This window comes from Aneurinibacillus terranovensis DSM 18919, from assembly GCF_000430625.1.
In the GTDB taxonomy this organism is placed as follows: domain Bacteria; phylum Bacillota; class Bacilli; order Aneurinibacillales; family Aneurinibacillaceae; genus Aneurinibacillus_B; species Aneurinibacillus_B terranovensis.
Genome location: NZ_KE387171.1, coordinates 157,911 through 215,581 on the forward strand (window position 1 = coordinate 157,911; position 57,671 = coordinate 215,581).

General features: G+C 42.3%; 52 protein-coding genes, 1 other RNA gene and 2 pseudogenes (2 of these 55 cut by a window edge). 7 read left to right on the top strand and 48 right to left on the bottom strand.

The features are described 5' to 3' along the window. The 5 genes from H525_RS24465 to lepB all read right to left on the bottom strand — a co-directional run. Positions 1-12: the beginning of a carbon-nitrogen hydrolase family protein gene (locus tag H525_RS24465; RefSeq protein WP_051331105.1), read on the bottom strand. It extends 813 nt beyond the left edge of the window; only the first 12 of its 825 coding nucleotides appear in the window; the start codon lies at positions 10-12; the stop codon falls past the left edge of the window. Between the two features lie 8 nt (positions 13-20). After that, positions 21-1,382, bottom strand: a complete 1,362-nt coding sequence (locus H525_RS0116345) for a purine-cytosine permease family protein (RefSeq protein ID WP_027417059.1) — start codon at positions 1,380-1,382, stop codon at positions 21-23. Between the two features lie 165 nt (positions 1,383-1,547). Further along, entirely contained in the window at positions 1,548-2,561 is a 1,014-nt protein-coding gene (locus H525_RS0116350; protein WP_027417060.1) for a hypothetical protein, read from the bottom strand. 12 nt (positions 2,562-2,573) lie between these two features. Further along, positions 2,574-3,608, bottom strand: coding sequence for a phosphodiester glycosidase family protein (locus H525_RS0116355; RefSeq protein WP_051331106.1), 1,035 nt, complete (start codon positions 3,606-3,608; stop codon positions 2,574-2,576). A 142-nt stretch (positions 3,609-3,750) separates the two neighbouring features. Continuing rightward, the gene (gene lepB, locus H525_RS0116360) at positions 3,751-4,263 is read right to left on the bottom strand and encodes a signal peptidase I (protein ID WP_027417062.1); all 513 of its coding nucleotides are present in this window, start codon (positions 4,261-4,263) and stop codon (positions 3,751-3,753) included. A gap of 235 nt (positions 4,264-4,498) precedes the next feature. Here lepB and H525_RS27510 point away from each other — a divergent pair, with 235 nt between their 5' ends. From H525_RS27510 to H525_RS0116380, 4 genes are all read left to right on the top strand, one after another. Then, the gene (locus H525_RS27510) at positions 4,499-4,660 is read left to right on the top strand and encodes a hypothetical protein (protein ID WP_155837370.1); all 162 of its coding nucleotides are present in this window, start codon (positions 4,499-4,501) and stop codon (positions 4,658-4,660) included. 166 nt (positions 4,661-4,826) lie between these two features. Next, positions 4,827-5,510, top strand: a complete 684-nt coding sequence (locus H525_RS0116370; RefSeq protein WP_027417063.1) for a response regulator transcription factor — start codon at positions 4,827-4,829, stop codon at positions 5,508-5,510. Beyond that, complete coding sequence (locus tag H525_RS24470; protein ID WP_035101617.1) at positions 5,507-7,006, top strand: sensor histidine kinase; 1,500 nt, start codon at positions 5,507-5,509, stop codon at positions 7,004-7,006. The genes H525_RS0116370 and H525_RS24470 overlap by 4 nt, the downstream gene beginning before the upstream one ends. Positions 7,007-7,267: 261 nt before the next feature. Beyond that, positions 7,268-7,879, top strand: a complete 612-nt coding sequence (locus tag H525_RS0116380; RefSeq protein ID WP_027417064.1) for a hypothetical protein — start codon at positions 7,268-7,270, stop codon at positions 7,877-7,879. A 62-nt stretch (positions 7,880-7,941) separates the two neighbouring features. On the opposite strand, the gene ftsW is transcribed toward H525_RS0116380, so the two are convergent. From ftsW to H525_RS0116400, 4 genes are all read right to left on the bottom strand, one after another. Beyond that, on the bottom strand, positions 7,942-9,090 hold the full coding sequence (ftsW, locus tag H525_RS0116385; RefSeq protein WP_027417065.1) for a putative lipid II flippase FtsW: 1,149 nt from the start codon (positions 9,088-9,090) through the stop codon (positions 7,942-7,944). Positions 9,091-9,167: 77 nt separating this feature from the next. Further along, positions 9,168-11,678, bottom strand: coding sequence for an EAL domain-containing protein (locus H525_RS0116390; RefSeq protein ID WP_027417066.1), 2,511 nt, complete (start codon positions 11,676-11,678; stop codon positions 9,168-9,170). Beyond that, positions 11,675-13,090 carry an extracellular solute-binding protein gene (locus H525_RS0116395; protein ID WP_027417067.1) on the bottom strand — a complete coding sequence of 472 codons (1,416 nt, stop codon included), beginning with the start codon at positions 13,088-13,090 and terminating at the stop codon, positions 11,675-11,677. The genes H525_RS0116390 and H525_RS0116395 overlap by 4 nt, the downstream gene beginning before the upstream one ends. A 75-nt stretch (positions 13,091-13,165) precedes the next feature. After that, positions 13,166-13,405, bottom strand: a complete 240-nt coding sequence (locus H525_RS0116400; protein WP_027417068.1) for a hypothetical protein — start codon at positions 13,403-13,405, stop codon at positions 13,166-13,168. A gap of 309 nt (positions 13,406-13,714) precedes the next feature. Between H525_RS0116400 and H525_RS0116405 the strand changes: the two genes are divergently transcribed. Both H525_RS0116405 and H525_RS0116410 read left to right on the top strand, forming a co-directional pair. Beyond that, complete coding sequence (locus H525_RS0116405; RefSeq protein ID WP_027417069.1) at positions 13,715-14,515, top strand: DeoR/GlpR family DNA-binding transcription regulator; 801 nt, start codon at positions 13,715-13,717, stop codon at positions 14,513-14,515. Continuing rightward, positions 14,506-15,366: a Cof-type HAD-IIB family hydrolase gene (locus tag H525_RS0116410; protein ID WP_027417070.1), complete on the top strand. Its 861-nt coding sequence runs from the start codon at positions 14,506-14,508 to the stop codon at positions 15,364-15,366. The genes H525_RS0116405 and H525_RS0116410 overlap by 10 nt, the downstream gene beginning before the upstream one ends. A gap of 114 nt (positions 15,367-15,480) precedes the next feature. Here the strand turns inward: H525_RS0116410 and H525_RS0116415 are convergent, their stop codons facing one another. The 33 genes and pseudogenes from H525_RS0116415 to H525_RS0116580 form a co-directional block, all read right to left on the bottom strand. After that, positions 15,481-15,963 carry a spore coat protein gene (locus tag H525_RS0116415; RefSeq protein ID WP_027417071.1) on the bottom strand — a complete coding sequence of 161 codons (483 nt, stop codon included), beginning with the start codon at positions 15,961-15,963 and terminating at the stop codon, positions 15,481-15,483. Between the two features lie 286 nt (positions 15,964-16,249). Beyond that, positions 16,250-16,489: a hypothetical protein gene (locus H525_RS24475; RefSeq protein ID WP_035101619.1), complete on the bottom strand. Its 240-nt coding sequence runs from the start codon at positions 16,487-16,489 to the stop codon at positions 16,250-16,252. Between the two features lie 49 nt (positions 16,490-16,538). Next, positions 16,539-16,667: a hypothetical protein gene (locus H525_RS29065; RefSeq protein ID WP_281172633.1), complete on the bottom strand. Its 129-nt coding sequence runs from the start codon at positions 16,665-16,667 to the stop codon at positions 16,539-16,541. A 90-nt stretch (positions 16,668-16,757) separates the two neighbouring features. Next, positions 16,758-18,443, bottom strand: coding sequence for a glycoside hydrolase family 13 protein (locus H525_RS0116430; RefSeq protein ID WP_027417072.1), 1,686 nt, complete (start codon positions 18,441-18,443; stop codon positions 16,758-16,760). 93 nt (positions 18,444-18,536) lie between these two features. Then, the gene (locus tag H525_RS0116435) at positions 18,537-19,589 is read right to left on the bottom strand and encodes a LacI family DNA-binding transcriptional regulator (RefSeq protein ID WP_027417073.1); all 1,053 of its coding nucleotides are present in this window, start codon (positions 19,587-19,589) and stop codon (positions 18,537-18,539) included. Between the two features lie 67 nt (positions 19,590-19,656). Continuing rightward, positions 19,657-21,126 (bottom strand): glycoside hydrolase family 32 protein, encoded by a 1,470-nt coding sequence (locus H525_RS0116440; RefSeq protein ID WP_027417074.1) that lies wholly within the window; start codon positions 21,124-21,126, stop codon positions 19,657-19,659. Positions 21,127-21,234: 108 nt separating this feature from the next. Next, positions 21,235-22,689 carry a sucrose-specific PTS transporter subunit IIBC gene (locus H525_RS0116445; RefSeq protein ID WP_027417075.1) on the bottom strand — a complete coding sequence of 485 codons (1,455 nt, stop codon included), beginning with the start codon at positions 22,687-22,689 and terminating at the stop codon, positions 21,235-21,237. 279 nt (positions 22,690-22,968) lie between these two features. Beyond that, the gene (locus tag H525_RS24480) at positions 22,969-23,388 is read right to left on the bottom strand and encodes a hypothetical protein (RefSeq protein WP_051331107.1); all 420 of its coding nucleotides are present in this window, start codon (positions 23,386-23,388) and stop codon (positions 22,969-22,971) included. Between the two features lie 151 nt (positions 23,389-23,539). Beyond that, entirely contained in the window at positions 23,540-24,982 is a 1,443-nt protein-coding gene (locus tag H525_RS24485; protein WP_051331108.1) for a purine-cytosine permease family protein, read from the bottom strand. Between the two features lie 83 nt (positions 24,983-25,065). Then, positions 25,066-26,124: a 2,5-dihydroxypyridine 5,6-dioxygenase NicX family protein gene (locus H525_RS0116460; protein WP_027417076.1), complete on the bottom strand. Its 1,059-nt coding sequence runs from the start codon at positions 26,122-26,124 to the stop codon at positions 25,066-25,068. Positions 26,125-26,152: 28 nt separating this feature from the next. Beyond that, entirely contained in the window at positions 26,153-26,974 is an 822-nt protein-coding gene (locus tag H525_RS0116465) for an alpha/beta fold hydrolase (RefSeq protein WP_027417077.1), read from the bottom strand. 96 nt (positions 26,975-27,070) lie between these two features. After that, a complete protein-coding gene (locus tag H525_RS0116470; protein ID WP_027417078.1) occupies positions 27,071-28,579 on the bottom strand; it encodes a 4-hydroxyphenylacetate 3-hydroxylase N-terminal domain-containing protein in 1,509 nt (502 codons plus the stop codon). A 226-nt stretch (positions 28,580-28,805) separates the two neighbouring features. Continuing rightward, positions 28,806-29,591, bottom strand: a complete 786-nt coding sequence (locus H525_RS0116475) for an isochorismatase family protein (protein WP_027417079.1) — start codon at positions 29,589-29,591, stop codon at positions 28,806-28,808. Positions 29,592-29,902: 311 nt separating this feature from the next. Further along, complete coding sequence (locus H525_RS0116480) at positions 29,903-30,631, bottom strand: glycerophosphodiester phosphodiesterase (protein ID WP_027417080.1); 729 nt, start codon at positions 30,629-30,631, stop codon at positions 29,903-29,905. A gap of 91 nt (positions 30,632-30,722) precedes the next feature. Continuing rightward, positions 30,723-32,018, bottom strand: a complete 1,296-nt coding sequence (locus H525_RS0116485) for an ABC transporter substrate-binding protein (RefSeq protein WP_027417081.1) — start codon at positions 32,016-32,018, stop codon at positions 30,723-30,725. Positions 32,019-32,040: 22 nt separating this feature from the next. Continuing rightward, on the bottom strand, positions 32,041-32,868 hold the full coding sequence (locus tag H525_RS0116490) for a carbohydrate ABC transporter permease (protein ID WP_027417082.1): 828 nt from the start codon (positions 32,866-32,868) through the stop codon (positions 32,041-32,043). Positions 32,869-32,886: 18 nt separating this feature from the next. Further along, on the bottom strand, positions 32,887-33,753 hold the full coding sequence (locus tag H525_RS0116495; protein WP_027417083.1) for a carbohydrate ABC transporter permease: 867 nt from the start codon (positions 33,751-33,753) through the stop codon (positions 32,887-32,889). Beyond that, on the bottom strand, positions 33,750-34,790 hold the full coding sequence (locus H525_RS24490) for an ABC transporter ATP-binding protein (protein WP_035101622.1): 1,041 nt from the start codon (positions 34,788-34,790) through the stop codon (positions 33,750-33,752). Before H525_RS24490 ends, H525_RS0116495 begins: the two co-directional genes overlap by 4 nt. Before the next feature lie 11 nt (positions 34,791-34,801). Then, positions 34,802-35,101: an HAD hydrolase-like protein gene (locus H525_RS0116505; protein ID WP_027417084.1), complete on the bottom strand. Its 300-nt coding sequence runs from the start codon at positions 35,099-35,101 to the stop codon at positions 34,802-34,804. A gap of 2 nt (positions 35,102-35,103) precedes the next feature. After that, a complete protein-coding gene (locus tag H525_RS0116510; RefSeq protein ID WP_027417085.1) occupies positions 35,104-35,694 on the bottom strand; it encodes a glycerol-3-phosphate responsive antiterminator in 591 nt (196 codons plus the stop codon). 464 nt (positions 35,695-36,158) lie between these two features. Further along, positions 36,159-36,677, bottom strand: a pseudogene (locus H525_RS24495) (carbohydrate ABC transporter permease); the annotation flags it as partial. Further along, on the bottom strand, positions 36,580-37,272 hold the full coding sequence (locus H525_RS0116525; protein WP_027417086.1) for a hypothetical protein: 693 nt from the start codon (positions 37,270-37,272) through the stop codon (positions 36,580-36,582). The pseudogene H525_RS24495 and the gene H525_RS0116525, both read right to left, overlap by 98 nt. 16 nt (positions 37,273-37,288) lie before the next feature. Continuing rightward, on the bottom strand, positions 37,289-38,578 hold the full coding sequence (locus tag H525_RS0116530; RefSeq protein ID WP_027417087.1) for an ABC transporter substrate-binding protein: 1,290 nt from the start codon (positions 38,576-38,578) through the stop codon (positions 37,289-37,291). Positions 38,579-38,610: 32 nt separating this feature from the next. Continuing rightward, the gene (locus H525_RS0116535) at positions 38,611-40,296 is read right to left on the bottom strand and encodes a glycoside hydrolase family 13 protein (RefSeq protein ID WP_035101624.1); all 1,686 of its coding nucleotides are present in this window, start codon (positions 40,294-40,296) and stop codon (positions 38,611-38,613) included. A 94-nt stretch (positions 40,297-40,390) separates the two neighbouring features. Next, positions 40,391-40,954, bottom strand: a pseudogene (locus tag H525_RS26570) (alpha-amylase family glycosyl hydrolase); the annotation flags it as partial. Between the two features lie 56 nt (positions 40,955-41,010). Then, entirely contained in the window at positions 41,011-42,015 is a 1,005-nt protein-coding gene (locus tag H525_RS0116545) for a LacI family DNA-binding transcriptional regulator (RefSeq protein WP_027417090.1), read from the bottom strand. A 162-nt stretch (positions 42,016-42,177) separates the two neighbouring features. Next, positions 42,178-44,832 (bottom strand): ABC transporter permease, encoded by a 2,655-nt coding sequence (locus tag H525_RS0116550; RefSeq protein WP_027417091.1) that lies wholly within the window; start codon positions 44,830-44,832, stop codon positions 42,178-42,180. Further along, positions 44,829-45,503: an ABC transporter ATP-binding protein gene (locus tag H525_RS0116555; RefSeq protein ID WP_027417092.1), complete on the bottom strand. Its 675-nt coding sequence runs from the start codon at positions 45,501-45,503 to the stop codon at positions 44,829-44,831. Before H525_RS0116555 ends, H525_RS0116550 begins: the two co-directional genes overlap by 4 nt. After that, positions 45,503-46,162, bottom strand: a complete 660-nt coding sequence (locus H525_RS0116560; RefSeq protein WP_027417093.1) for an ABC transporter ATP-binding protein — start codon at positions 46,160-46,162, stop codon at positions 45,503-45,505. The genes H525_RS0116555 and H525_RS0116560 overlap by 1 nt, the downstream gene beginning before the upstream one ends. Position 46,163: 1 nt before the next feature. After that, entirely contained in the window at positions 46,164-46,883 is a 720-nt protein-coding gene (locus H525_RS24500; RefSeq protein ID WP_051331110.1) for a PsbP-related protein, read from the bottom strand. Between the two features lie 229 nt (positions 46,884-47,112). Beyond that, a complete protein-coding gene (locus H525_RS0116570) occupies positions 47,113-48,462 on the bottom strand; it encodes a HAMP domain-containing sensor histidine kinase (RefSeq protein WP_027417094.1) in 1,350 nt (449 codons plus the stop codon). Continuing rightward, on the bottom strand, positions 48,459-49,163 hold the full coding sequence (locus tag H525_RS0116575) for a response regulator transcription factor (protein WP_027417095.1): 705 nt from the start codon (positions 49,161-49,163) through the stop codon (positions 48,459-48,461). The genes H525_RS0116570 and H525_RS0116575 overlap by 4 nt, the downstream gene beginning before the upstream one ends. A gap of 182 nt (positions 49,164-49,345) precedes the next feature. Beyond that, a complete protein-coding gene (locus tag H525_RS0116580) occupies positions 49,346-49,975 on the bottom strand; it encodes a polysaccharide deacetylase family protein (protein ID WP_245590502.1) in 630 nt (209 codons plus the stop codon). Between the two features lie 191 nt (positions 49,976-50,166). Between H525_RS0116580 and H525_RS0116585 the strand changes: the two genes are divergently transcribed. Further along, the gene (locus tag H525_RS0116585) at positions 50,167-51,144 is read left to right on the top strand and encodes a glycosyltransferase (RefSeq protein ID WP_027417097.1); all 978 of its coding nucleotides are present in this window, start codon (positions 50,167-50,169) and stop codon (positions 51,142-51,144) included. Between the two features lie 165 nt (positions 51,145-51,309). Here the strand turns inward: H525_RS0116585 and H525_RS0116590 are convergent, their stop codons facing one another. The 6 genes from H525_RS0116590 to H525_RS0116610 all read right to left on the bottom strand — a co-directional run. Beyond that, complete coding sequence (locus H525_RS0116590; RefSeq protein WP_027417098.1) at positions 51,310-52,029, bottom strand: YebC/PmpR family DNA-binding transcriptional regulator; 720 nt, start codon at positions 52,027-52,029, stop codon at positions 51,310-51,312. A 422-nt stretch (positions 52,030-52,451) separates the two neighbouring features. Further along, positions 52,452-52,815: a transfer-messenger RNA gene (gene ssrA, locus H525_RS26575) on the bottom strand. 141 nt (positions 52,816-52,956) lie between these two features. Beyond that, the gene (gene smpB / locus H525_RS0116595; protein ID WP_027417099.1) at positions 52,957-53,421 is read right to left on the bottom strand and encodes an SsrA-binding protein SmpB; all 465 of its coding nucleotides are present in this window, start codon (positions 53,419-53,421) and stop codon (positions 52,957-52,959) included. Positions 53,422-53,634: 213 nt separating this feature from the next. Continuing rightward, positions 53,635-55,086 (bottom strand): glycoside hydrolase family 1 protein, encoded by a 1,452-nt coding sequence (locus H525_RS0116600; protein WP_027417100.1) that lies wholly within the window; start codon positions 55,084-55,086, stop codon positions 53,635-53,637. A gap of 112 nt (positions 55,087-55,198) precedes the next feature. Continuing rightward, a complete protein-coding gene (gene rnr / locus H525_RS0116605) occupies positions 55,199-57,529 on the bottom strand; it encodes a ribonuclease R (protein WP_027417101.1) in 2,331 nt (776 codons plus the stop codon). Between the two features lie 34 nt (positions 57,530-57,563). Next, positions 57,564-57,671: the 3' end of an alpha/beta hydrolase gene (locus H525_RS0116610; RefSeq protein ID WP_027417102.1), read on the bottom strand. 648 nt of this gene lie beyond the right edge of the window; the window shows 108 of its 756 coding nt (coding positions 649-756); its start codon lies off the right edge, out of view; its stop codon occupies positions 57,564-57,566.

The following is a 57,671-nucleotide window of genomic DNA, read 5'->3' on the forward strand; positions in this document are numbered from 1 at the left end:
GTTGATTTTCATTCCAGTCATCACTCCTGTTCGGCCACAGCATCTGCTTTATCCACATAAATGGAAACTCCTGAAATTTTCATCAGCACAATATAGAGAACACTTGTAAGCAAGAACGTAAGAATCGTAGCTCCTGTTACGAGCGGGTGAACATACGTAAAGTAATAAGCGAAAACCGCTCCTATAATATAGGCAACGTACGCCATATAATTGATGCCGCCCGAATACCAGTATACCTTCTTTTCACCCGAGATGATTTCTTCCGCATCATACGTCGATTTCTTTAACAGATAATAATCAACAAGCAGAACGGCAACAACGGGGATAAATAAGGTTCCTACCATCAACAGAAAATTCTGGAAATGATTGAGGAGCCAATCCTTCAGCAAAGCCCCTGCTGTACAGAGTATCCCCATAATCAAGGTTGGCAAAAAATACTTACTTTTCGGAAAAATAGCTAGATACGACATACTCGCACTGTATAGAGCCATAACATTGGTTGATAAAACTGAAAGGAAGATGACAATCCCGGCTACAAAACCGAGCATCGGATTAATGGAACCAATTAACTCTGTCGGGTCATACGTTTGTGTCATATGACCGAGCAGAGAAAAACCTGACACCGTTGCACCGAGTCCCATAGCCACAACGGTGGCCACCGTATAACCGACCAAAGTTCCCCACATTCCCGTCCGCTCGGAAGCACAATTGCGGTTGTAATCTGCTGACGAGGACATCCAGGAGAAGGCCGTTGCAATGACAATATCAAACGCAACCATCGTGGTTACCGCCGGATGGGCGCTAGTCTGCATCGTTAACAATTTTGATACATGAAAGTGAGTAAACATATAACCGAATACAACAACAGAAAGGATTAACATCAAGGATGCGACAATATTTTCCGCCTTTTCGATCGCCCTGTGCCCATAGATGGTGATAAGTACGACAAATACTTCCGTCACAATGACAAACAGATCGATATTGCTGTATCCTGTAACGAATTGTACAGCATGATCCAGACTTAACCCTGCCATATACGCCTGTACCCAACTCCAGCCAATCAGCACAATCGTATTCACCGCGGAAGGAAGCGCAGCTCCCCGATGCCCGAAAGCTCCCCTTGTTAATATCATCGTGGGCAATCCGGTTCGTGTCCCGATGTTTCCCGACAGCAGGAGCGGAATTCCACCTATCAGCGAGCCGATTAAAACAATCCACATAGCCGTCGTAAACTTCAGGTCGGGAACGAGCATCATTCCCGTAAAGACGGTCGTAACAACCACGTTGGCACCGACCCACAGTGAAAAAGTAGAAAAGAACTTCATGGAACGCTCAGACTTCGGCACCGGACGAACACTATCGTGCCCAAATTCATTAGCCATTTTATATCCCCCTTATCCATTTGTTTCGTAATGCCTGATTATTTTGCAATTTTCATGCCATTTTAATTTATCAGGATAATGAAAAGGATTATAGAAAAGGCGCATAAAAATACTTCAAAAATGAATACGATTATTCATTTTTGAAGTATAAAAAAGGACGCTCGATTATATATTTATGAGTGTGGTCTTGCTGGGGCTGTTAACCAATAGTGAATTGTTCAGGATAAAAGGTTCACCGTCGGAAGGAAGGGGGGTAGATTGATTCGTACTCAGATTCGTATACGAACTTCCCGAGATGGTAATAACCGTTCCATCATCTTTCACCAAAAGTTTTTCCGGTTTAACAGGCGTATTCAGGTCGGTTACTTTGGTCGACGTACCTGTCGTACCTTCCTGATACTTGTAAACCGCTGAAACCATTCCGGAATCGTCTAGTGTTCCGTAATATAGCACGTCATTAACAGTCCGCAGCAGTACGGCGTTCTTCTTGATGCGGCGGGTCCCCTGATCGTCACGGATGTGCAGATAAGGAATCCCGTTTTTCACATCCTGGAAGAATAGCTCATTTTTAGTTGTAGACATTTCAATATTGTCAATATAGTAACTGCTTATATCTTCGGATCTAAAGTCGCCGCTTGTCCCAACATGGTATAACTGGGTACCCCATTTGTTTCCCACTAAAATATAGATATCATTTGTGTAGGGGCTGAATACAATCTTTTTAAAGGTATAGCTGGAGCGATCCGGTTCGAATTCTTTAATAGTCCGGACATTTTGTGAAGAGAGCATGACTGTTTTTAACGTCAGCTTTTTCCCGGATCCATTATCTACCGTACTTCCAATAAGCAACCCGTTATTCTCAATCCATGTCACATACGAAATCGGCCCTTCTCCCGGCAAATTCAACACTTCATTATTTGCCTGAAGGTCCTTCACATGCAAGGTGTTTGCTTCATCGACATAGGCCACCATCTGCCGGTTCGCGGAAAGCGCAATACAGTTCGCTGTTCCTTCAAATAAGGTGACGTTCTTCTCCTTCGTTCCGGAAAAAATCTTCCCTCCCAATGCAGGGGAAACGGGAACGACACCATTCGTCTGGCCGATAAGGCGGTTATAGTAGGTGAAAACAGATATTTGAAAAATCGTTACAATCAATATAAACCAAAAGACTTTTTTCAATGGAAAGCCTCCTTATTCCGGCATAACAATAAATGCAGTCGCTACTTTTCTTTCCCCTAATACATCGGTTGGCTCGTTCACCAATTTTCCGTTATAAACCATAGTCGAAGACGAGCCACCGTCCAAATTAATAGCGGTAATCGCTCCATACTGCAGCATCAAATCCTGGACATCGCGCAGAGATGCTCCAAGATTTTGCGGACCGTGGATCATTCGGCCATCAGTGACAATAAATATAATGGTTCCATCTTCCTTCTGGCCAATGGCTGTTCGAGGGGCATATCCCCGGCCACCGCTGCTTTGAAGCATACCGACCCCGTCTTTAACGAGAATCGGATCAAAAGACAGCGCTTCGTCTACACCAAATTCCTGCAGTTTTTTAATCGAATAATTACCCGAAATCAAATCACCGTTGCGGGTGATTCCAATGACGTTACCGTCTCCACCTTGAACAATAACCTGTCCATTATGGATGGTAGTACCCTGCGGGTTGCCGCCCGTTCCGTGCCAGCCTACGTCTTGAAAAGACCCTCCGTTAATGCCGGCTACCGCATGGTTTTCCCGGACCATTTCACTTACGGTTTCTCCTACTTTCCCCATTTGGCTTGTTACAGCCACCTTCACCCTCTTCGGATCACGGATTAACATGATTTTTGCCGAAAAGGTTTTTCCCTGGTAATCTTCCACTTGAATCGTATTATCCGTAATATTTTTATAGTCTTTCAGTTTAGTCGGATCCAGGGGAGTGGTCGGCACGGGTGTAGTTCCGTAAGCTGTGTTCGTATATTGCTGAATCTCTTTGTTAGATACCGTATTCAGCGAAAAAAGCCCTAACCATAATTGGGGATGGTGAGAACTAACAATTGACTCTATTGCATAATCTTTCAGGCTCTGAAAAGGCCCTTTAAAAATTAATAGTGAGCTTGAAATATATATATATCCAAGAGCAAGAAAGGCACTAAACAGTCTTCTTTTAAATGTCTTTTTCGGTTTTTTAACCGTTCTTTTGGGGACCGAGTTATTGGTAATATTCGTTGCTCGAGCCAAATAAAATTCCTCCTTGGTATCCGCTTTCCTCTTCCTGATAGGAGCGTACAAATACTCCGCTATACATTTTAACAGAATTCGAGTATATTTGACATCAAAAAACCCCTTTTCATTGTGGAAAGGGGTGATATTTTTTCCTGATTTAAAATTTTTTCATATCGGAAAAAGGGAAAAACGTGTATTCTGCTTTGCCGCAAATTTTATCTTTATCGACAAACGGTGTAGGCCACAGGTGAGAATCATCGCTGTTATTCCTGTTATCACCAAGGAAGAAGAACTTTCCTTGCGGCACGGTTACCGGCCCATACTCATAGTCCATTGGTTCACTTATATACGGTTCGTCCACTTTTTTGCCGTTTCGATAGAGGGCGTGATTTTTAATTTCAATGGTATCTCCGCCTTTACCGATTAAACGTTTGATAAACCGCTCGTTTTCATGCCCTTTTAACGGCGGATAAAAAACAACAACATCCCCGTCTTTTAATTGATCGGGTTTAATCATTTTATTCACAGCCAAATAGTCGTTCAGTTGTATGGTCGGCAGCATCGATCCCGTAGGAACCGTTACAGCTTCCGCAATGTACGTCCTAAATACAAAATTTAAGACAACAGCAAGCACTATAATAAACGCCCATTCTTTTATAACCTTACCCATTCTTTCATTCCTTTCTATATGTGAACACTTATACAGACAGAAAGCGATTCACAGATCGGATAAGTCCATACACTCATGCTACAGTAAAATTAATTATTAAACAACCCGCCTTTTTTCCTGAACTTTTAGAAGAAAGTACATTGTGTTCCTTCACCCCAATATGGTAATTTAATGGGAGATAGTTTATTTATAAACTTTTATATAGTTGAGTAGAGTAAAGAGAGACCAGTTATGAGTGAGAAATCATGTCAGGGCACTTCCGGCTACGTCTTTGTTTGCCCTTATCTGTTTTATTCTTATCTTTATCGGTGTTGTCATAACTTCTCCGATCTATGGAACCATTATAAGCCTTGCTACAATGCTGCTGATTGCAGTTAGCTACAAAATCACCCAGTAACGTTAAGTGAATTTTCAGTCGCCATTTAGAATATTCTCAGGTCGATCATTTATAATAAAATAGATTGTCATCACTCCTACAGTGTGAGGGGTAACAATAGCGGCAGTTGCCTGCGTTTTTTACAAACACAAATCTATTCGTGTTACATGAAGCAGAGGTGATCGAAATGCGGCAGACCAAGGAAATTAAAATACTAATCGTAGACGATGAACCAAATATCGTTCAGTTTTTGGAATTTGGGCTGCAAAATGAGGGATTTCAAGTACTTACCGCCCATGACGGTGTAACCGCAGTGAATTTGGCCAAGCAGTTTCATCCGCATGTCGTGGTACTTGATGTAATGATGCCAGGCATGGACGGGTTTGAAGTATGCCGCATGTTGAAAAAAGTGGAGAATACCTCTGTTATTATGTTAACGGCTAGAGACGAAGTGGAAGACCGGGTCAAAGGGTTAGAACTCGGCGCCGACGATTATATGATAAAACCGTTTAGCTTTGAGGAACTGTTGGCCCGCATACACGCCAGGTTGCGAAACCAGTTTCCCCAATTATTAAGTGAAGTGGCAATCGGGCCTTTTCGCATTGATGATGGACGCATGGAAATTCGCTACAATAACAGTGTACTTGAACTTTCTCCAACCGAATATGAGTTGCTCAAATTCCTCGTCATCAATCACGGGCTTGTGCTCAGCAAGTCAACCATTTTGGATCGGGTATGGGGATACGATTTTGGTGGGGAAAAAAATATTGTAGAAGTGTATATCCGATCGTTAAGGGATAAACTCAATGACTCGGAACATCAATTAATTCGCACCATCCGCGGTGCAGGTTATCGGGTCGACTTTTTATGAAAAATGTTATACGAGATCGCCTGCGGCGTTTCTTTATGCCCCATTCTCTACGCTTACAGCTGTTATTTCGTTCTTTCTTCATTCTGTCCGTCCTCCTGCTGCTTGTCGGCATTTTTCAGTATGTCCTGATGCGTCACTTTTTGTACGTGAATAAAGCGGACAGCATGAGGAATCAAATGCGCTCTATTCCATATCCGGTATGGGAACAGATCGGGGAAAATTGGAAGATCGTAAGCCTGCCTTCGCTCTTTCCTTTATACAATCCCGCTTCAACAGCCGCATTTGTCGATACGGACGGCAATGTGTATGATCTGTTCGAAAACCTGGACCATCCGCCAGTCCCGCGGCTGCCTGCGCAAACGTATGAGGACGTGTTAAACCAGGACGGGAAAAGCCTGAACTACAACATCGTAAAAGATGCCAGCGGAGAAAGCCAGTTAGTCGTGCTGCAGCCCATAGGAATACACGGAGCGCCATTGGGTATTGTGCAGCTAAGCACACTTGTCAGACCGTTGCAGGATGTACTTGTCCGGGAGCTGGTAACCTACGTATCTCTTTCGCTGGCTGCGCTGATAGTTGGCCTCTTCGCATTTTTGCCCACTTTGCAGCGAACGCTGATCCCGTTATCACATATCGTGGATACCGTAGAACAAATTAATGCCGGGAATTTAGATGAGCGGCTGCCAACCGATCAAGGGCAAATCGAAATCGACCGCCTGTCCACTTCCTTTAATGGCATGTTGGAAAGACTTGAATCCTCTTTTACAGCCGAAAAAGAGGCGAAGGAACGAATGCGCCAGTTTATTGCCGATGCTTCACACGAGCTTCGCACACCTTTAACATCTATACACGGTTTTTTGGAAGTACTACTGCGGGGTGCAGCCGACAATCCGGATCAGCTTAGAAAAGCGCTCAACAGCATGTATGGCGAATCGGAACGTCTGAATAAGCTGGTTGGCGACCTTCTGTTTTTGGCCCGGGTAGACCGGGCACCGTCCTTTCAGATGAAGGAAGGGCGATTGGACCTTGTCGTTCATGAAATGGAATCGCAGCTCCTACTGCTGGCAGGAGAAAGACGTGTTCACTTTTCCATAGCTCCCGGCGCCACGTCTGTGTTCGATGAGGACCGGATTAAGCAGGTCATCCTAAACCTGTTTCACAATGCCGTGCAGCACACCGATCCGAAAGAAGGGGAAATTCACCTCTCTTTACAATTGGCTTCTGATGGGATCATCTTGTCTCTTCAGGATAATGGATTCGGGATTCCCGAAGAGCATTTGCCTCATTTATTCGAGCGTTTCTATCGAATAGATTCATCCCGTGCGAGAAAAAATGGCGGGTCGGGATTGGGGCTCGCTATCACGAAATCGATTATCGACATCCACGGCGGCTCGATTCGTGTCGAAAGCAAACAAGGTTCAGGAACCATATTTAACGTCTGGTTACCTTCTGTTAAATCTGATCCTGATAGTGATACAGGTGATGATATTGCTTGAACCCCTTTTATTGCACCTAAAATCAAAAACAACTTTTACATATAAAGCCGATGTATATTTCGAACTAAATCTTAACCCAAACCACATCGTACATCGGGAATTTACACGCATCGACGACTAACGATGGTAACGATGAATATAGACCGTTTCCTTACAATGAAAAGGGCGGTCTGTTTTCTTTAGTGGATAAAAAAGGTTTATTTTTCATAAAAAAGCCAATACTAGTGATAGTTTCATAGTTTTAATAGGAGTGATGTAAAAATGAAAAATAACCAGGGTTTTGAAGTCAGCGATTATTATATACGAAGATACGGAAAACCCGCGAATGACAATGAAGCTATTGAATTGCTGGCTGATATTTTTAAAGAACTGATGGATTCTCAAACGGTGACGATGGAGATTAAAGACGGAATTGCAGATTACTATCACATTTTACTTAATCGGGATGTGCCGGCTTTTGAATGGATGGTTGAAGCGTTTCATGTGACGTCAAAAAAAGACAGCCATAAACGAAACTTTCCTTATGTGTGCGGTATGCTGCGCCAGTGGCTGAAACACGGATACGGGCATATTCCCTCGCAGGAAGAAGAAGATATAATCAATTATTTTGAGGAAGTCTCCGGCGAAGAGACAACCATGGAAGCCAGGTGGCTGATTAAGAAATATATGGCGACATACGGGGCGATAAAAGTTACCCGCATGATAGGAAGCTTACATAAAAGTAACGATGTCTCCTACATCATGGCTTTGGTTTTAGGTGAACTACTGCAAATTAAATTTGGTGATACCATGCCTAATAAAACCTCTTCCACGGGGGCAACCGGCAAGAACGGTGATAATTCCATCTATATTAAAATGAGAGTAAACAAATGATCAAGAAAACTCGTGAGCAGACTGCGCTCACGAGTTTTCTTGATTTGAGAAAGGAAAGAAGTCTATACTTTAGCCGCATGCTCTATCCCTGTTTTTTTCATTTTTTTCTTATACATATCCCGGGAAATATTTAATACGATCCCAATGCTTGTCATATACAGCAATAAAGACGTGCCCCCGTAACTTATAAAAGGGAGCGGGACACCGGTGATGGGAATCAGCCCCTCCGTACCGCCAATATTGATAAACGCCTGAATAAATGTCATGCTGACGATCCCGATCCCTACAAGCTTTGCAAATGTGTCGTCCACCCGCAGTGCAATCACTAGCACCCTCCACAGGAAAAATAAATACACCAGCAGAAATAATGTAATGCCGATAAATCCAAGCTCTTCTCCAATGATGGCAAAAATAAAATCTGTTTGCACTTCAGGAAGATACAGGTATTTTTCTATACTTTTCCCGAGACCCATGCCTCCAATTCCGCCGTCCGCCAGCGCGAAATATGAATGGACCAGTTGGTATCCATTTCCAAGGCCATTAAAGCCGTCGTTCCAAGGATTGCTGAAATTGATAATCCGTTCCCAGCGGTACGGAGATATGACTGTATAAATCACACTAAATACGGCAACCGGGACAACCATGTAGGCCAGATGCTTCAAATTTGCTCCACCGCTGTAAATGACCGTGCCGGCAGTAATGATAAAAATTCCCGCCATCCCAAAAGCGGGTTGTAAAGCAATCGCAATAAAAAACAGCGCCACCACAGCCATAGCTGGCAGCAACCCTCTTTTAAACTCACGAAATCGTTCGCCTTTTTTAGCGATCATTCCCGAGAGATAAATGACAATAGCCAATTTGGCCAGTTCCGCCGGTTCGAGTGAAACAGGGCCGAAATCCAGCCAGCTGCGTGCCCCCTTATGTACGGATCCGATGCCGGGAATTAACGTGGCAAATAAAATAAAAAAGGTCACGATCATAATGATAAAAAAATTTTTCTTATAAAATCTATAGGGGATATTCATCACGAGAATCATACTAATCAACCCCAAAATCCCCCATATGCACTGCCTCTGCATGTAATAAGCGGAGTTGTTGTTGTGAATATAAGCAAAAATAGAACTCGCGCTGTAGACCATGACAACACCGAAACCTACCAAAAGTATCGTCAGACTAAAAAGCAAAAAATCGGGCCGTCCTCTCACATTCATACATCCCTTTTTTCAATTCATTTGGGATTATTTTAAATGACAGGAATTAAAATTTAATGAAAGAAAGAAGAAAAGGCCTAGTCTCTTACCCAGCAAGCCGCAACTTCCTGCAAGCTGGAAAACACGTTTTCCAGTTCTTCCGCGCTTAAGGGGTGACTAAAATAGTATCCCTGTATTTCATCGCAATGATTCTCCTGTAAAAATACCGCCTGGCTCTTCGTTTCCACCCCTTCAGCGGTTACTTTTAATTGCATGTTGAGCGCCATCGTAATAATGGCCGTTACGATCGCTGCATTGTTTGGATTGGCTGTTATATCCCGGATAAAGGAACGATCAATTTTCAGACGATCAATTGGTAGCTTTTGCAAATAGTTTAATGAACTGTATCCGGTTCCGAAATCATCAACGCTGATTTTTACCCCCAGTTTCCTTAATTCAAAGAGAACTTTAACGATGTTATTAATATCTATCGTCATGCTCTCCGTGATCTCCAATTCGAGTAAAGCCGGATCCAGCTCCGTCTCCCTTAATATCTCTTCGACTGTTTGAACAAGATGCGATTTCAGAAACTGGCGCGTTGAGAGATTAACGGCAACAGGAAACGCCGGGAAGCCTGCCCGTATCCAGGCCTTGCTTTGCCGGCATGCGGTTCGGAGCACGAATTCACCGATAGGAACGATAAGCCCTGTTTCTTCCGCAAGCGGGATAAACTCTCCAGGAAGTACAAGTCCGCGTTCAGGGTGATTCCAACGGACAAGCGCTTCCAAGCCGGAAATTTGACCATTCTGCACATTAATCTTCGGTTGATAGTACACGATAAATTCATTGCGTTCAAGCGCTTTGCGCAAGTCGTTCTCCAGAATCATCTGTTCAAATGAAGGGTCGTTATGAACAGGATTGTATATCGTGTAGTTGTTTTTCCCCTGATCCTTAACCCTGTACATGGCTGTATCCGCCCGCTTAATCAACGTCTCCGCGTCTTCTCCGTCTGCGGGGTAAAAAGCGATACCAATGCTTGCGTTTACCGCCAGTTCATACCCTTCCAGAATCCATGGTTGATTAAAGCAACGCAAAATTTCTTCTGCAGTATCAATCGCTTCCTTTGCATCCGAGATTGCGGGAAGGAGTATAGTGAATTCATCCCCTCCCATTCTTGAAATCATAGCTTTTTCCTGCAGGCACGATGTGAGCACCCCCGCTACATGTTTGAGGACAAGATCGCCAAACTCATGACCAAGTGAATCATTAATTGACTTAAAGCGGTCTAAATCCAAAAAGAGTACCGCGAGCTGCTGCTCCGGGTGTTCTTTTGCCCGTTTCAGAACTTCAACCAAACGTTCTTTAAATAAGCGGTAATTCGGCAGACCGGTTAAATAATCATAGTAAGCAGACCGCTGGAGAGATTCAAGTGCCGTGGCTCTGTCCAGAACAATCGCGATCTGGTTCGTAAAAGCCATGACCTCTGTGCGTTTTTTGTCATCATAAAAATCAATGTGACAGCTGCCAAGATTTAAGGTGCCAATTACTCTACTGCCTGTAATTAAAGGGAGTATCAACGTGGAACGTACGCCTTCACTTACCAAAACATGTTCCCGCGGGAAGAGCTCAGCAGACATCATGCTATTGCGAATAAATGGCATTTTATTCTTAATAACCATGCTTATTGGCGTATCTGCTAAAGCAATCGTTGTTTTTTCTATCGTTCCATTGCCAGTCAATATGTATAGATAGACAAAATCATTCTCGAACTCATTATAAAGTGCAAGGGAAAGCTTATCGGTCGGGATAAATTGCGCGATTTGAGAAAGAATCGCACCTATGACCTCCCTGCGGTTGAAATCGTTCTCTATTACCGTACGTGAGATTTCCCTCATCGTCTCCAACATTTTTACTTTTTCCGACAGCTTCTGTGTCGCCCGCGTTATCTCTTCCATCAAAATATTTTCATGGCTGGCAATTGTTTCGGCCATCTGATTAAAAGAAACGGATAATTCATGAATTTCTGTCGTGCCTTTCTCAAGAACTACAATATTTCGTTCTCCCTTTATCATTTGCCTTGTTGCATCAATTAAATTTTTCAAGGGCGCACTTAATCTCCGGCTGGCGAAATAGGACAGCAGGGCCGCGAGCAGAGAAGTAACGACAGAAACAATCAGGGTATAAATAAAAAGTGTTGTTCGCTGCTGCTTAAGCGTATCCGTACGCAGCGCTATCTCGATTTGTCCTACCCTTTTTTGAAAATAGAGAATGGGAACTTTCTCAACAAGAAAAGGATTGGTTGTGATTGTTTCACCTTTCTGGTTTACAACCGTTCCGGCCGTATCCCGGACAATGACGTATTGAACATTTGGCTGGTCGAGAAGCGAATACACAAGCGGGCTGATCTGGTCATAATTTCCCTTCATCATATCAAGACCGATGGCAGAACTTAGGAAATTCGCGGCAGTTATGCCTTCGTTTCGCAAAAAGCCCTCAAGATGTCTCGATTCCATCCATAAATAAAGCCCGCCCAGCAATATGACACCTGTAACGATTAATGTGTTAATCGCTATCCATAAGCGAAAGGCGAAATGGTTAGACCATTTCATTTTTGCCTTACCTCCTCTAAACAGCGCAGCCACCGCTCGTAATGCTTTTCCTGCTCGGCACGGCCATATTTGTCAGTGATTTTGTTCCACTCAGCTACAGTGGAGCGAAGAGCTTGTTCCGGGCTTAATTTATGAATGAGGGCAAGCCCAATATTACGGTCCAAAACCTGCATATATTCCCATCCACCCGGAATCATTAGATCCGCATTCGTATTCAAAAGGCTTTGTTTAACGGTAGCCAGAAAATCCCGGTTAATTTCCGCACTGGGAAAGGCCCCTTTTCCCTGGATGGTAAAATGGCTTTGGCGGTATGGATCATTGATGGTGTCGAGAGAAGTAACAGCCTGTTTGCTTATTTCAGGAGAGGTAAGGTACTGAATAATCTGCCAGGCCTTGTCCGGCTGCTTCGATTGGCTTGAAATGGCGAGTACGCGCCCGATCCATACACCGCCCCGCGGCGATCCTGGATTTTCACCGGGAACCAGCGTCCAGCCAACTTTGCCTTCAATTTGTGACCCCCAATGCGCTTTATCAAATGAAAAACGGGACGTATCGCTCCACTGGACCACCATGGCTGTTTTGCCATGCAGAAATGCGTTATTAAGATCAATCCAGTCGTACATAGCCTCTGGCGGCGTTGCCCCGCTATCCTTAAGGTTTATCCAGTCTTTCAGCGCCTGAACGCCCTTCGGCTGGTCGATTAATGGGTTCATTTTTTCATCAAAATACCTGCCCCCCATCGATAAATACCGTTCAGCAAACCAAATGTATCGTTTAGCATCTCCGCCAAAAGAAGCCGTTCCGTATATATCGATTTTCCCGTCACCATCCAAATCGCGCGTTAAAAACCGGGCTATCCGGTCGTATTCTTTCCATGTCCGGGGAGGACGAAGATCCTGGCCGTATTTTTGCCGGTATTCATCTTTAAACCGGTCGAATATATCTTTTCGGTAGAATAATAAATGCGCATCTCCGTCATAGACCATACCGTAATCGTGATTGGCATAATTCATGTAAAGTTTGCGGTAGATGGGCATCACATCATTAAGCGTCGGATCGTGAGCGGTGAAGCGATCGAGCGGAAGCAGCATGTTGCGCTCAACATATTGAGGAATTTTCGCAGGAAAAAGCACGTAGATATCATAGCTATCATGGCTGGCAAACAGAAAATCCTCAAGATTATCGCTTAATCGCTGAGGATAGTGGTATTCGAGCCGAACACCGAATTTCTTTTGGATAGAAGGCTCCTGAATCCGAAAGGCAGCAAGAGCCTGCTCAGAGTCTCCAATTACTTTGATAACAGGCAGGGATCCCCGGTTCATTTCTTTTATCTGAGTTGATTGGCTTGTACTGCATCCTGTTAGAAAAAAAACCGATACCAGAATCCCTGAAATCCATTTACGGGGGTACATTCTCCTCACTCCTGTTCTGGCATCTACTACTTTTTATCTATATTTTCAGTTTAATTATATATGATTCGGACCATTTTAGGCATTTTTAACATGTTTAAAAAATGAATTTTTTAGGGTTAATTGTCGAATCACATTTACATGAATCTCCTTTAGTAAGAAAGTAAGTTTTCCAAGATTAATTAACTGCTCTCTATCCAATTCCATCTGCACTCCCGTCGCAATCGAGAGAACAGCAACCTGTAAAGCATGTAAATAAGTTTCGCGAACCGTTTGATCGTCCACCAGAGAGTTAAAAACTTCCTCAATATGCAGCATCAATTCCGGACAAACTTTTACCTCACCTGTAACTCTGCTAACAGTGAGGTTTCTCACATATCAGTAGGTCTTATGTTATAAAAAGATTCCTGAAATGTTGATTATAAGTAAAATGAACGCTAACTAATAGTATAATTTTACTATATATTTTAATTAGACTCAATGAAATGGTTTGAGTTTTCGCAACGCGATTATACTAATCACTTATGTTTACTTATAAATACTTACAAATGATTGTCAACATCTTGCTTTTTACTTATAATAATCATAAAGACTTACCGCAAACAGAGCGGAGGTGAAGCAAAATAAATGTACCAGGAAGAACGGCTGCTTGCGATTTTACAGCATATAAAACAACATCACCGGGTAAGTGTTCAGGAGATTTGTCATTTGTTTGGCGTCTCCCGCGATACAGCCCGGCGTGACATTGTAAAACTGGAAGAACAGGGCGCGATTGTGCGAACCCGCGGAGGCGCGATACTGCCCACTCTTACAAAGGAAATCAACAATTATAAAGAACGCTTGCTGTTCGAATCGACAGGAAAGCGAGCAATCGGAAGAACCGCTGCTTCCTTGATAAAAAACGGTGATTACATCATTATGGATGCATCTACGACGGTACAATTCGCAGCGGAATACTTCTGCTCAGAAAATAATGTTGTTGTCACCAATTCAATTGACATCGCCGGAATTCTCACGAGTAAAAAACAGGTGTCCATCCATTTGCTCGGGGGCAAACTGAATAGTGAACACCGCCATGTATGCGGTGCACAGACGATTGCGATGTTAGCCGATTATCAAGTCGATAAGTTGTTCCTCGGAGCCTGCGGGATTACTGCCGAGGGCCTTTCTTACCCTCATGAAGAGGATGGGAATGTAAAGAGAGAAATGATTAAACGGGCCGACCAGGTCATCGTTCTAGCCGATCACTCAAAATTCGGCAAAAAATTATTTTACCGCGTTGCCAGTCTTGACGATATCGATCTGATCATCACGGACCGGGAACCCGATGGAGACATTGCTGACATCTTACATCAACATGAAATTGAAATGATGGTAGTACCGGGAGAACATACAAATATGGAAAGGGGCAGCGGGAGATGGAATTAATTGCATTGGATATGGATGGAACGCTACTCACCAGCCGGGGGGAAATTAGCAAGGAAAACGCTCACGCTATTAAAGAAGTGCAACAAAAAGGAATTAAAGTCGTCATTGCAACGGGAAGATCCTTGGATAGCGCAAAAATAAGGCTCGAACAGGCTGAATTGATATGTCCAATCATTAGCGTGAACGGGGCGGCCATTTTTTTAGAAGATGGAACAAAAGTGGATAGTACTCCTTTGAGTTTGAACACCGTTCACGAGATTCTTACGATCCTGCATGAAAAATATATATACTGTGAAATCTATACAAACTATGGTACATACACGACCGATGATGTGAAGCAAAAATTAATGGTAGAAGTGGATTATGTTAAAAGTATTAATTCCGAACAAAACGCAAACCAACTATTGAATGCTGTTGAGAAGCAAAATCAGCAGGCTCTGCTTCATTTTGTTAAAAGTTTTGATGAGGTATTATCCAGGGAAGACCTTGAAATCTATAAAATTTTAACTTTTTCTCTGGATGAAAAAAAATTAACGGAGATACGTTCCAAATTAACAGGCATGAGCGATTTGTTTATTAGCTCTTCGGCCTACCACAATATTGAAATCACGAATACAGAAGCCCACAAAGGAAATGCATTGCGTAAGATAGCCGATTATTATCACATTCCCCTGAAGAAAACGATGGCAATCGGGGATAACATGAATGACTTAACCATGCTGCAAACAGCCGGGATCGGTGTGGCCATGGGAAATGCCGTCGATGAAATAAAAAACATTTGCCGCTTCACGACTAAAATAAACGACGAGCACGGCGTGCAATACGCGATTGAACATTTTACCGGTCGTTAATCTTGTTGTTTAATCTTTACCTGCTGGCGTGACAGTTGATATTCAGGCTGGCGTGACAGGGATGTAGATTGAAGCCCTTTCCTAAACAGGAAGGGGCCTCATCTACGGTTTACTTTAAAAAGTCGATAAAATATCAAGCTTTACAATTAGGGCCATTAATACCTGAATTAAGAGCCGGATATTGGCCGCAATGTCTAGATTTGTTGCCGTTACACTAACGCCGCGTGAATTTGCGATATACGTCTTTTGATGACTGATTTGTTTCATTTGCGTTTTCTGGAGAAGCTCCTGTATGATTTGTGCCCCTCTTTCACTGCTTGCAATTGAAACACTTACAATAGCGGTAATTGCAACCTGCAGTGCTGCCTGAAGATTTACTGCCGCTTGTGTATCTGTAGTCGTTACTGTTATATCACAAGAGTCTTTAATAATAATAGCTTCCTCGGATTTTTGCAGGGTATCGGCGAGTGCGATAGCTTTCTGTTCAATTGCAGCGTTGGCATGTTCCAACGGATGAACACCACTTTTATCTAATGCACGAATCCTTTTAGATTCGTTTCGGTGGTGCCTGCCCGATTTTCTTACTTTTTTAGACATTTATTATCTATCTCCTTTTCAGCTTATAAGTGTACAATTTTCGCTTTTGTATAGACAGTTCTCTACGCAATCGTACCTTGCCTTATTAAAGAAAACTTGGCTAGCGCCAAACCGAAGGCGCAGATGATAGCCTTAGTTGCACTTATGCGTATAGGAAAGTTATACTTTCCTATCTTGAAATAACTTTATTTCATCATCTGTTGGTGTTGCGTTAGCGGCATGGATGTCTATACGCATAAAAAGAAAGTAGCCGTGACGCGGTTCGTCTACGGCTGCTTTCTTTTTATCATTGCTTCTCTGAACTGGCATCTAACTCAACCAACCGGGTATTATGTGCATGCAAAAACTCGTCCACCTGTTTTTTCAGGTTTTCAACCAATGTTATTATTTCTTGCTTTTGTTCTTCCGAGAGATTGGTTTTTTTATCCGGTGTAATTTCATATTTATTTAATACGTCTGAAACTAATATTTTGGCTATATCGAATGTAATATCATCCAACTGTTTCATACTATTCGAATCGCTCAAAACTCATTCCTCCTTTTTAATTCTATATATGAAAAAATAACCATCACGGTTACTTGGAAAAAGAAAAAAAAAGGGGCTGTCCTAAAAAGGGCCCAGCTGCCTGCTGATTAGCTTCCTGGAACGCTTGCTGCTCGCTCTCGCTTTTATACCGGTTGTATATTTGTTCAAGATTGTCCATTTGTATCACCCTCCTACCCTTTTATGCATTCTTCCAAATGCAATTTTATTCATTCGGCACACCGTGGATCTTGAGTTAAGAGAGCACAACTTAACGAGATAATTTGTATACGCGCGATTCGTACGGACGAAGGAGAAACTCTTTTATATCCTGATTTACATCGACCGTGTAATTGCTTATTAGCAGCTCTTTCGAATGAAATTGAATGTCTGGCGGCAGCGTAAAGACCGTTTCTTGCTGATAGAAATTATTAAGGACCAAAAGCTCTTCCTTTCCTAATTTTCTTGTATAGGCGAATATTGAATCATGGTCTTCTAAAATCAGATCATAGGAGCCATACACAATAATTTCATGCCGCTTACGAAGTTCAATTAACTTTTTATAATGGTAAAACACAGAGTTTGCATCCTCTAAAGCCCGGGCCACATTAATTTCTTTATAATTAGGATTGGCCCGAATCCACGGCGTTCCTGTTGTAAAACCTGCATGCGGCCCGCTGGTCCACTGCATCGGAGTTCTGCCATTATCACGGCTTTTTGCATAAATTGATTCCATTACTTCTTTTGGATTCAAGCCTTGTTTGTCCACTCTATCCCTGTAAATATTTGACGTTTCAATATCTTTATATTCCTCAATCGTTTCAAAACGTACATTTGTCATTCCAATTTCTTCACCCTGATAAATGTATGGGGTTCCCTGCATCATATGGAGCAGTGTAGCGAGCATTTTTGCCGATTCAGTCCGATATTCCTTATCGTTTCCAAACCTTGAAACAATTCGCGGCTGGTCATGATTGTTCCAGTATAAGCTGTTCCATCCTTGTTCCCCCAGGCTTTTTTGCCATTTTGTCAGGTTTTCTTTTAAATCATGCAGGTCGAGAGGTTTTAGATCCCACTTTCTTTTCCCTGGTTGTTTGTCTAAGCTCATATGTTCAAACTGGAATACCATATTTAATTCATGGCGTTCTTCGGCAGTATACAACCGGGCCTGCTCCGGGGTCACTCCGGGGCATTCCCCTACGGTTAAAATGTCGTACGCTGACAAAACTTCCCGATTCATTTCTTGAAGAAAATCATGAACCCGTTCCCCATTTGGGTGATATTCTTTATTATGGATGTTTCCATTCTTGAAATCTTCATAGGAAGAGAGAAATTCTTTTTTAGAAATCATGTTGATCACATCCATCCGGAAACCATCAACACCTTTATCCAGCCAAAATCTAATCATGTCATAAATTTCTCGGCGAACTGAGGGATTCTCCCAGTTTAAATCCGGCTGTTTTTTGGAAAACATGTGAAGATAGTATTCTCCCGTCGCGTTATCATACTGCCAGGAAGAGCCGCCGAATGAGGCAGTCCAATCCGTCGGCTCTTTTCCGTCTACACCCGGACGCCATATATAATAGTCACGATACGGACTGCCTTTTGACTTGCGGGATTCAACAAACCATGGATGCTCATCCGATGTGTGGTTAACGACTAAATCCATCACCAATTTTATCCCTCGTTTATGCATCTCTTCAAGCATGTGTTCCCAATCCTGCATGGTACCAAATTCATCCATTATGTCCCGGTAATCGCTAATATCGTACCCGTTATCATCATTGGGTGATTTGTAGACAGGAGATAACCATACAACGTCTATCCCAAGCTTTTTTAAATAATCCAGCCTGGAAATAATCCCTTGAATATCCCCGATTCCATCCCCGTTGCTATCCATAAAGCTTCTTGGGTAAATTTGATATACGACACTCTCTTTCCACCACGCTTTTTTCATTCTAAACACCTTCCTTGTGTAAAGCTTTACATTTTATTGCCTTTTGCGAAGAGGATTTTCATCCACCTGCAAAAGTTGAAATTGCTGCCGCCTTTACTGCGGAGAAAAAATATTGCCTATCATCCGTCCATCCGATGGTTTTACGCGTGCAACACTTTCCCTTAAATGAATCGTATAAGGAATCAAGTGCTTTTCAAATTTCAACTCATTTGATTCGATTTGCTTCAATAAAATTTCAGCGCCCACTTTTCCCAGATCAGTATAAGAATAATGGACGCCGGATAGTTTCAGGCGTAAAGCTTTCGCTAATACGGTATCATCCAGTCCCAGAACAGAAATTTCATCGGGTACGTTCACACCGTGATCCTGTAAACAGTTTATCGCCCCTATTGCCATCCCATCATTAACCGCAACAACGGCGGTTAGTTCCTTCTTTTCAGAAAGGAGCGATTCCATTTTCCAGTAACCATCCTCGATGGTGTAATCTCCATTTTTTATAAGGGCTTCCTCAACTTCCAATCCGCTTTCCAGAAGTGCGTGTACAAACCCCTGCTGTCTTTCGATAGCGTTTGTCGCATTAACAGGTCCTCCGATAAAGGCAAATTTTGAATGGCCAAGTTCGAATAACCGTTTGGTCGCTTCCTTAGCAAACCTATAGTTATCAAATGCAACATAAGGAATTTTTTCTTGGCTGGTTTTTTGCAACAGCACAACGACCGGGATGGGCAGTTTTTTAATGATTTTACTATGCTCTTTTTTAAACTCCCGTGTCGCAAATAAAATGCCTTCCACACGTTTCGAACGAAAGATTTCAAAATGTTTCATTTCGCTTTCAAAGCTGCCGTTTGAACAGGAAATGAGCAGATTAAAATCATGCTGTTGAAGCACATCGTTTACCCCATTGATCGTACGTGGCAGGCCTTCCCCTATCATACTGTGAACAATCATCCCAACTAGATGCGTTTTCTTTTCCGCCAGTTCCCTGGCAAGTACATTAGGCCGGTATCCCGTTTCTTCAATGATCTTTTCTATTTTCTTACGCGTACTCTCTTTCACCGGCCCGGAGTTGTTGAACACCCGTGAGACGGTCGCTATCGACACACCGCATTTTCTCGCAACTTCCTTTATGTTAATGTCTTTTTTCATTAATGCCTCCTAAGTAACTGAAATAACTAGGAACATTATACACAAGCCTACAAACGAAGGGGGGTGACTAATAATCCCATTTCATTGCTTTGAAGCGGGCCTCCCCGCCGATAGCAAAGAATTGAATCTTCCTGCTTTCTGGTTTGGAAAATATCCTGCCTGTAAACACTTCTTCCCCATCGTTGACAAAAATCTCTACTGATGATGAATCAACAAAAATGTGAAACTTTATTTTTTCCGCTTCCAGCCGGCATTTTCTTACCGTTCCATATTCCGCCGCCACTGGTTCTCCCGAATCGCTCCGGTCAAAAACCACCTTTTTATTGAGCCAATCAAACTTTATGATTGTTTTTTCTTTTTCTCCTACCCGCAGGTGTATGCCAAACTCATCCGCATCCTTATTATGAAACTCACATATCAATTCATACACCGCACCTTCGAACCCATTAAATGCTTGGATTTCATTATTGAGCGTTTCTTCCATCTCTTGTTTTTGTGTACGCAATGTTTGCAACTCCGGGATCGGCTGTTGAATTAATTTATTATTTTTGATTGACAGTTCTCTGGGCAGTGTTAAACAATGCGCCCAGCCATTTACACTAGTCGGAGTCTCAATATCAGGCAATCCCATCCATCCGACCAAAAGGCGCCGTCCGTTCGGGTCCAGCATCGTTTGCGGCGCATAAAAATCAAACCCCCTGTCCAATTCAATAAATTCACCGTGAATAAAACACCGGGTTTCAAGGTTTATCTTTTCGCCCATCAGGTAACCGGATTGGTAAATATTTTGATAAAAATCACCTTCCGGCTGCAATCCCTGCGGAGAAAACATAAGAATCCCGTTGTTTTCCAATTCAAAGTAATCGGGGCATTCCCACATGAATCCAAAGGTTTGTAAACCGGTTTCAATTTCACCCACGAACTCCCAGTGAGTGAGGTCAGGAGATCGGTACAGTACAGCACACCCGGTTTTATTCACACGCTGAGCGCCAATTACGGCATAGAATGTATCCCCTTGTTTCCACAGCTTCGGGTCGCGAAAATGATCCGTATACCCTGCGGGAACACTTCGGATGACAGGCTCCGCAAATTTTGCAATCTTACCTTGTCTGTCCATCACCGCCATACACTGATATGGATGTCTTATCCAGTTCTCATCCCGCGTATTGCCGGTATAGAACAGATAAAGCTTTCCGTTATATTCCAGAGCACTACCTGAATACACACCGTGGCTTTCAAAATACTCTTTCGGTTCAATTCCTATTCTACCATTATCCCAATGGACCAGGTCCTTTGATTTCATATGATACCAGTATTTCAATCCATGAACCGGACCTAGCGGGAACCACTGGTAAAACAAATGATATTCACCATTAAAATAAGAAAATCCATTTGGATCATTTAATAATCCTGTCTCCGGTTGAATATGAAATGTCTGCCGCCACAAACAGTTAGCCACCCGCATTTTTAATGCATCCAGTTCTTCACGGGCAACATCTTCAATGCGCCGATAACGTTGTTCATTTGTCCATTCCATTTCGTTTACCCTCACTATCAAGAAAATAGGTGAAAAGAAAACCTGTCCGCTCTTTGTTTACTATTTAAAAAATACAGGAGAATCCTGGGATTTTCCTGTATTGCTCCGTTATCCAACTTCTAATCCGCTATCTTCACCTGCATTTTTCCGTTTTTCATATCTTCTGGACAAAATAATCGTAAATCCGAATGCAACGACAAAAGAAATGACCATACCGATAATATAATACAGCATACAATCAGGGCGAATCGAAATAATTCCCGGCAACCCGGCTGCACCCATGGCAACGGCCTTTACTTTAAAAAACGTACAGTAGGCGGATGCTACAGCAGAACCAACAATCGCACCGATAAACGGATATTTGAGCTTTAAATTAACCCCAAACATAGCAGGCTCCGTAATGCCAAGCAGGGCAGAGATCCCCGACGCTGAAGCAATACTCTTCATTTTGGCGTTTTTTGTAATTAACAGTACTGCCAATGTGGCTGCACCTTGGGCTACGTTAGACATTGCGGCTGTTGGGAAAATAAACGAGCCACCTGTTTTCGGAATATTGGCCAATAATTGCGTCTCCACTGCAATAAAGCTATTATGCATCCCGGTAATAACAATCGGTGCATAGAATAGCCCAAATATACCTCCGCCGATAAATCCGGTTGTGTTATAGAGCCAAACAAGGCCGTCTGTCAACAAATTACCTGCTGAACGTGTGATAGGACCCACAATTGTAAATGTCAAAACACCTGTAATGAAAATGGATAATAAAGGAGTTACTAAGTTATCTAACCAGGATGGGACGACCTTCCTGAGTGCCTGTTCTATTTTCGCCAGAATGTAGGATGATACGAGAACAGGCAGTACGGTTCCCTGATATCCAACCTTTTCGATGTTAAATCCAAAGATATGCCATGCCGGAACATTCCCTTTTACCAGTGCTGCACCATAACTATACCCATTTAACAAGTCGGGGTGAACCATTAACATACCAAGGGCAGCCCCTAAAAACGCATTGCCGCCAAATCGCTTCGTCGCGGAAAAACCAATCAAAATCGGCAAAAATACGAAGGCGGCATTGGCAAACGTGTTTATCATTGCAGCCAAGTCCGCAATATTCGGGTACGCTTGAATTAATGATTTACCTTTTACAAAAAAATTCTGAGCCGTAAACAGGTTATTAATCCCCATTAATAAACCACCGGCAACAATCGCCGGAATGATCGGCACAAAAATATCGGACAGCGTTTTCACAAACTGCTGCAGAAGGTTTAACTTTTTTGCTCCGGCTCTCTTCACATCAGCGGTCGACATTTCTGTCATCCCGGTGAGATCAGCGAACTCCTTATATACTTGATTTACCGTTCCTGAGCCTATGATAATCTGAAATTGTCCTGCGGTTGAGAATGTCCCCTTAACAGCATCCATGCTGTCTAATTTCGCCTGGTCAACTTGCCCTTCATCTTTTAAGGCAAGGCGCAGCCGTGTAGCACAGTGCGCCGCAGCCGCAACATTCTCACTGCCGCCAACCGCGTCCAAAACTTCCTGGGCCACTTTTTTGTAATCCATATGATTTATCCTCCCTTTTGTAAAGCTTTACATTATGCATTAAAAAAATAAGAGCGTTACGTGTAAGCCATTACAATTTGTGAAACAAAAGCCTTTGTAAAGCTTTACATTTTTCTTAATAATAAATACTCTTTAAATATAATAAATTTTAGCCTTCCGGTCAATAAAAATTGAGGACTCCCCCATCCGACATGTGGCGTTTTTCGCCTCAGCTTTCTGACGTTGAGAAAATCCTATGCTTCGTATATCATTGGATGTTATTTAAGTTTCTTTCTTTTTTCATTTTGCCGCTTTAAAAGCTGGTCCATAATAATCGCTCGGCTGCAGCACCTTCGTAATAAACCATCCTTCTTTACCGTTTACAGGCAGTTTTTCAACAACAAATTGTTCCGTGCCTGTTCCGCTGTCACCCCCGGATGTTACTTCAGGGTAGATAATCGTGTATTGTACGGCTGTTTCGCTTAATTTCTTCTCTTCTTTTACTGTAATGGGGCCAACCCATGGGCTTGATCCGCCGGTCACCCAGTTTCTTTCGCGCAGATTCTCTCTAACCTGATCGCGCAATTCCGGGGATAGGGCGGCATATTCGAGAGCTCCGCTGCGAGCCTGCTCTCCGCGCCCCCACAGTTTCATCGCTATAAGAGAAGTGAAAAAAACAAGCATGAATCCGCATAATTCACTATTATGCATAGTATTCATGCTTATTTCTCTGCTTATTCAGAGGTATATTCGATAATATAGCATATTTTATACAAGATATACCCTTAGCATTCCCCTTCCATACAACAGGTGTCTGAAACATTGGGAATGGTAGGATTTTGTAAGTTTAAAAACATTCTTGTTAACAACACTATACGTTTTTGATAGCCTCATCATTAAACTCTTTTGAACTATTGTGAAACAGTTTTGCCAACATGTAATACAACAGGGCCCCAACGATGGCGGATGAGGTAAAACTTAAATCTATGCCCCCAACAGCATGTACGAGCGGGCCAGTGTAAACGCTGGTGCCTGTGAACAACAATCCTACAATGACACCAATAATCCAAGAAACCATTGCGTAAATGTTAAACCCACCAGAGTACCAATAGCTACTTGACTGCGAACTGATGTGTAGATCTAAAGGCTCATATCGTCCCTTCACTAAAAAGTGGCCGACAAGATTGATCGCTAACCATGGTGACACGCCAACGATGATAATAATAACGAACGCATCTATAAGGTCTACCATATTGGACACATATACGCCCATAAGCACTAATATAAACCCGATAACGGCCATTATTACTGTGGTCGTAACCCGTTTAAGCGTCCACCCTATCGTTTCGAGAGAAAGCCCGGCACTGTATAAACACAAGCTTCCGTTTGGCAGACTTCCAAATATCCCGGCAACCATAAGTGGTGCAGCCCACCAGATAGGAGACCCATCGATGATGCCCTCAACAAAGGGAGTCGATAGATCTTTCACCGTTGACATCATATATGCTGCAGGTACCATAGCTAACCAGCAACCCACAAACATTCCTAGAGACGTCGCCCAAGTTAGCTTTGTCGAACTATTGTGATTAGGAACATACCTGCTATAATCTCCAATAAACGGTGCATAAGAAATGGGAACGGATGCGGCTGTGATCATGGCGAGAACCCACGTAGGCCAAAAGCTTTCTAATAGGTATTTGCCCCCTTCATAACTCGCGTTAAAGTGTGAACCAAATATAAACAAAGATAAAATGACAATGGTTCCAACAAACCAAGTTCCTATTTTTTCAAACAAAACCACCAATTTATGGCCAATGATAGCCACTGTGGCGGTTACTGCGCTGATGATGATGCACCCTATCAGTAAAGTGCCGTTTCCTTGTGACCATCCAAACAACCTGTGACCACCCGAAACGAAGGCTTGAGCACCAGTCCAAACCATTAAGCCGTAAAATCCTAACGCTATGACGATGTCAAGAATCGATCCGATCACACGACCTTTAACTCCAAAGTGCGCTCCACTAGCGAGCGCTCCATTGGTACCTGTTCTCTGTGACAAAATAGCCAATGGCCCAATAACCAATGAACCAATCGCAAGCCCCACGGTTAATGCCCAGAAGGCAGCCCACCATCCAAGCCCAAACACAATGGGCAGCGAACCGATGGCCATAATTCCATAAGCAAACTGCGAACCGCACAATACATAAAACACATTTGATGCTTTAGAATTCCGCTCATTCTCCGGAATCATATCAACACCCCGTGTTTCAATCGGGGAATGCTCTTTAAGATAACCCATTTTGTCACTCAACATATACCCCTCCATTTAATGGTTGTTTTACTTATTTGTAATTCGCGCAATCCCTGCATAGAAGTTTCAACACATTTACAATAGGGCTATTTTTTACCATGCACTTCGTAATGCTGTGATGTAACGGGTTTCATCTCGTCGATGACAATATCTCCGTCTTTAACAATCAACGTGTCGTCGAGATATAATGTACAATTTTTCATAGGTAAATCAAGATGGCAAGGGGTATCGTTGCTTCCTCCTAATTCGGAATTGGGACCCAACGAGAATAGGACATTTCCATAAAACGCTCGCCCATCCATTCCGAATACCTGATTGTCAAACGCCAAACTATGCCATTGCGCTCGCTCATTAAGTCCCCAACCAATATGTGATATCGCATAAGCACGAGGATCTTTAAAGCTGTCCATATATTCCTTCATCAGCATGGCGTCAAATCCACCTTCTATCTTCGTGACATACCCATTGTTTATCGTTAAATGTATTGGCTCCTGTACATACCGATTAAAGGGGAACAAAATATCTCCTTTATCCATAACGACGATCCCCTCGACTCCGCCATCGTTGGAAGATGTTGCAGAAAAACAGCTTGGTAAATGGTCCCATTTTCCTGGTTCATCGGCAAAACCATATTCGATAAGGATTGGATATTGTCCCAACTGGTATCTGACGTCCGTACCCGACTGATTGGTGAATCTTAGTTCCTTAGCGTTTCTTAACAACTCTGTTGCATAAAGCACCCTTTGCTTATCGCTTTCTTTTGGAAACATTCTTTTGATAACATCGAATGGTTCGACTACCATCAATATTCTTACGCCTTCGTTTTGGAGCTCCAACTGTTCTTTTGAAAATAAAAGGAGAACTAAGTCAATGACCAGATCTGCCTTTTTCAAGCATTCCACAGCTACTCGATTATCTGTTAAAGGAGTGATACCGAATGAGCCTGTATGGCCTCTGTTGGCAGATGGTAGTTTCAATTCAAAAGCATTTGCACCAATTTGGGAAGCAGCGTTTAAAAATGCTTTTGCATAATCTGCCCTAATCTCTCCAGAAGTTAAAACTGCCATAGTTTCTGTCGGCTTTAATTTGCATAACTCAAGTTCATCTTTAAATAAAGCAACCATTTCATCAAACTCAGCGTTCAATATACACACCTCTTTCAATTTGATAGATTTATTGATTTATAGTTTTTTCAATAAAAGAAACAATAAAATTAGCAGTTTGTTCAGGATCATCCTTATATACCATGTGTCCCACACCTTTGATCCTTTCCACCTTCATTTGGGGATTGAGCCTCTTTAACACCTCTAATTCATTATCACGAATCGTATCTCCAAACTCGGCAGCCAAAAGCAATGCAGGCGCAGAAAGCATTCTTATGAACACTTGGAAAGGCTCCCTTAAGAGTGATTCATATGATTGAATGATGGCTTGTAAACTATTATTTCGATATTCTTCAGCTCTTTCGGCCACTTGTTCTTCCGTGAAAGAAGGAAAAAAACTCCGGAATAATTCCATATCACCCTGGTCAACAGCCTCCTTTTGTTTTATAAACATAGACAACGGGTTTGGGTATATCTCTCTTTGTCCTGGGCCATTAATTGGAGGGTCAATTAATACCATACCGGAGATTAGAGATGAATAGCGACTACCGAAAGCGGCGGCAATTCTGGCTCCCATGGAATGACCCACCAAAACCGGCGGAACTGGATTATCTACTAATGCGTTAACTACATTCAGCAAGTCCTCTGTATAGTCTTTTAACAAGTAACCTTCTTTAGGCGAATCGGACAGCCCCCTGCCCCTTATATCCATTGACAGCGAATAATACTTTTCCGGCATAAGATTTAGGACTTTTATAAATGAATAGCTGTAACTCGTGATGCCATGCAAGAAGATAACCGGAATGCCGCTTTCATTCCCTTTGGTAATAAGATGAATTTTGGCGTTTACACCCTTCACGAATAAGTGTTCAAAATATTCAATTTTATTCACTTCTTATTCCTCCTTTCGACACATATTTTATCTAAAAATATACCGCTAGTTATGACAACGTCAGTGAATTTCATCGGCCTCTACAAGAATCTTTTATTATGCCAGAGGAAGTCCAATCGATTTACGGATTTGGTTCATGAAAGGCGTTCTATCATATTCGTGATAGAGGCGCTCACGAAGCAGCGGTGCGGGCAACGCGTTCACGTTTTCGAACAGACCTACACGACCTGCATGGGAATCGGTCGTAATATCCCAAATAAAGTTCATTAACAGGTTCTTCTGCTTGGATGTTAATCCGCGACCAAATAACAGTTCCTCTAATTTTCCACCAATATACGGATGTTCATAATCTTTTTCCGAGAACCTCATGACCAGCCCCTGTCCACACAGCTCCTGGAGGTGATGAATCATTTGCGGATAATGTACAATTCCATAGAGTCGCCCTGCTGTAAGCATATTGACATCCGGCCACATGACTCCATCTTCGGTCAGTTTAGCTAATTCCTCAGAAGCTAGCACATACGCTCTCAGCGTTTGAGCATACTGGATGACTTCCGATACGATGGAACGCACTCCTGGGATTTTTCCTGTTCCCAGCGCCTCGACAATGAGTTGGGCAGCCCCCACATACATTTCAGCCTTGGTAGCCAAACGCGAAAGAACGTGCCAATGCACCCCTAATACTACACTGCCATATAACTCATTGAGTTCCGGAACCCCGTAGTTAAAAATTCTCCATTTTTCCACAAAAACGTTATCAAAAATCAAGAAGGAATCCATTTCTTCCCCGCGTGATTTTACCGGGTGATCGTAGGAACTGGCAGAATCCACAGATACCGTTTCGCGGCATACAATATGGACGCCCGGCGCATTGATGGGAACAGCTAACCACAAAGATTCTTCCGGTAACAGACCGGGGCGCATCAAGTTAGAGAGTATCATTTCATTTCCTTGGGAAGAAACAGAACCCACCGCCTTCGCTCCGCTAATATAAATCCCTTCTTCCGTTTCTTTCACCACCCTCAACAGGGCTGGCGTTGAGTCTCCCCCTTTCATTTTGCTCCCTAATTCCACATCGAACAAACGAGCACCCGCTGCGGCGGCTTTGGAGCGGTCATTTTGAGGATCTACCAACACCTCCGGTCCCATCAGATTGTTTTTTTGCGCATAGTCGATATAGTGAAGAACATTCTCCGCATATTCCGGCCTTTTTTTGCGGAACTGGGAGAGGTACGCGGCCATCCCTACAGGCACAAGGGGAGCAAGATCAAATGGGCGGCCAAACACTCCAAAAGTTTCCTGAGCGACGTAATCGATGAGTTCCCGGCGGCTTTTAAGATCTTCTTTCGTCCTTGGAATCATCCAGGCTTTACTTACACGTTCACCTAACTCCGGGTTCAGATACGTAAGTCTATCCTGCATTTCCGGATCATGCTGGGCATCAAAAATTTTAGCCATGATATTGATGCCACCGCTGGTAGCCGGGTGAGCTGTCACATCCGGAATGAGTTCACCCTTGTAATACACAGCACGACCATCACGAAGGCTTTCTTTGTACATCTCACCTGTTTTCAAATATTTCGATAATACCTGGGTCTTTTCCATTCTTTCTCCTCCTTTAATACGATAGAAAATTCTTTCCATAAGCAAAGAGTAAAACATTAAAACTTCACCAAATCCACCAAATCAACCAAACTTACCAAACCTTCCATGACCTTATTCTATCTTGTGCCTTTTATTTTGTCAATATAGAACGTTTTAAATTTGCTGAATAATTTAAAAAGAAGAAAACCGTGATTATCTTAACGATAATTCACGGTTTCTTATACGCTTAATCCAGCTGCTCTATCGGCGGTTTCATGCCTTTTAATACCTTCTCCAGATTCATTACATCTGCGTATCTCGCGTTTAGGTCTATTAATGTCGAGTTCTGCAAGGTTTGATTACGATCTCCTACAGCTTCTTTAGGAATGATTACTCTGTAACCCCTTTGGAGGGCATCTACCGCGGTCGCTCTTATACTTCCACTGGTTGTAGCACCAGCCAATATTACAGTATCTATCTGGCGTTTTTTCAGAAAATCATCTACTTCACGATTATATACGTCAGTGATATGTACTGTAGGATTAATCATATCGTAAGAATGATCACTAAGGGCTGGATGAATGTTGACCCACGTACTTTGACGATCTAAAATTTGAAGTGATGGGAATTTTTGGCACCATAACCTAGATACCTCATTAGTTGAGTCGTATATTGTTATACTAAAGATAATCGGTATGTTATGTGAAACTGCTTCTTCTATAAGTTGTTTTGTTGCAGAAATTTGATTTTCAATCTTAATGGATAATTGAGAATGTGGTTCAGTAAAAGCTATCGTTAAATCACGAATGAGAAGCGCCGGTTTTTTACCAAACCCAATTTGTCCCGAAAATCCTTGTTCAGAGTAAAGTTGTTGTAACTCATCTAGAATATATCTTCTTTGTCCTCCAGGAGTATATAAAACCTTTAAACCATAGCCTTCAATCATTCCATTCTTCTCTAACCGGCGCAATGTACTGGGTGAAACTCCCAGTCGCTTTGCAGCTTCAGATATATTTAAAAGATTCTCATACATATTAATTCCTCTTTTCACAGAACTCAGTTTAAATGTTCAAACAACTTGTTAAAGTTACAAAAAGTATATAAACCTCTTGAAAATACCATTATTATATCATAACAAGAGTGTTGATTAACCGGTTTTAGCACACTGTTTCCATATAAATTTGAAAGAATTGTTGCTTATTTATGTTACAACCACACAAAAAAAATAAGCATGCACCCGCATAGTTTCACTATCCTATGCCTTGTGTTCATGCTTACCTTCATTCTTGTTCTCTGCCTATTCACAGACGTATTCGGTTTTTTCAAATGGATGGTGTATAACTATTATCTCCTCGCCGAAAACCAGCGCTCTGGATAATTCGTGCAGATTACTATCCGTTCATCCATTGATGCGATCTCCCGCATATATTTTGGATCATCAATCGTCCATGCCACAAATTCGACTCCCCGGTTAAGTAATGGTCTTACAAATTCCTCCGTTAAATATTCATATCCCATGGATAATACGGATGCCTTCGTATAATCAAGCACCTCATCAACCAATACAGGGAACCCGTAGATTAAATTTCCTGTTTTTATATCAGGCGCTATTTTTGCAAATGTATGAATCGTTTCATGGTTAAAACTTGTAATCATGATATCGGATACCATTTCATATCGACGGACTAATTCCGCTACTTTTATTTCTATGCCAGGATACCAATCGCCTGCACGTTTGATTTCAATATCTAATTTTACCTTTCCCATGGTTTCTCGCAGAACCTCTTCTAAAGTAGGAACCATTTCTCCGGCATAAGCAGAATTGAACCAAGATCCCGCATCAAGTTTTTTAAGTTCCTCCAGAGTGAGAGCCCCAACTCTTCCTGTACCATTGGTAGTGCGGTCAACCGTATAATCGTGGATAACGACCGGTATACCATCTTTGCTCATTTGAACATCGATTTCAATCATTGAAATGTCAGGTTCATTAGCAGCCATTTTGATCGCAGCTAATGTGTTTTCGGGTGCCCGACTCGACCATCCGCGGTGGGCTGCACATAAATTCTTTAACATTGTTTTCTCCTCGTAAAGAAAGTTTCCGCTTTATTCTGTGTGAAAAACAGGAGACTGCTTACGCTGCCAGCAGTCTCCCCTACTAAAATGATTATTTCTGCAGCAGTTGATTAGCTTTATCTGCAGCTGCCTTCAGCGCATCCGCCGGAGTAGCCTGACCTAAGATTGCTCGCTGGATTTCATTCATAATAACTTCCTGCAGTTCTTTATATCCAGGGGATGCTGGACGAGGTTGCGCATATTTTAATTGATCTACAGCCACCTTAAATTGCGGATGCTCGGTAAAGAATTTCTTCATTTCCGGGCTGTCGATAGCAGATTTACGCACAGGCATATACCCTGTATTCTCGGTCACTTTAATGGTTTGTTCCTTGTCCGTCATATACTTAATAAATTTCCATGCCGCATCTTTCTTTTGTGACTTCGCCAGCATAACCAGGTTGGCTCCCCCGGCAGCTACTCCATAATTTGCTTTTTTCGGCAAAAACGCAGTTCCCACTCTGAATTTCGCCTGATCAAGAAGCATATTTAAACTGCCCGTTGAGTCAAATATCATGGCTGCTTTACCGTTCACAAAATCATTGTCAGCGGCTTCCCACGCGTCATATTTGGCACCCGGAGGCATTTTCATGCTCCCCTCGTCCATCATGCCTTTCCAGAATGTAATCGGTTCAATCGCCTGCGGTGAATTAAAGAGGGCTTGTTTTCCGTCTTCGCTTAAAATTTTACCGCCATTTTCGAACACCATTGCTTCATAAAACCAGATATCAATTGGAGTTGAGAATCCCCATTCCTGCCCTTTTTTAGACAGCTTTTCGGAATAGGATTTTAATTCATCCCATGTTTTCGGCCCGTTTTCATCTAAGCCGGCCGCTTTTAATTTATCTTTATTTATATAAAGGAGAGGTGTCGAGCGGTTGAACGGAATTCCGTAGAATTTCCCCTTCCAGTAAGAATTACCAAGAAGTCCGGGTACGAAATCATTTTTATCTGTGCCGTTTTTGCCTGTTACATAGGGGGTTAGATCTTCCAAAGCTCCACTGTTAGCAAACGACGCCATAGAGGCCACCTCGATTTGCGTTACATCCGGTTGATTTCCAGCAGCAATCGCAGACAGTACTTTTGCGTGGTTATCATAATAGTTGCCCTGGAAAGTGGCATTAACCTTCACTTCGTTTTGAGAATGGTTAAAATCATCCACCATTTTCTTTACGGCTTCCCCATTTTTCCCGCTCATAGCATACCAGAAATCGATAGTTGTAGGCCCGTTTGAACTTGCCTGCTTGTCTGCTGAAGCACTGGGTTGGCTGGCTGAAGATCCGCACCCGGTTAAGATAGAACCTAATAAAAAAACGGAAGAGAGTACAGAAATAATACCTTTTTTCACGAAAGATACCCCCGAAAATTATTTATTTTACACCTGAGTAGACAAATGCCTTTATAATTTGACGTTGAGCAATGAAAAATGCCAGCAAAATAGGAACGACTAAAATCATATTCCCCGCCATTACAATATTCCAGGCTACACCCCCTTCAGATGCTTTTAACCTTGCGATTCCTACCGGCAGCGTCCGTACGGTATCCTGATTTGTCATTACTAACGTCCAGAAGTAGTCATTCCAGTGATAAATAAAGCTGAACAATCCAAACGTTACAAGAACAGGACGTGCCATCGGAACCATGATCCTCCACAGAATTCTCCACTCACTTGCCTGGTCCAGCCGCGCCGCTTCCAGAACTTCTTCAGGCACTTGCATAAAGGATTGGCGTAACATAAAGATTCCAAAAGCGCTCGCAGCATAAGGTAAAATAAGTGGAACATACGTATTAATAAATCCCCATCCGCTCATTTGTATAAAAACAGGCAAGAACGTAACTTGGGGCGGGATCATAAGCGCAATGAGCGTTAATCCAAATAAAATTTTTGAGCCCTTAAACCGAAACCTCGCAAAAGCATAAGCTGCAGGAATTCCTGTAACCAACTGCAAAATCAGAATGCCAAAAGTGACAAAAATACTATTCATGAAATAGGTCATAAACGGGCCAGCTTGCCATGCTTGGACAAAATTTTCCCAATGGAATATGTGTGGGATCCATTTCGGCGGAAATACCGTTGTCTCATCCAAACTCTTCACCGAAGTTAAGACCATCCATATAAAAGGGAAGAGAAAGATTAAAGCAACCATTGCAAAACCGACCCATTCTATACCCTTCAACGATAATCGAAGTATGCTCATCTTTTTCACCTCCCGAATTTAGCGGTAATGGACTCGTTTGGACAAAAATTTAAAGTGAAACAGCGTGACAATCGCTACCAAAAGAAGCAGTACAACACCTGCAGCCGAGGCATATCCGATTTTAAAGAAATCAAACCCATATTGATAAATGTAGTACACTAACATATTGGTGCTATTAACAGGGCCACCCTGTGTCATGATCTGTACATTATCAAACACTTGAAATGAGTTAATGGTATTGATAATAAGGAGAAAGAACAGCGTCGGAGATAGCATCGGAATGGTAATCCGTGTAAGCTTCTTCCACCAGGATGCCCGGTCAATTTGGGCAGCTTCATAAATTTCTTTCGGTATGCTTTGTAAACCCGCAATAAAAATGAGCGTATTATATCCGATATGCTTCCATACGTTCACCAATACGAGAGAATAGAGAGCTGAACCGGTATCAGCCAGCCATTTTGAAGGCGGCAGCCCTACTAAAGAGAAAAGCCAGTTCAACAACCCGTATTGCGGATCCATCAACCACATCCAGAGAAGGGAAATAGAAACCAATGATATAATATAAGGACTAAAGATAGCCCCCTGTATAAACCGGTAAATCCACTCTTTTCGATTCAACCAAATGGCACAGAGCAGGGAAAGAACGATTGAGATTACAACGGTTAAAATTGTATAAACAATCGTATTGGACAACACTTGCCAAAACTCCGGATTAAAAAACAAGTCTTTGTAATTTTGTAACCCGACAAAATTTTTTGTAGGGCTAATTAAATCCCAGGATGTAAAACTAAGATAAATCATGTAAAATATAGGGTAGATAAAGAATAGCAGGAATACGATAATCGCTGGTGAGGTAAAGAGATAAGGGAGCCATCGCCTCATCATCTTACCCCCTCCCTTAACCGAACTTCATTTTCATCAAAACTATGAAGAGAATCAAATGGCACTTCTACTTGAACACGGGTTCCATTTATCACTTGCTCCTCCTCATGGGATTTGACTGCAAATCGTCCGATGGAAGAATTAATATAATACAGGGTTTCAGATCCTAACATCTCTCTGGCTACAATGGTTCCCTGAATATAACAAGACTCTTTACTTGAGCTTGTCTCGTCACCGTAATGCAGCTTCATACTTTCCGGACGGATTCCTATTTTTGTTGTACGATTCACGCCGATGCCTAATTGATCGGCTGAGAAGATATTCATTGGCGGACTTCCAATGAATTGCGCCACAAATATATTGGCCGGTTTATGGTAAACATCCATAGGGGTAGCCGCCTGTTGAATATTCCCTTTATTCATGATGACAATTTGATCACCCAGGGACATCGCTTCCACCTGGTCATGAGTAACATAGATAAAAGTAGTCTTTAGTTTTTGATGCAGTTCCATTAATTCAAAACGCATTTGCTGACGCAGCTGCGCATCCAGGTTGGATAACGGTTCATCCATAAGAAACACTTTTGGTTTTTTTACCATGGCTCGCGCCAGTGCCACCCTTTGACGTTGCCCCCCGGACAATTCAGATGGTTTTCTGGATAAGTAGTCTGTTAGGCCAACCGTTTCAGCCATTTCTCTAACCATTTCTTCTCGTTCTGCTCTTGGAACCTTACGATTTTTCAAACCAAATTCAATATTTTCTTTGACCGTCATAGTAGGATACAAAGCATAATTCTGAAATACCATGGCAATATCCCGTTTACCCGGGTCTACCTGGTTAACCTTTTGACCATCTATGCGTATTTCCCCGCTGCTTGGATGTTCCAGCCCCGCAATCATCCGCAAGGTGGTTGATTTTCCACATCCTGACGGACCAACCAACACCGTAAAAGAACCAGAAGGAATCGTTAAATTAATCTGCGGGATAACGTCTTTTCCATTAAAAGTTTTCTTAATATCTTTTAAAACCACTTGAGACATGACGATCCACCTCATTTCTTCCATGTAAATCTTTTAAGAACGCAACAAACTCTATTTGATATTGCCTTAAATATAGGCTCTGCTGCAGGCTTTCCTTTCTTCACATCTTCAATACAGATAACTACCTGAAGTAAATCATGAATACCCGCAAGAGCCACTCCCATTTCAGCCAGTTGACGTTCTTTATTTGTCACAATCCCCATTTGATATCCCAGGTTGTGGAGTATAGTAAGTCCTTCTTTAACAAAAGGATAGGGTTTGACAAGTTGATCATGATTTTTTTTAACCTGTTCGATGTAGTCTCTGATCATACCTAGGACATACCCTGATTCAAATCAACTCCCCATAAGTCCGGATTTCCTGTCGATATGGCAATGGCGCCGTGTTTTAATGGTTCTCTCATCTCTTCGGCTGTTGATATGAGTCCACCTGTGATAATGGGAATGTCCGTTAACGCTCTAACTTTTTCAATCATTGTTGGGATGATTCCCGGCATCAGTTCGATCGCATCCGGCTGCACGGTTTCGCATGTTTCAATCCCATGCTGCAAAGCATCTGAATCGACCAGGAAAACACGTTGAATCGTCCGTAAGCCTAACTTCTTTGCTTGTTTAATGGTTGAACTCTTCGTGCTAATAATGCCTGTCGGTTTTACATAGGAAGCAATGAATTCAAGACCTTCCCGATCAACCTGAAGCCCTCCGATTTTCTCCAGGTGGAGAAAAACAAACAATCTGTTTGAAATGAATAAATCTACATATCGTTTAATGATTCCTATATTTCCAGTGAGTAAAAATACACCACTCACATTGCTTTCAATTGCCTTTTCTAAATGCTTATTAGATTTAACTGATGCAATTTTCCTGTGCGTTCTAATCTGTTGATATAATTCCTGTTGATTCACAGAAAATTCCACTCCTTCTATATGAGAAAAAATAAAGAACCTATAGTAACAGTAAAGCTGTTAAAAATTGTAAGCAACTTTAGCTGTACTATGGGTTCTCCAAATTCTCCGCCCGAAAATTTATCTACTTGTCACCTATTATATTAGTCTGGTTTTATTAAGAGAGTTTATGAAAATTATAAAAGAAGTTAGCGTTATATTAAGTAATTGTAAAACTTCTCATTCGTATTTTTTCAAAACGATCACCGCGTTGTGCCCCTCGAAAGCAGAAGTTGAAGCGGCTGATGGAAAAAAGGGAGACCCTGTCGGAAACATCAGGGCAGCTCAAAAATGGAGCTAGTCGGCAGGAAATATGTCTCCCTTTTTTCCATAGGAATATTTTTGTTCGTTGCTAAGTTCAACCGTAAACCATTAAACAACTGCAGGTAATTTCACTTCACAACCGGTTTTTCCTTCCTCATGTCCTATTCCTTCACCGCACCTGCAGTAACACCGGAGACAATACTTCGTTGAAAAAACAGTACGAGAATGATAATCGGAACCGTTACAATAATGGCGGCAGCTGATATTTCGCCCCACGGCATCGTATACTGCCCCTGGAACAATGCAATCCCAACCGGCACAGTTTTCATGCTTTCTTTCGTGTTAATCGTGAGTGCGAATAAGAATTCATTCCACGCAGCGATAAAGACAAGAATGGCGGTCGTAAACGTTCCCGGCAGGGCAAGCGGAAGAATGACTCTGCCGAATGTCTGAAGAATAGAGGCCCCATCCATCTTGGCTGCTTCCTCCATATCGTAAGGAATCTGCCGAAAAAACGTCGTCAAGTTCCAAATCGCCAGCGGCAGGGCAAATGTTGTGTAAGGAATAATTAACCCTAAATAACTATTCGTTAACCCAATGGACTGCAAAAACATGAAAATAGGCGAAATCGTCGCGATTTGCGGAAACATTGAGACCGCAAGCACAAGCCCAAGAATAACGAAACGACGAATAATGTGCAAGGCCAATGAAGTTGGGATTGATTAAAGAAACTTCTAATCCGTGAAGCAGGCCAAGGAGTTCGTGTTGATTTTTCAAACTATGCTTGCCGGATATGTTAACAAGGCTGAACTCAAGGTTCTTTATTTCACTTTTGATTTGCCCGGCTTTGACTGCGCTAATCTCCGCATATTTTACATTGTCCGGAATGACCTGGTATTCGCTCAGCATTTTTTCAACCAGCGGATACCGTGCAGCCACCTGGCTTTCGCTGTTTATTTCGTTTTTAAGCTTCTCTGCCTTTTGTTGAACAGTCTGCAGTTCCTGCCGCACCCCGGGATTTGCACTTTCTCTTTCCTTCTGTAAATCATTAAGTACGTATGGAATCGTATCTACATATTGCTCCATATCAATCCCGTAGGAACGATGAATGGCTGCTTTTGCCGGGTCGTTTAACCGGATATCATACAAGCTAATCCAAAAAGAACGAACAACCGGCCAGATTGCGATTACTAAAATAATGATAAGGGCCGGCAGAACAAATAAGTATCCCATCTGTTTTTCGGTCAGGCTGCTTCCTGAGTTCTTTTTCACCATGTTCACCCGCTTTCCATTATCCTTTCATTGCTTCTTTCATCTTAATTTCCATATTCTTTACCGATTGTTTCGGTGTTTGCTCACCGGCGAGCGCCTTCGATACTTCAATCTGAATGATGTCAGAAATCTTCGGATAGATGGGCGATACGGGACGCGGAACGGCAGCTTTAATACCCTGGACAAAGTTTTTGTTACCAAAAAGCTCGTTCTTCTTTATTGCTGCGTCATTGTACAGCGGCAAATACGTGGGTGCAGAACCTCCGTAGAGGGCCGTGATTTTCTGGCCTTCAGCCCCGGTCATAAACTTGACAAACTCCCACGCTTCCTGGGGATGTTTCGAATATTTGTTAATTCCTATCAGCCATCCGCCCAGTGCGGCTGCCGAGCCGGCATCGCCCGCAGGCAGCGGAGCTACGCCAACTTTTCCGCTAATCTTCGACTGTGCCGGATCTTGGGCCAGTTCGTACTGGTACGGCCAGTTTCGGATGAGCGGAGATTGCCCCTCAATGAAAGCGGTATGGGATTCAAGTTCGGTAAACGTCTTAATGTTGCTTGGCACATATTCGGATTGAACGATCTGGATCATCTTTTTCAATCCTTTTACCGTGTTTGGGCTATTGATGACAACATCACCTTTTTCGTCAATCACTTTGCCGCCGTAAGCATTTACGAATTCAATAAAGTTGCAGACAACCCCTTCATACTGTTTGGCCTGCATCAGATACCCGAATTTTGTCCCTTTCTCGCCCTTTGTTTTTTCGGCCATCGCAATGAGTTCATCCCATGTCTTCGGCGGCTGCTTCACAATATCTTTTCGGTAAAACAGAAGCCCCGTATCGATAAACTTAGGCATAGCCCATTGTTTTCCGTTATAATTTCCAGCGTCTACCGCACCTTGGATATAGTTGTTCATATTGATATGGTCGCGTTCAATAAAGCGGTTTAACGGCCAGATATAACCTGCCTGTGCAAATTCGGCCGGCCAGACAACATCCAGGTCGAACACATCGATTTCCGAAGATTTTGCGCTAAACATAGTGACATATTGGTCATGGCTTTGTCCGACATCAGCCGGCATTTCACGAGACTCGATCTGAATGTTCGGATGTCTGGCTTCAAACGCCGCAATCAGCTTCCTCGTACCTGGCGTTACATCTTTCCCCCGTGCATAGACAAGTTTCACTTTCTCATTCGGTTTTGCCTGCTGTGCGTTTGAAATCTGATTCTGACCTGTGCCGCAGGCAGCCAGAGAACCAGCAAGACTAAAAGCGACAGCCAAGCGTAATCCTTTTTTCCATATTTTCATTGTGAAACACTCCCCTCTTTCCGAGGAACGATTTAATTAAGCCGATAAACCAAAGCCTCATAGGGCTGTAAAATTAATGAGTGAATGGTTTCAGAGCGGTCTGTCTGATAGTTTCTAATCATTACTTGTGCTGTCGCATTGGAAAGCGAATCCGGCAGTTCAAACGGCACAGTTTCCCTGGTGAAATTCAGGATAACAAGAATGGTCTCATTTTCAAACGTTCGCGTATACGCATACACTTTTTCATTTTCTTCCGCAATCAAATCATACGTTCCGTATATAAGCGCCGGATTTTGTTTGCGCAGCGCAATCAACCTTTTATAGTAATGGAGAATGGAATCCGGATCCTGCAGCTGCTGCTGCACATTAATCTGACCATAATTGGGATTCACCTTGATCCATGGCGTGCCGCTGCTGAATCCCGCGTTCTGTGTGGCATCCCACTGCATCGGTGTGCGGGCGTTATCCCGGCCTTTTGAATAGATAGATTCCATCACATCGTGTCCGGCTTTACCTTCTTTAAGTGCTTCCCGGTAGTAGTTCAAGATTTCAACGTCCTTATAGTCGTCAATCGAGGAAAAACGAACGTTCGTCATACCGATTTCCTGCCCCTGATAAATATAAGGAGTTCCCTGAAGCATCATGAAGAATGTGGCCAGCATCTTGGCTGATTCCTTATGGTATTTGTGGTCATCGCCGAATCTGGATACAGAGCGGGGCTGATCGTGGTTTTCCAGATACAGCGAGTTCCACCCTTTTCCTTCGAGTCCTTTCTGCCATCTGGTTATCACTTTTTTTAAATCGCGGAGCCGCCAGAGCTTGAGATCCCACTTTCCGCCCGGGCCGCTGTCGATCTCCATAAGCTCGAACTGGAACACCATATTGAATTTTCCGGTCATTTCATTTACGTACTCTAAGGCATCTTCAGGAGAAACACCCGGGGTTTCACCAACCGTCATAGCTTCGTATTTGGAAAGCGCCTCGTCCTTCATCTCCTGCAGGAAGTCATGAATGCCCGGCCGGTTTAAATGATGTTCCAATGCAGGAACATAAGGTTTTCCTTCGGGATTTGCCGCGTCAGGCAGCCCCGCTGTTTTTTTAATATGGGTAATGGCGTCGATCCGGAAGCCATCAATGCCTTTCGCCAGCCACCACTTCATCACATTATAGATTTCATGGCGCACAATTGGATTTTCCCAGTTTAAATCCGGCTGCCTGGCAGAGAACAAATGCATGTAATATTCACCGGTCGTTTCATCGTATTTCCAGGCTGGACCGCTGAAAATGGATTCCCAGTTATTTGGTTCCTTCCCGTTTTTGCCGGGACGCCAAATATACCAATCCCGCTTCGGGCTGTCTTTCGAGGAACGCGATTCGATAAACCATGGATGTTCATCTGACGTATGGTTGGGCACGAGATCCATAATCAGCTTCATTCCACGTGCGTGCACGTCAGCAAGCAGTTGTTCCCAGTCCGACATCGTGCCGAATTCATCCATAATTTCCTGATAGTCACTAATATCGTAGCCATTATCATCGTTGGGAGATTGATAGACCGGCGAAAGCCAGATAACATCAATCCCGAGGCTTTTTAAATAATCGAGCTTTGATATAATTCCTTGCAGGTCGCCGATCCCGTCCCCGTTGCTGTCCATAAAGCTGCGGGGGTATATCTGATAGACAACGCTTTCTTTCCACCAGTATTTATTCACGATCATCCACCATCCTTATCTGCTAAATAAAAAATCACGAAACACAAATTTATAAAATACAAGTAACAAGGTTTTCTTTGCGAAGCTGAATTAGTTTTTCCATTTTCTCGCGATACATATTGAGCGTTTCAATGTCACGATAATCCTCGATTGAAGTAAATCGAACATTGGTCATCCCAATTTCTTCGCCCTGGTAGTTGAAAAACCATATTCAGCTCGTTGCAATTCTCACCCGTGTACTTAATTGCCTGTTCCGGACAAACGCCGGGCATTTCCCCTACCGTCATGATATCGTACCTGGATAGTACTTCCCTGTTCATCTCCTGCAGGAACTTGTGAATTCGCGGGCCGTTTGCGATATACGGAAATGGAGACCCATATGTTTTGCCTTCCGGTAGTGGAGCGTCCGGAAAACCTTCTACCTTGGAAATGAAGAGAATAAATGCAAATGGTATTCACCTGTCGTTTCATCATACTGCCAGGCGGAACCGCTAAAAAACGACTCCCAGTTATTCGGTTCTCTCCCCTCTTTTCCAGGGCGCCAGATATAGTAGTCGCGATACCGGTTATCCTTTGATGCTCTCGATTCCATAAACCAGGCATGTTCATCAGAACTATGATTCACCACAAGGTCCATGATGATTTTAAGCCCTCGCTGGTGAACTTATGATGGTGTAAGAAACACTTAAACGTAAACGTTTACGTTGAGTTCAAAAAATATTATGTTATATCTTTGACGGTTTCCCGTTCAACCACGGTGTAGGGCATAATAAGATTTTTTGCACGGCTCGGGTCTTCCATCATAGTGAGCAGCATCTGCGCTGCCTCTTTCCCCATCTCGTGCAGCGGCTGTGATACGGTCGTCAGCGGGGGAATCGCCATTTCAGCAATCTGAGTATTATCGTATCCAATAACCGATAATTCATCAGGAACGTGCACCCCGTGTTTATGGGCCGCCAGAAGGGCCCCGACCGCCATTTCATCGCTCGCAGCAAACACTGCCGTTATATTGGGGGCCTGCTCCCACAGCTGTTCCATGCCGGACAGTCCGCTTCGATACCCGAAATCCCCGTAAACAATATACGGTTCTCTTACAGGAATGTCATAATCCGTGAGTGCCTGCATATATCCCTCGACCCGCGGCCTTCCGGCAATCATGTCATCCTTTGTCCCGGCAATCATGCCAATATGCCGGTGCCCTTTTTCTATCAGAAACGTTGTGGCACTGTAGGCGGCTTTACTATCATCCACTTTTATGTAAGGCAAATCATACGGATGGGGTAAGGTAGCAACAAGAACGACAGGAATCTGCATCGCCATAAGCGCCCGGTACGGTTCCTCCTGCAAGGCACCGCTTACAAAAATAATGCCGTCTACCTGTTTTTCTCTTAACACCTGCAAGTACTTCATGATTCGTTTTCCATTTGAGTCTGTATTGCATACGATAACACTATGGTTCAAACGATTGGCTGTATACTCAATGCCATTTAGAAGTTTCGAAGAGAACATACTCGACACATCGGGAAATAAAACACCGATCGTCTGTGTACGTTTATTAATTAACCCGCGCGCGATCGCATTTGGCTGATAACCCATCTCTTCAATGACATTCATTACTTTTGTCTTTGTCTCCTCCGAGTACCCGGGTAAATTGTTTAAAATGCGGGATACTGTGGCAATCGAGACATTCGCTGCTTTTGCTACATCCTTTATGGTTGGTTTCATGTATACCTCACTGCTAACGAAAACGTTTACGTTGAGTTTAGTATAGCAATGCACTGGAAAAATAGCAATCAAAAAGTTTGGGGGCTGGTTGCGGCATGAGTCGGACACAACGAAAGCAGCTTTCCTGGATCAAATCAGGTAGCTGCTTTTGTTTTCCTTTTATTACAAGTTTCTCAACGATTGAGAGATATCCTTTCTCGAATAGTTAATCATTCCAAGTATAACTACTATCATAAAGGCAATGCCTGTCACTATTAAGATTACTAAGTATCCCCAAGGAATGTTTAAAAATTCAGGCGGTGGATCAAACACACCTTCCAGCACTTTTACTAATATTTGAGCTATCAACATCCCAAACCCTAATCCAATTACTCCTCCAACGGTTAAAATAAGCAATCCCTCACTCCAGAGAAAGGCACCTAATTGATTGCGTTTGGCGCCAATTGCAGTCAAAATGGAATAAATCCTTCTGCGTTCATTCATGCCCAATGCCAGAACTAATCCTGTTGCACCTGCAATGAATAGGATGGAAAACACGAGTTCCAGCCTTGTTAAGCCATGCAAGTTAACGGACGTCAAACTCGTACTTATCGTTTTTTGTGTTGAATTAATTTCCGTAACCTTCACACCCGGTAAATTAACAACCACTTTTTTAGCCTGTGACGCAAGCTTCTCCGGAGAGATATTGGTGTGCATTAATATTGTTTCATATGCGTTCACACCAGTTTTCTCAGCTATATAACCAGCATTCGCTACTAAAAAAGAATCCTTCGGGGCTGTTGGGAATTCACGGACGATTCCAACAAAGTGAAATGGAATCACATGATATTGATGGTCTTTACCCTGTAAACGAAGATTTATTTGATCTCCTGGCTGTAATTGATAATCTGTCGCGGTTTCTGCTGATACAAAAATTCCATCTTTTTGTTGGGATAACTTAGATAAAGATGCCCTTGCATCCCCGTTTTCGAAATAAGCATTTGAAATATGTGTTGCTTGGCCAATATGCTGTGCGTCTATTCCAAATAAATCCTGCAAATCATTCCCAACATACGCAAAACGATGCTGCATTGGTTGAATGTCTACGACTCCGTTTAATTTACTTAATTCCTGAAGCTTGCTCGCTGGATTTGCTGCAGTTGAACCTGATACTGTTACATCCGCTCCATTAGTTAACTGTGCATCCACTAATCCTTGTGCATTGTAAGAAGTATTAAATACAGCTGTTGAAGTAGCAAAAGAAAAGGATAAGGAAACTAAAATAATTCCTCGCACTAATAGCTTTCTCTGTCTACTAAAAGAGCTGGATACTACATGAGATAAATTGTGGGCGACTGGTCGAAAAATCTTTGACAAGATATTCTTTCCCTTATCTAACGCAATGGATAGCAGTCTCATAAAGAGAAGAGTGCCACCCAGCCATAGACAAAACGGTGCAATAAATGCCTCATAATGAACAGAAGTTTGAGCTACTCCTTCGGGTGCCAGTACGAGTTTATAGCCTGTATTTGCGGAATTCACAAAGGATACAGCAGAGATAACCAAAAGGATAATATCTAAATAGATACGTCTCCATAGCGGTTTTCTTTTCCTCCCAATGATTGCTTTTGCAGAATCGACTGTTGAATATCTGGCATCTTTCCATGCTGGCAATAAAACTGAGAAGATAGAAAGAAAAAATCCAGATATGGCGGCCAAAGAAACCCAGATGATAGTGGAAGTATTAAAAATCAAGCTTGCACCTGTAATAAATTTGGAAGCAAAAACAGACAGAAGTAATCCCGCTATCACTCCAAATATTCCAACCAACAGAGCTTCTACCGTGGCGAAATTCAATACTTGCGCTATAGAAGCTCCACGTGTTCGAAGAAGTGCCTGTTGTTCACGCCTTAACTGTGATCCAGAAGCAGCGATTGAAACCGTAAGTAATGCAGCTAAAATAGCACCGGGAAGACCTAAGAATAAAAATAGAATTCTTGCATATAAACTATCTTCCCTTACTCCACCTAACCTTGCAGCAAGATTGTTCCCTACTATTCCACTGCCTGACATCAAGGCCTCTACATGGTTGGCCAATTGCTGGACATATACATAAGCCGAACTTGGGTCATGCGGCAGCTGATGAGAGATGTTTAAGTGAAGCTCCGTTTTCACAGAATCCGGGTGTCCACTCATTTGTGCATCAAAAATTTGATGCCACTTTGAACTTGGCAATAATAGAACATTATCCGGTGGTGCCTGTGGCGCCGCATTTGCAGGTACGCCCACTGCCTGAAAAAGTGAATCGGCATTAGGGAGATCAACAACACCGTCAATCTTTACTTTTACTGGTGGCAATCCGACGCGCTTAATAGTCACTTGATCGCCAACGGAAACGTGTAAATTTGCTGCCGTTTGTTGTGCTATTAACACGCCGTCCGTTGAACCCAGTAAATATCGGATTTGTGAAGGAAAAAGGCGGGCGTACTGTTGTGAAACTCCAACTACCTGTCCTGCACCAGTTGTCTGTGTTGTCCCAGCCGCTGTAGCAGAAAAACCTGTGGTATCTGCATAAACAACCTCTGACAGAGAATGGTATGAGGTCGTATCCTGAACGGCTTTAATAACCTTCTGTCGGTCTGAAGGATGGGAAAGTAAAATTTGCCAATCAACGGGTACATCTTTCACCGCTCTTGCCGTCATAATGGAATCGCTTGCTGAGATAAAGGCACCCAAGGATGCTAATAGAGCCACTGTCAATGCGACTCCTACTATTGCCCCCCACATTCGGACACTGTTACGTAACAATAATCCCTTTATCCATATTAAATAATTCAAATGTCTTCCTCCTCCAGTCTGCCTCGATGCATGTGCCATTTCGAATCAAATCGTTTAGCAACCTCACTATCATGTGTAGCGACAACGATAGCTGCTCCGCTTTCATTTATATTTGATAAAAGAGTATCCATCATAAAATTTGCTGTTGGATGGTCGAGTTGTCCCGTTGGCTCATCTGCCAGTATTAGTTTTGGTTTACCCGCCAACGCTCTTGCGACAGCTACTCTTTGTGCTTGTCCTCCTGACAGTTCCTCGGGCAATTTATTGGCAAGGCGATGCATTTCCAATCGTTCCAAAGCATTCATCGCTTCAGCTCTTGCCTTATTTGCCTCTACATTGTTTAACAAAAGCGGGATTTCCACATTTTCTATAACTGAGAGTGGCGCTAGTAAACTAGGCATTTGAAAAATAAAACTTATATGGACAGGCCGAAGAACGTTTCTTTCTCCTAAAAGTGGCCACGTAATCGAACCTTTCGTAGGTATTTCAAGCCCCCCTAAAATTTGCAGAAGTGTCGACTTTCCACTACCCGATGGGCCAACCAGTGCAATTTTATCTCCAGGTTTGATTTTACAAGTAGCCGATTCAAGTGCGACCACATCAGTTTGTCCATTTCTATATGAACAGCCAATATTTGTTGCATCCACAAGTAATTGCTGGGAAATCACCATCACTCTACAATCCTTCCATCATTTAAATGTACGATTCGATCTGCACGGCTACCTAACATACTACTATGTGTGGCAATCAGTACAGCACCGCCTTTTGTCCGCTGCTGGTCAAATAAATCTAAAATACGCTTTTCAGTTTCCTCATCCACTTCTCCAGTTGGTTCGTCTGCCAGCAAGATTGAAGGTTCCTTTGATAATGCGACAGCTAATCCAACACGTGCTGCTTCTCCACCTGACAATTGAGAGGGATATGCCTTTTTCCGATGACTGAGTCCCACCATATCGATTAATTGATTTAAGTGTTCCTTATTATACTTGTTTGCCAGCCTCATCTGGAGCAATATATTTCCCTCAACAGTAAGATGATTTAACAAATTTCCTGATTGTTTCAAAATACCTATATGCTTTGCCCGCATTGCTGCACGCTCTGTTTCCGGCCGACGGGTTATTCGCTGCCCGTGCAACTCCACGTAACCCCCATCCGGTTCATCCAAACCAACAAGGCATGACAATAGTGTTGATTTTCCACTACCTGATGGTCCCATCAACGCAACCATTTCCCCCGATTTGATCTCAATGCTTACACCCTTTAACGCAAGTGTTTCATCTTCTTCTGAATGATAAAATTTATAAATATCATTCGCACGCAGGACCGTCATTTTATTTCCACCTCCAGCTCTCGGATATTTTTTTCCATTGATCAACGTTGTCTGAACCCAGTGGCGCCCACACAGTAAGGGAGCCTATCTTTCCATTTTTGTTGAAATAGAAGGTTTCATTTTCTAATCGAATTTGTTTGTTAGTTACAGGATTTGGGTCAGAGTTCGAATTATATTTCACTACTACGGATTTTCCACCAGGTAGAGTAACCTCTTTTATTTCGACTATTTTAATTGCGCGGCCATTCGCGATCAAATCTTTTACCTGATTATTCTTAATATTATCTAATGTGAAAGGCCTGGCATCTGTGCCAATCGTTGTTTTTACTCCGTCAAACTTATCTACAAAACGAGCATCAGCCCCGTTTTCTGTTCTGGACCAGCCCTCAGGTACTGCAATAGAATAACCACCCTGATTAGAGGTATAATTTACGAATGCCTGCGAATCAGGAATATCACCTACAGGATTTTTTTCTGGTGGTAGAGGTTTTTCATTACTTTTCACTGGATTCTCCTGATTGGTTGCTTTTTCGGATTTTGGCGAACCCCCATTATCCGATGATGATGTTGTGCTTGACTGGTTAGAATTAGTAGTCGACACCTGGTTTGTATGCGTACTATTATCGGTACTAGAGGTGGTTGAAAGCTGCTTACTTCCGCAACCTGCTAATAGAAAAATTAAAATTAGTGCCAGGGCTGTTATTCCCATCTTCATTTTCATCTTCATTTCCTCCCTATATGTTTATTCTAATTACAAACTTGATTATGGATTTTTCATATAAAAAAACGGTAGTATGAATATGAAAAAACAATGAAAATTAAAAAAGAGATTTTCATAATAGTAAATAGATAGAAACGTCTGCATTTAAACTAAAAAACACAGTGCCATTTTAGACACTATGTTTTTTAGGAATACATTATATTTGCTGCATATAAAAAGATTACCAGTTTCATTTTCTAGGTAACTTGATTACAACCTCGGTGCCAATTCCTTCTTTTGATAAAACATGAATAGCACCTCCATGCTGAATAACAATGGATTTCGCAATAGATAGGCCGAGTCCTGTTCCTCCGGTTTTGCGCGCACGGGATTTATCTACTCGATAAAACCTGTCGAAAATAAGATCTATCTCTTCTTCTGGTATACCAATTCCATAATCTTTTACTTTAATAAACGTTTGTTCAGGATTTTGATTCAAATGAATTTCCACAGCTTGTTTGCTGTATTTAAGAGAATTATCTACTAAAATAAGCAGCAGTTGTTTTATTTTTAAGGAGTCTCCAACTATAAACATTGGATTCGAGATAGAAATTATTTTTATTGACCGATGATACAATTTCCTTAGTAATTTTCCGACATTTTCACATAAACCAACGAGGTCAAACTCCTGTATTGTAAGGTTATCTTCCTTTTCCGACGAAGCTAAATCTAACAATTGTTGAGTTATCTTTTTCATGTGAAGCGCTTCTTCATGAATAGACGTAATGGCTTCTTTTTGAATTTCAGCGTCGTTCATTCCCCATCTTTTTAACATGTTCGCATAACTTTCTATAATGGTTAATGGCGTTTTCAATTCATGGGAGGCATCGGAAACAAACTGCCGCTGCTTCATAAAATCCGTCTCTAACCGTTCAATCATATGATTAAATGTAGAAATTACCTGATATATTTCATCTTTCGGCTTATCTTCCACTGGAATTTTCTTGAATGTTAAACTTGTATCAATTTCTTTCATCGTATGAATCATGTTAGAAAGTGGGCGTAACATCATCCTGGACAGCAACATCCCACTAACAATAGTAAGAAGAACAGCACCTAACGAAGAAAAAAGCAAAACAGAAATGAGCGTATTTATATTCCCTTCTAAGGAAACAAGCTTCTCCCCCATTTCTAACGTTCCTATAACAGTCCCTTCTACTCGTATCGGGGAACGTACGATAAGGATTTTATGTCCATTAACAGAATATAAATCCGAGTTAGATGCTTGCGTTAATTTTTGCTTAATTTTTATAGCATCTGGATCATCTGTGATTTGATTAACGATGTTAAAATCTTTATCTACTACCCGAATCATGGAATTGTCCGGTAAGAATTTTTGAAGGACATTTTCTTTATGTTGTGTCAGTAAATCACTTACACTTACATTCTCTACAATATTATCTGCCTTGGAAAAGAGCATCTCTTTTTCATTTGCTGTCGTTATTTTTATAAATAAAAAATAGATAATAAAATTAACAAGTAGTAGAATACAAATAACCCAAATAGAAGTGAACAGAGATATTTTAAATTTAAAACTCATTGTTCACTCTCCCGAATACAGTAACCAACACCACGAATCGTTTGTATATAATGAGTGTTAAACTTATAGTCTATTTTTTTTCGCAAATATCGAATATAGACATCTACTACATTTGTTTCGCCAATATAATTAAAACCCCATACGTGATTAATGATTTGCTCCCTATCTAAAACCATATTCTTGTTTTTCATTAAAAAAATAAGCAAATCAAACTCTTTAGGAGTAAGATCAATTTTCACACCTTCACGTTCCACTTCTCTAGTCAACGTATGAACTACGAGCGAGTCGTTTCTCATAATAGGAGGGTATGTTTCTTTTATACCTTCATTAACAAGTAGGCGATTCCGGATACAAGCACGAATTCTCGCTAACAATTCTTCAATATCAAATGGCTTCGTAATATAATCATTTGCTCCTTGGTCTAACCCACTTACCTTATCTGGAATGGTATCTCTTGCCGTTAAAAAAATAACCGGAGTCAAGGAATCAATCTTACGTAATCTTCTTAATACCTCCGTGCCACTAAGCTCTGGAAGCATGATATCCAGTAAAATTAAATCCCAAGATTGCTCAAGTGCTAAATCCAAACCTTTTCTCCCCGTATTGGCCTTTTCTACATAATATCCTTCATAGCTTAATTCCAACTGCAACAATCTGCTTATTTTCTCTTCATCTTCAACAATTAGGATGCGTTCACTCATTTTTTCACCTTCCAACAATAAAAAATTCCCTCAAGTTGGAGTAAAAGACCGTTGTAACAAACGGGCTTTTTAGCACTGTCAACCATAAAGGAATAATATCATACTTTTTTGGGACCAGCCTTATGTCTTGACACTTTCTGAGTTTTCAAGTTATCCAAAGCAGATACAAAATTCGGGAATATTTATTTATATGGCGATATCTTTAATAATTCAGTAATCGTAACGAGCCGGTATCCTTCTCTACGTAATGTCTCAATCACGACCGGGAGAGCTCTTACAGTATCTTCCAAACTTTCACCTCGTCCCCCCGCACTATGCTGTAAAACAATTGCACCCGGCCTAATATTGTACAGAATGTTATGCGCTACTTGTCTGGCAGTGAGTCCATCCCAATCAAGGCTGTCCACGTCCCAGTATATAATCCTATAATTTAGTTTGATGGCTTCTCTGATGATTTCTTCGTTTAGTGCGCCATAAGGCGGCCGTAAAAAACGCGTTCTTACTCCAATAATTCGATGGATTTCATCTTCACATCTCTTAATTTGGTTGATGACCTCTTTTATTGGGATTTTGGTTAAATTAGGGTGATCCCAGCTATGATTGCCAATGATATGTTTTTCCTGAAACATCCGCCTTAAGACCTGAGGATTTGCTGCAGCCCTCTTACCTACACACATAAAGGTAGCTTTAACATTATGCTTCCTCAGGACGTCCAAAACGAGCGGCGTCCAAGTATCGTCAGGACCATCGTCGAAAGTTAAAGCTATTTCCTTTCTAGGTGGACCATTAAGGATTACTTCACCGGGGAACAAGCTGGACCAGTCAATATGGTGGGTATGAGGCGGACGTTCAGAGGCTCTTTCCGGCCCATCATTTAACGGAATCTGTTGTAGGGGCAGTTCAGATGTTAAAAGTTTTCCATATCATATTCTAAATTTGTTATCTTACTTCCATTACATTATGATTTATATAGTATTGATTCTACTCCATATAGGTGATTGCTGTGCATGTTTTATTTTTCGCTCCCTATTTTAACCAGCCCAGAGGAAACTCAACAACGATTAAACGACTTGTTCATTTTCTACAGCAGCAAAATATCAGTACATCTGTTATTCCTTACTTAGAGGATGATCATTGGCATTATCCCGATGCCGATATTTTCCATATTTTACACGCTACCCGATTTATACAGTGGGCAAAAGAAAACCGCATCATCTTAAATCGTCCTTATCTTGTTACGATGGGGGGGACGGATATTAATATTGATTTACAGGCAAGCATGGATGATGAAATGTTTTCCTTCTTAAATAATGCAGCTTATATTACCGTTTTTACAGAGGATGCAAAGGAGAAGGTAAAAAAATTATTCCCAAAATGGATGGATAAAACTTTTGTTATCCCTCAGGGTATTTGGCTGCCCTGGAGTATATCAGCAAGAAAAGAAGAAATGGTCCCCCGTATTCTTCTCCCTGCCGGTTTACGTCCGGTCAAAGATGTTTTGCATGTTCTTCCGGCACTTGATGAGCTAATTCATAAGTATCCTAACATGAATTTTATTATTCTTGGTGCAAATTTGGATGAGGATGTCTATAAGCAGGTACAAAGAAAGACAGAGCAGCGTCATTGGATGAAGTATGCCGGCGTTGTTCCTTATGAGGTTATGAAATTATGGTACGAACAAGCCGACATTGTGATTAACACTTCGATATCTGAAGGTCAGTCACTTGCGATTATGGAAGCAATGGCGATGGGCCGACCTGTTATCGCACGAAAAAATGAAGCCAATATACAGTTAATTCGCCATGAACAAACAGGTTGGCTTTATGAAACAATGAATGGGTTTACAGAGGCCGTTCATTCAATTGTGAAAAACGTCTCCTTACGGGAGAAGGTTGTTAAGCAAGCAAAGGAATGGATTGCTGAACACAGTTCACCGGCGAAGGAGGCCCTTGCTTATATAACCCTGTATAAACAATTGTGAAACTGGATATTTTGTTTTCGTATACCCCAAAACGTGCACGAACATTCAATTCAATAAGAGTTTTTCCAAGACGAATGAGGAATTGATGCAAAAGATAGCACACAAGAAATTGTGACAATAAGCAGACCTTTTGTTACATAACAAAGGTCTGCTTTCTTGTATGTATTATTCACCCAAATCCACGTTGTGATACACTTGTCGAACATCTTCTAAATCTTCTAGCGCATCAATCAATTTTTCAAATTGTGCTTGTGCGTCTTCTGGAAGTGTTACATCATTTTGCGCTAGCATTGTTAGTTCTGCAACTGTAAATTCAGTTATTCCAGCATTCTTCAATGCTTCTTGCACTGCATGGAACTGGTCAGGTTCGGCATAAACGATAACCGCTTCATCTTCTTCTAAAATGTCACGTGCGTCTACATCTGCTTCCATTAATATTTCAAGCACTTCATCTGCTGTTTTACCTTCAAGACCGATGACAGCCGTTGCATCAAACATATAGGCTACAGATCCAGTTACTCCCATGTTACCGCCGTTTTTACTAAATGCAGCACGCACATCGGATGCAGTACGGTTCACGTTATTTGTCAGTGCATCTACGATTACCATTGATCCATTTGGTCCGAAGCCTTCATAACGAAGTTCGTCATAGCTTTCTTCTGAACCGCCTTTCGCTTTTTCAATCGCACGGTCAATAATCGCTTTCGGTACACTGTACGTTTTTGCACGCTCAAGTACGACTTTTAAAGCCCGATTTGATTCTGGGTCAGGTTCACCCTGCTTTGCTGCTACATAAATTTCTTTTCCAAATTTTGCAAATATACGACTCGTATTTGCATCTTTTGACGCTTTTTTTTCCTTAATATTGTTCCACTTACGGCCCATATGTTCCACTCTCTTTCAACTTCACAAAAATTATTAATTATGAAATATGCTGCTTCTTCAACACTTGTCAGAATACCTGTAAGGCGTTACCATTTCATATTACTGACAAACAATGCTAATTGAAGACGATTCATTCATTAGATTATATTATACCTTAATTGCATACTTAGTTACGAGTTTAATCACATAACAAAAAGCAATCCTTCTTAATGAAGAATCGCCCCCGATCGTTAAAAAGGAAGTTTTTTTACCTTTTGGCCCGTACCTAAAATAAAAAAGATCGAATAAAAAAGTCGATCTCTTTGTTTATAGACATTTTAAAATGGATTATTACCGCGAGTATTTTGAAGCATATGCTTCTTGCCGCAACGGCAAACTTTTGGTTCAATTCTCAAACAAAATTAGGTACTCCACTATGTATTTGGTGGAGGCGGTGGGAATCGAACCCACGTCCGAAGACTCCGACACATAAGCTTCTCCGAGCGCAGTCACCTGTGGTTATTTCGCCTATCTGGCTGCCAGGTAACCCACTACCTGATAGGCTAGTCTGATTAATCTCTTCCCTTAGCTCCAGACGGAAGCCTTAGGCGTAGTCCACTAAAGGGTGAGTCCTATTCCCGCCACATGGACGATGGAGAGAGAGGACCGCTACTGCTTATTAGGCAGCTAAAGCGAAGTTGTTTTGTTCTTTAGCGTTTATATTTACGCTTGCGTTGTTTACGGAATCGCAACCCACCGGCTCGCTACTCATGCTCGAACCATCCCCGTCGAATCCAGAACGCCCCCGTATAATAAGGGTCGCTCCTGGGAAAAAGAGCAATTGCAACTTATGAAGTTGTATATAAAGTATATCACACAATGATATATAGTGCAACTTACGTATAATGGTATATGCCACTACATGAACCATGTTTTATTCGGATCATTTTATCTATTCCGCTCCCGCAGCGCGCGTTGAATTTCCCGTTGCGCATCCTTCTGCTTCAATGTTTCGCGCTTATCATAATTTTTCTTACCCTTGGCAAGACCGATTTCCACTTTGCAGAATCCACCTTTTAAATACAGCCGGAGAGGAATTAAAGAATAGCCGCTTACTTTTGTATGTCCGATCAGTTTATTAATCTCACTGCGGTGCATCAGCAGCTTGCGGGTACGGAGCGGTTCATGATTGTAGCGGTTTCCCTGCTCATAAGGGCTCACATGCATATTGTAAAGGTAGGCCTCCCCATCCCGAATCCTGGCGAAGCTGTCTTTGAGGTTTGCCCGCCCTGCCCGAATCGATTTAATTTCTGTTCCCGTCAGGACGATGCCCGCTTCATATGTCTCCTCGATAAAGTAGTCATGCCTTGCTTTTTTGTTTTGGGCGACCACCTTGATTGCGTCTTTACTCATAACCTTCTCCTTCAATCCAACGTATTATTCATATTACCACAGATTGGCCAGACAAAAAAGGCACGGCGATTGCGTGCCATCGATATCAAAAAAAATGTTGCAGTCGGTCGGTTTGGGACTCGGGTCTTCTCCACCAAAAAAGTAACGACCTGTGATCTGCTGATTTAATTATAATTAGCAGGTCACAGGCCGAAACATTTTCATTCAATTTCATTACCAAAGGGAAACGGAAGGGGACGAGTCCTTACTAAGAATCCCTAGATTATTTCCGTTTGTTTCGATTACTTCTTTATACCAATAAAAGCTTTTCTTCTTTATACGACGAAGATCTTTCAAGTCAAATTCATCGCGATTAACATAGATGAAGCCGTAACGTTTGCTGATTCCTTGGTGTGTGCTCACGAGGTCAATCGCTGACCAAGGGCAATAACCAATCAGATTAACGCCATCTGTAATGGCTAGTTGGCATTGTTCAATATGTTTTCTTAGGTAATTTATTCGATAATCGTCGTTAATGACATCCCCTTCTTCTAATTTGTCAAAAGCACCTAAACCATTTTCCGTTACAAGTAATGGTAGATTATAGCGTTCATATATTTCACGTAATGTAATACGGAAACCTACCGGATCAATTTCCCAACCAAACTCTGTTGTCTCTAGATATTTATTGGAGTGACCTTTATAAACCCCCGGCTCCCCAATCTGAAGATGTTCGTCTCCTGTACTATGAACATCAGCCGCATCGTTTTTACTTTGCTCCACGGTTAATGTGTTGTAATAATTAAATGCAATTAAGTCCGGCTTCGCACTCGCTAAAACGTCCATATCTCCTTCTTCTATCCGAGGCGTATAACTTTTCTCTTCAAAATAGCTCCACACGACACTATTGTAGCGCCCAAAACATGCCATATCTAAATAGAGCCAGTTACGAATCGAATTGAAATTCTGAGCAGCTAGAACATCTTCTGGTTTACAACTTGCTGGATACACGTATTGAATATTGGGTGCTGGGCCGATTTTCGCATGGGGTAACATTTTATGGCACAAATTCATTGCTTTTGCTTGGGCTAATAACATGTGATGATTTTGTTGATAAAGTTCTTTTTCTGGATTTTCCATATCCGGATCAACGGAACCAATAGCTTTCCCGTGGAGTATGAGCGTATTTTGTTCGTTAATTGTTAACCAGTATTTCACACGATCTCCAAAATGTTCAAATAATGTTTTCGCATAGTTTTCAAAAGCATCAATAGTTTCTCGATTCGACCATCCGCCTTTTTCTTCTAACGCATAAGGTAAGTCGAAATGATACATGGTGACAACAGGTTCAATGCCTTTAGCAACCAATTCATTAATCAGATGATTATAAAATTCAATGCCTTTTGGGTTCACTTCGCCTGTTCCATTTGGATAAATGCGTGTCCAAGCAATGGAGAAACGATAGGCTTTGAATCCCATTTCAGCCATTAAAGCAACATCCTCTTTATAATGGTGATAATGGTCACTTGCTACTTTAAAATCCGTTACCTCTTCCGGGTGTTTTCCCAAGTCCATTACAGAAGGTCCTTTACCATCCTCATTCCAAGCACCTTCTACTTGATAAGCGGATGTAGAAGCTCCCCATAAAAAGTCCTGTGGAAATGGTGTTAACTTTTGGTGTTTCATTGATTTCACTCCTTCATAGATTAAGATACCTGCTTTGATTCGATAACCTGTCCCTAAGGGGCTGCTCCAAATAATGGACAGCCCCTTTTTATTTCGATAATGGTTGTTGTTCTTACTTTTTCTTCTTTTTCTTTACCGATTTCGGAACGCCCGACTTTTTCTTCTTTTTCTTCTCGATCGCTTCCATCCAGAATGGATTATCCTTACCGGAAGCGGGTTTTCCTGGTTTTACCTTTTGCTTCTTGCGCTCCGGACCCTTTACGGCAATAATGCGGGGCTTTCGCTTGTCTCGATCGCCACTCGCATTCTTTGTCTTTTTCAGACCCACCACTTCAAAATCAATTGTATGCTCGTCCACATTCACATTTACGACTTTGACGCGGATCTCATCCCCAATGCGAAACACCCTGCCTGTACGTTTGCCAACCAGAGCATACTGTTTTTCGTGAAAATCATAGTAATCATCCGTCAGGTAGCTGATATGCACCATGCCTTCAATCGTATTGGGGAGTTCAATAAACATCCCAAACGACGCCACACTGCTGACAATCCCGTCAAATTCCTGATCCATATGCTGCAGCATATACTCTGCCTTTTTGAGGTCATCGGTTTCACGTTCCGCATCTACGGCATTGCGCTCCCGTTCAGAACTATGTTCAGCCACTTCCGGCATTTTCGTCTGCCACTCCTCGATTCGTTCGGGAGTAAATCCACCGGGTTTTAACGATTCACGAATCATCCGGTGGACGATGAGATCCGGATACCGGCGAATGGGCGAAGTAAAATGCGTGTAATATTCAGTAGATAATCCAAAGTGGCCTTTATTTTCCGCTTCATATTTCGCCTGCTTCATTGATCGGAGCATGACTTTTGAAATGACGATTTCTTCAGGTGTTCCTTTGGCTTCTTCTAACAACGTCTGCAGCGCCCGCGGGTGAATGCTGTTCGCTTTGCCCCGTACAAAATACCCGAAATTGGTGACAAATTCGAGGAATGTCTGTAAGCGGTCACTATCCGGGTTCTCGTGAACACGATAGATAAACGGAACCCTCATCCAGTGAAAATGCTCAGCCACTGTTTCATTTGCGGCAAGCATGAATTCTTCGATAATTTGCTCGGCAATCGTACGCTCGCGCATTTTCACTTCCGTTGGTTTTCCTTCTTTATCAACAAGAATTTTTGCTTCTCCGAAATCGAAGTCAATCGCTCCGCGCTCCATTCGCTTATGGCGGAGAATCAACGCAAGTTCCTTCATCAAGATAAAATGGTCGACTAAATTGCCGTACCTTTCAATTAACGCCTGGTCGTTTTCCTCCAAAATCCTATAGACGTCGGAATACGTCATTCGCTCATTCGTGCGAATCACACTCGCATAAATCTCATGGCGGACTACTGCTCCTTCCTTATCCATTTCCATATCACATGTTAGCGTAAGGCGATCCACCTTTGGATTCAGGCTGCAAATCCCGTTTGACAGACGGTGCGGGAGCATCGGAATCACACGGTCAACCAGGTAGACACTTGTTCCGCGATTGAACGCTTCTCTATCAAGTTGAGAGTCTTCTTTTACATAATAGCTAACATCGGCAATATGGACACCCAGGAGGTAATTTCCGTTCTCAAGCATCTCAATGGAAACCGCATCATCGAGGTCCTTCGCATCCGCTCCGTCTATCGTGACCATGATGCGGTTTCGCAAATCACGCCGGCCCTGAATTTCTTCTTCGCTAATGGATTCGGGCACCGCTTCCGCTTCCCTCATAACGTCATCAGGAAACGATTCAGGCAGCTGATACTTGCGGATAATGGACAAAATATCAACGCCGGGGTCATTTTTATGGCCAAGGATTTCCACAACTCTTCCTTCAGGATTTCCGCGCCCGGTTTCCGGAAACTTCACAATTTCCACAACTACTTTATGTCCATCCACCGCCCCCAGCGATTCACCTTTAGGAATAAAAATATCCTTAGATATGCGCTTATCATCCGTTACGACAAAACCGTAATGCTTCTCATCCTGATATGTACCAACTATCTGCTGGTTGCCGCGCTGAACAATCCGTACGATATCCCCTTCCAGGCGGGGACCATGTCTGTTCGGATTCAACCGAGCCAGCACAATATCGCCATTTAATGCACCATTCATGTCGTTCGCGTGAATATAGATGTCAGGCATTCCCTTCTCTTCAGGAATGACAAAGCCAAATCCCTTCGGATGACCCTGCAGCTTCCCGCGGATTAAATTCATTTTCTCGGGGACACCATATCTGTTGGTACGCGTTCGGATGACCTTCCCATCGCTTTCAAGCTGGTTTAACAATGTAACGAATTCTTTAAAAGAGCCGGCCGAATCCACGCCAAACACTTCTTCTAATTCACCTACCGTCATTGGACGATACGCTTGTTCTCTCATAAAAGTCAGAATTCTTTCGTCGTTAGGCATACTTATCCTCCTTTACACAAACATTAGCCATCTTCTATTTTTTCTCCGGAATCACGCGGGAAATAAATGCATGTACGTCCCGAAAAACCTGTTCCCGTTCTCGATCCAGGGTGAGAATATGGCCTGAGTTCCCGTAATATTT

Bases quoted from the DNA above. Each gene is read 5' to 3' on its own strand.
- H525_RS0116415 (WP_027417071.1), bottom strand. From the start codon at position 15,963: ATGTCTAAAAAAGTAAGAAAATCGGGCAGGCACCACCGAAACGAATCT.
- H525_RS0116445 (WP_027417075.1), bottom strand. From the start codon at position 22,689: ATGGATTACAAAAAAGTGGCCCAGGAAGTTTTGGACGCGGTTGGCGGC.
- H525_RS24480 (WP_051331107.1), bottom strand. From the start codon at position 23,388: ATGAATACTATGCATAATAGTGAATTATGCGGATTCATGCTTGTTTTT.
- H525_RS0116505 (WP_027417084.1), bottom strand. From the start codon at position 35,101: ATGATCAGAGACTACATCGAACAGGTTAAAAAAAATCATGATCAACTT.
- H525_RS0116405 (WP_027417069.1), top strand. From the start codon at position 13,715: ATGTACCAGGAAGAACGGCTGCTTGCGATTTTACAGCATATAAAACAA.
- H525_RS0116470 (WP_027417078.1), bottom strand. From the start codon at position 28,579: ATGGAAAAGACCCAGGTATTATCGAAATATTTGAAAACAGGTGAGATG.
- H525_RS0116525 (WP_027417086.1), bottom strand. From the start codon at position 37,272: ATGGTGAAAAAGAACTCAGGAAGCAGCCTGACCGAAAAACAGATGGGA.
- H525_RS0116530 (WP_027417087.1), bottom strand. From the start codon at position 38,578: ATGAAAATATGGAAAAAAGGATTACGCTTGGCTGTCGCTTTTAGTCTT.
- H525_RS0116495 (WP_027417083.1), bottom strand. From the start codon at position 33,753: ATGATGAGGCGATGGCTCCCTTATCTCTTTACCTCACCAGCGATTATC.
- H525_RS0116370 (WP_027417063.1), top strand. From the start codon at position 4,827: ATGCGGCAGACCAAGGAAATTAAAATACTAATCGTAGACGATGAACCA.
- H525_RS0116590 (WP_027417098.1), bottom strand. From the start codon at position 52,029: ATGGGCCGTAAGTGGAACAATATTAAGGAAAAAAAAGCGTCAAAAGAT.
- H525_RS0116570 (WP_027417094.1), bottom strand. From the start codon at position 48,462: ATGAGTTTTAAATTTAAAATATCTCTGTTCACTTCTATTTGGGTTATT.
- H525_RS0116440 (WP_027417074.1), bottom strand. From the start codon at position 21,126: ATGGAATGGACAAATGAACAACGTTATCGGCGCATTGAAGATGTTGCC.
- H525_RS0116395 (WP_027417067.1), bottom strand. From the start codon at position 13,090: ATGTACCCCCGTAAATGGATTTCAGGGATTCTGGTATCGGTTTTTTTT.
- H525_RS24485 (WP_051331108.1), bottom strand. From the start codon at position 24,982: ATGTTGAGTGACAAAATGGGTTATCTTAAAGAGCATTCCCCGATTGAA.
- rnr (WP_027417101.1), bottom strand. From the start codon at position 57,529: ATGCCTAACGACGAAAGAATTCTGACTTTTATGAGAGAACAAGCGTAT.
- H525_RS0116535 (WP_035101624.1), bottom strand. From the start codon at position 40,296: ATGATCGTGAATAAATACTGGTGGAAAGAAAGCGTTGTCTATCAGATA.
- H525_RS0116600 (WP_027417100.1), bottom strand. From the start codon at position 55,086: ATGAAACACCAAAAGTTAACACCATTTCCACAGGACTTTTTATGGGGA.
- H525_RS24500 (WP_051331110.1), bottom strand. From the start codon at position 46,883: ATGAAAATGAAGATGGGAATAACAGCCCTGGCACTAATTTTAATTTTT.
- H525_RS0116560 (WP_027417093.1), bottom strand. From the start codon at position 46,162: ATGACGGTCCTGCGTGCGAATGATATTTATAAATTTTATCATTCAGAA.
- H525_RS0116380 (WP_027417064.1), top strand. From the start codon at position 7,268: ATGAAAAATAACCAGGGTTTTGAAGTCAGCGATTATTATATACGAAGA.
- lepB (WP_027417062.1), bottom strand. From the start codon at position 4,263: ATGGGTAAGGTTATAAAAGAATGGGCGTTTATTATAGTGCTTGCTGTT.
- H525_RS0116435 (WP_027417073.1), bottom strand. From the start codon at position 19,589: ATGAAAAAAGACATTAACATAAAGGAAGTTGCGAGAAAATGCGGTGTG.
- H525_RS0116345 (WP_027417059.1), bottom strand. From the start codon at position 1,382: ATGGCTAATGAATTTGGGCACGATAGTGTTCGTCCGGTGCCGAAGTCT.
- H525_RS0116545 (WP_027417090.1), bottom strand. From the start codon at position 42,015: ATGAAACCAACCATAAAGGATGTAGCAAAAGCAGCGAATGTCTCGATT.
- smpB (WP_027417099.1), bottom strand. From the start codon at position 53,421: ATGAGTAAAGACGCAATCAAGGTGGTCGCCCAAAACAAAAAAGCAAGG.
- H525_RS0116555 (WP_027417092.1), bottom strand. From the start codon at position 45,503: ATGGTGATTTCCCAGCAATTACTTGTGGATGCAACAAATATTGGCTGT.
- H525_RS24490 (WP_035101622.1), bottom strand. From the start codon at position 34,790: ATGTCTCAAGTGGTTTTAAAAGATATTAAGAAAACTTTTAATGGAAAA.
- ftsW (WP_027417065.1), bottom strand. From the start codon at position 9,090: ATGAATGTGAGAGGACGGCCCGATTTTTTGCTTTTTAGTCTGACGATA.
- H525_RS0116480 (WP_027417080.1), bottom strand. From the start codon at position 30,631: ATGTTAAAGAATTTATGTGCAGCCCACCGCGGATGGTCGAGTCGGGCA.
- H525_RS0116400 (WP_027417068.1), bottom strand. From the start codon at position 13,405: ATGCTGCATATTGAGGAAGTTTTTAACTCTCTGGTGGACGATCAAACG.
- H525_RS0116430 (WP_027417072.1), bottom strand. From the start codon at position 18,443: ATGAAAAAAGCGTGGTGGAAAGAGAGTGTCGTATATCAAATTTACCCA.
- H525_RS0116575 (WP_027417095.1), bottom strand. From the start codon at position 49,163: ATGAGTGAACGCATCCTAATTGTTGAAGATGAAGAGAAAATAAGCAGA.
- H525_RS0116490 (WP_027417082.1), bottom strand. From the start codon at position 32,868: ATGAGCATACTTCGATTATCGTTGAAGGGTATAGAATGGGTCGGTTTT.
- H525_RS29065 (WP_281172633.1), bottom strand. From the start codon at position 16,667: ATGGACAATCTTGAACAAATATACAACCGGTATAAAAGCGAGAGCGAG.
- H525_RS0116475 (WP_027417079.1), bottom strand. From the start codon at position 29,591: ATGTATGAGAATCTTTTAAATATATCTGAAGCTGCAAAGCGACTGGGA.
- H525_RS24470 (WP_035101617.1), top strand. From the start codon at position 5,507: ATGAAAAATGTTATACGAGATCGCCTGCGGCGTTTCTTTATGCCCCAT.
- H525_RS0116390 (WP_027417066.1), bottom strand. From the start codon at position 11,678: ATGAAATGGTCTAACCATTTCGCCTTTCGCTTATGGATAGCGATTAAC.
- H525_RS0116410 (WP_027417070.1), top strand. From the start codon at position 14,506: ATGGAATTAATTGCATTGGATATGGATGGAACGCTACTCACCAGCCGG.